At 36.9% G+C, this 57,671-nt stretch carries 50 protein-coding genes, 1 tRNA gene and 1 other RNA gene (1 of these 52 running past the window's edge); 14 read left to right on the top strand and 38 right to left on the bottom strand.

What is annotated here, in order from left to right; genetic code table 11:
* The 16 genes from DKM50_09990 to DKM50_09915 all read right to left on the bottom strand — a co-directional run.
* Positions 1-241: the start of a hypothetical protein gene (locus DKM50_09990; protein PZM78883.1), read on the bottom strand. 2,075 nt of this gene lie to the left of the window's left edge; 241 of the gene's 2,316 nt are visible here — the first part of the coding sequence; its start codon is at positions 239-241; its stop codon lies beyond the left edge, outside the window.
* A 4-nt stretch (positions 242-245) separates the two neighbouring features.
* Positions 246-1,439, bottom strand: coding sequence for a hypothetical protein (locus tag DKM50_09985; protein ID PZM78882.1), 1,194 nt, complete (start codon positions 1,437-1,439; stop codon positions 246-248).
* Positions 1,440-1,501: 62 nt separating this feature from the next.
* Positions 1,502-2,068 (bottom strand): hypothetical protein, encoded by a 567-nt coding sequence (locus DKM50_09980; protein ID PZM78881.1) that lies wholly within the window; start codon positions 2,066-2,068, stop codon positions 1,502-1,504.
* A gap of 61 nt (positions 2,069-2,129) precedes the next feature.
* Positions 2,130-2,663: a hypothetical protein gene (locus DKM50_09975; GenBank protein ID PZM78880.1), complete on the bottom strand. Its 534-nt coding sequence runs from the start codon at positions 2,661-2,663 to the stop codon at positions 2,130-2,132.
* 30 nt (positions 2,664-2,693) lie between these two features.
* Positions 2,694-3,308, bottom strand: a complete 615-nt coding sequence (locus DKM50_09970) for a hypothetical protein (protein ID PZM78879.1) — start codon at positions 3,306-3,308, stop codon at positions 2,694-2,696.
* Positions 3,309-3,325: 17 nt separating this feature from the next.
* Positions 3,326-3,991, bottom strand: a complete 666-nt coding sequence (locus DKM50_09965; protein ID PZM78878.1) for a hypothetical protein — start codon at positions 3,989-3,991, stop codon at positions 3,326-3,328.
* Positions 3,992-4,092: 101 nt separating this feature from the next.
* A complete protein-coding gene (locus DKM50_09960) occupies positions 4,093-4,956 on the bottom strand; it encodes a hypothetical protein (protein PZM78877.1) in 864 nt (287 codons plus the stop codon).
* Complete coding sequence (locus tag DKM50_09955) at positions 4,934-12,691, bottom strand: hypothetical protein (protein ID PZM78876.1); 7,758 nt, start codon at positions 12,689-12,691, stop codon at positions 4,934-4,936. The genes DKM50_09960 and DKM50_09955 overlap by 23 nt, the downstream gene beginning before the upstream one ends.
* Before the next feature lie 96 nt (positions 12,692-12,787).
* Positions 12,788-13,534, bottom strand: a complete 747-nt coding sequence (locus DKM50_09950; protein PZM78957.1) for a carbohydrate ABC transporter permease — start codon at positions 13,532-13,534, stop codon at positions 12,788-12,790.
* 1,206 nt (positions 13,535-14,740) lie between these two features.
* Positions 14,741-15,706 (bottom strand): sugar ABC transporter permease, encoded by a 966-nt coding sequence (locus DKM50_09945; GenBank protein ID PZM78956.1) that lies wholly within the window; start codon positions 15,704-15,706, stop codon positions 14,741-14,743.
* 377 nt (positions 15,707-16,083) lie between these two features.
* Positions 16,084-17,349 carry an ABC transporter substrate-binding protein gene (locus tag DKM50_09940; GenBank protein ID PZM78875.1) on the bottom strand — a complete coding sequence of 422 codons (1,266 nt, stop codon included), beginning with the start codon at positions 17,347-17,349 and terminating at the stop codon, positions 16,084-16,086.
* 189 nt (positions 17,350-17,538) lie between these two features.
* Complete coding sequence (glmS, locus tag DKM50_09935) at positions 17,539-19,368, bottom strand: glutamine--fructose-6-phosphate transaminase (isomerizing) (protein ID PZM78874.1); 1,830 nt, start codon at positions 19,366-19,368, stop codon at positions 17,539-17,541.
* A 6-nt stretch (positions 19,369-19,374) separates the two neighbouring features.
* On the bottom strand, positions 19,375-19,644 hold the full coding sequence (locus DKM50_09930) for a hypothetical protein (GenBank protein ID PZM78873.1): 270 nt from the start codon (positions 19,642-19,644) through the stop codon (positions 19,375-19,377).
* Positions 19,645-19,710: 66 nt separating this feature from the next.
* Entirely contained in the window at positions 19,711-20,331 is a 621-nt protein-coding gene (locus DKM50_09925) for a hypothetical protein (GenBank protein ID PZM78872.1), read from the bottom strand.
* 180 nt (positions 20,332-20,511) lie between these two features.
* Entirely contained in the window at positions 20,512-20,793 is a 282-nt protein-coding gene (locus tag DKM50_09920; GenBank protein ID PZM78871.1) for a hypothetical protein, read from the bottom strand.
* Between the two features lie 3 nt (positions 20,794-20,796).
* Complete coding sequence (locus DKM50_09915) at positions 20,797-21,087, bottom strand: hypothetical protein (GenBank protein ID PZM78870.1); 291 nt, start codon at positions 21,085-21,087, stop codon at positions 20,797-20,799.
* Between the two features lie 458 nt (positions 21,088-21,545).
* Here DKM50_09915 and DKM50_09910 point away from each other — a divergent pair, with 458 nt between their 5' ends.
* The 3 genes from DKM50_09910 to DKM50_09900 all read left to right on the top strand — a co-directional run bounded on the left by DKM50_09910 (position 21,546) and on the right by DKM50_09900 (position 22,969).
* Positions 21,546-21,827 carry a transcriptional regulator gene (locus DKM50_09910; GenBank protein ID PZM78869.1) on the top strand — a complete coding sequence of 94 codons (282 nt, stop codon included), beginning with the start codon at positions 21,546-21,548 and terminating at the stop codon, positions 21,825-21,827.
* 143 nt (positions 21,828-21,970) lie between these two features.
* On the top strand, positions 21,971-22,606 hold the full coding sequence (locus tag DKM50_09905; protein ID PZM78868.1) for a hypothetical protein: 636 nt from the start codon (positions 21,971-21,973) through the stop codon (positions 22,604-22,606).
* 66 nt (positions 22,607-22,672) lie between these two features.
* On the top strand, positions 22,673-22,969 hold the full coding sequence (locus DKM50_09900) for a hypothetical protein (GenBank protein ID PZM78867.1): 297 nt from the start codon (positions 22,673-22,675) through the stop codon (positions 22,967-22,969).
* Between the two features lie 255 nt (positions 22,970-23,224).
* Here the strand turns inward: DKM50_09900 and DKM50_09895 are convergent, their stop codons facing one another.
* The 4 genes from DKM50_09895 to DKM50_09880 all read right to left on the bottom strand — a co-directional run bounded on the left by DKM50_09895 (position 23,225) and on the right by DKM50_09880 (position 26,626).
* Entirely contained in the window at positions 23,225-24,034 is an 810-nt protein-coding gene (locus tag DKM50_09895) for a hypothetical protein (GenBank protein ID PZM78866.1), read from the bottom strand.
* 79 nt (positions 24,035-24,113) lie between these two features.
* The gene (locus DKM50_09890; protein PZM78865.1) at positions 24,114-24,947 is read right to left on the bottom strand and encodes a hypothetical protein; all 834 of its coding nucleotides are present in this window, start codon (positions 24,945-24,947) and stop codon (positions 24,114-24,116) included.
* Positions 24,948-25,253: 306 nt separating this feature from the next.
* Positions 25,254-25,508: a DNA mismatch repair protein MutS gene (locus DKM50_09885; GenBank protein ID PZM78864.1), complete on the bottom strand. Its 255-nt coding sequence runs from the start codon at positions 25,506-25,508 to the stop codon at positions 25,254-25,256.
* 41 nt (positions 25,509-25,549) lie between these two features.
* Positions 25,550-26,626, bottom strand: coding sequence for a hypothetical protein (locus DKM50_09880; GenBank protein PZM78863.1), 1,077 nt, complete (start codon positions 26,624-26,626; stop codon positions 25,550-25,552).
* Positions 26,627-26,640: 14 nt separating this feature from the next.
* On the opposite strand from DKM50_09880, the gene DKM50_09875 reads away from it, so the two are divergent.
* On the top strand, positions 26,641-26,928 hold the full coding sequence (locus tag DKM50_09875) for a hypothetical protein (protein ID PZM78862.1): 288 nt from the start codon (positions 26,641-26,643) through the stop codon (positions 26,926-26,928).
* A 112-nt stretch (positions 26,929-27,040) separates the two neighbouring features.
* Here the strand turns inward: DKM50_09875 and phoU are convergent, their stop codons facing one another.
* The 5 genes from phoU to pstS (DKM50_09850) all read right to left on the bottom strand — a co-directional run bounded on the left by phoU (position 27,041) and on the right by pstS (DKM50_09850) (position 31,412).
* Positions 27,041-27,697 (bottom strand): phosphate transport system regulatory protein PhoU, encoded by a 657-nt coding sequence (gene phoU, locus DKM50_09870; GenBank protein PZM78861.1) that lies wholly within the window; start codon positions 27,695-27,697, stop codon positions 27,041-27,043.
* A gap of 63 nt (positions 27,698-27,760) precedes the next feature.
* Positions 27,761-28,519 (bottom strand): phosphate ABC transporter ATP-binding protein, encoded by a 759-nt coding sequence (pstB, locus tag DKM50_09865; GenBank protein ID PZM78860.1) that lies wholly within the window; start codon positions 28,517-28,519, stop codon positions 27,761-27,763.
* Positions 28,501-29,346: a phosphate ABC transporter permease PtsA gene (gene pstA / locus DKM50_09860; protein ID PZM78859.1), complete on the bottom strand. Its 846-nt coding sequence runs from the start codon at positions 29,344-29,346 to the stop codon at positions 28,501-28,503. The genes pstB and pstA overlap by 19 nt, the downstream gene beginning before the upstream one ends.
* Positions 29,347-29,350: 4 nt before the next feature.
* Positions 29,351-30,253 (bottom strand): phosphate ABC transporter permease subunit PstC, encoded by a 903-nt coding sequence (gene pstC / locus DKM50_09855; protein ID PZM78955.1) that lies wholly within the window; start codon positions 30,251-30,253, stop codon positions 29,351-29,353.
* 118 nt (positions 30,254-30,371) lie between these two features.
* Positions 30,372-31,412 carry a phosphate ABC transporter substrate-binding protein PstS gene (gene pstS, locus DKM50_09850; GenBank protein ID PZM78858.1) on the bottom strand — a complete coding sequence of 347 codons (1,041 nt, stop codon included), beginning with the start codon at positions 31,410-31,412 and terminating at the stop codon, positions 30,372-30,374.
* Positions 31,413-31,763: 351 nt separating this feature from the next.
* Here pstS (DKM50_09850) and DKM50_09845 point away from each other — a divergent pair, with 351 nt between their 5' ends.
* The gene (locus DKM50_09845; GenBank protein PZM78857.1) at positions 31,764-32,630 is read left to right on the top strand and encodes a hypothetical protein; all 867 of its coding nucleotides are present in this window, start codon (positions 31,764-31,766) and stop codon (positions 32,628-32,630) included.
* 439 nt (positions 32,631-33,069) lie between these two features.
* On the opposite strand, the gene DKM50_09840 is transcribed toward DKM50_09845, so the two are convergent.
* Entirely contained in the window at positions 33,070-34,782 is a 1,713-nt protein-coding gene (locus DKM50_09840) for a hypothetical protein (protein PZM78856.1), read from the bottom strand.
* A gap of 94 nt (positions 34,783-34,876) precedes the next feature.
* Here DKM50_09840 and DKM50_09835 point away from each other — a divergent pair, with 94 nt between their 5' ends.
* The gene (locus DKM50_09835; GenBank protein PZM78855.1) at positions 34,877-35,317 is read left to right on the top strand and encodes a hypothetical protein; all 441 of its coding nucleotides are present in this window, start codon (positions 34,877-34,879) and stop codon (positions 35,315-35,317) included.
* Here DKM50_09835 and DKM50_09830 read toward each other — a convergent pair.
* Positions 35,312-38,107, bottom strand: a complete 2,796-nt coding sequence (locus DKM50_09830) for a hypothetical protein (GenBank protein ID PZM78854.1) — start codon at positions 38,105-38,107, stop codon at positions 35,312-35,314. The two genes, DKM50_09835 and DKM50_09830, sit on opposite strands and share 6 nt — an antisense overlap.
* A gap of 344 nt (positions 38,108-38,451) precedes the next feature.
* On the opposite strand from DKM50_09830, the gene DKM50_09825 reads away from it, so the two are divergent.
* Entirely contained in the window at positions 38,452-39,438 is a 987-nt protein-coding gene (locus DKM50_09825; protein PZM78853.1) for a hypothetical protein, read from the top strand.
* Between the two features lie 39 nt (positions 39,439-39,477).
* Complete coding sequence (gene pstS, locus DKM50_09820) at positions 39,478-40,512, top strand: phosphate ABC transporter substrate-binding protein PstS (protein PZM78852.1); 1,035 nt, start codon at positions 39,478-39,480, stop codon at positions 40,510-40,512.
* Positions 40,513-40,732: 220 nt separating this feature from the next.
* Here pstS (DKM50_09820) and rsgA read toward each other — a convergent pair whose 3' ends face one another.
* The 6 genes from rsgA to DKM50_09790 all read right to left on the bottom strand — a co-directional run bounded on the left by rsgA (position 40,733) and on the right by DKM50_09790 (position 49,292).
* Complete coding sequence (rsgA, locus tag DKM50_09815; protein PZM78851.1) at positions 40,733-41,824, bottom strand: ribosome small subunit-dependent GTPase A; 1,092 nt, start codon at positions 41,822-41,824, stop codon at positions 40,733-40,735.
* Between the two features lie 199 nt (positions 41,825-42,023).
* Positions 42,024-43,820: a hypothetical protein gene (locus tag DKM50_09810; protein ID PZM78850.1), complete on the bottom strand. Its 1,797-nt coding sequence runs from the start codon at positions 43,818-43,820 to the stop codon at positions 42,024-42,026.
* A 187-nt stretch (positions 43,821-44,007) separates the two neighbouring features.
* Positions 44,008-45,783 carry a hypothetical protein gene (locus DKM50_09805; protein ID PZM78849.1) on the bottom strand — a complete coding sequence of 592 codons (1,776 nt, stop codon included), beginning with the start codon at positions 45,781-45,783 and terminating at the stop codon, positions 44,008-44,010.
* 270 nt (positions 45,784-46,053) lie between these two features.
* Positions 46,054-46,449 carry a hypothetical protein gene (locus DKM50_09800; protein PZM78848.1) on the bottom strand — a complete coding sequence of 132 codons (396 nt, stop codon included), beginning with the start codon at positions 46,447-46,449 and terminating at the stop codon, positions 46,054-46,056.
* Between the two features lie 429 nt (positions 46,450-46,878).
* Positions 46,879-48,606, bottom strand: coding sequence for a hypothetical protein (locus DKM50_09795; protein ID PZM78847.1), 1,728 nt, complete (start codon positions 48,604-48,606; stop codon positions 46,879-46,881).
* The gene (locus tag DKM50_09790) at positions 48,603-49,292 is read right to left on the bottom strand and encodes a two-component system response regulator (protein ID PZM78846.1); all 690 of its coding nucleotides are present in this window, start codon (positions 49,290-49,292) and stop codon (positions 48,603-48,605) included. Before DKM50_09790 ends, DKM50_09795 begins: the two co-directional genes overlap by 4 nt.
* 317 nt (positions 49,293-49,609) lie before the next feature.
* Between DKM50_09790 and DKM50_09785 the strand changes: the two genes are divergently transcribed.
* From DKM50_09785 to DKM50_09765, 5 genes are all read left to right on the top strand, one after another.
* Entirely contained in the window at positions 49,610-50,254 is a 645-nt protein-coding gene (locus DKM50_09785; GenBank protein PZM78845.1) for a hypothetical protein, read from the top strand.
* Between the two features lie 4 nt (positions 50,255-50,258).
* A complete protein-coding gene (locus DKM50_09780; protein ID PZM78844.1) occupies positions 50,259-51,257 on the top strand; it encodes an inorganic phosphate transporter in 999 nt (332 codons plus the stop codon).
* A gap of 390 nt (positions 51,258-51,647) precedes the next feature.
* Complete coding sequence (locus tag DKM50_09775) at positions 51,648-52,697, top strand: mechanosensitive ion channel family protein (GenBank protein PZM78843.1); 1,050 nt, start codon at positions 51,648-51,650, stop codon at positions 52,695-52,697.
* 28 nt (positions 52,698-52,725) lie between these two features.
* A complete protein-coding gene (gene corA, locus DKM50_09770) occupies positions 52,726-53,790 on the top strand; it encodes a magnesium and cobalt transport protein CorA (protein ID PZM78842.1) in 1,065 nt (354 codons plus the stop codon).
* A gap of 137 nt (positions 53,791-53,927) precedes the next feature.
* Positions 53,928-54,323 (top strand): response regulator, encoded by a 396-nt coding sequence (locus DKM50_09765; GenBank protein PZM78841.1) that lies wholly within the window; start codon positions 53,928-53,930, stop codon positions 54,321-54,323.
* A 94-nt stretch (positions 54,324-54,417) separates the two neighbouring features.
* On the opposite strand, the gene DKM50_09760 is transcribed toward DKM50_09765, so the two are convergent.
* The 4 genes from DKM50_09760 to DKM50_09745 form a co-directional block, all read right to left on the bottom strand.
* Complete coding sequence (locus DKM50_09760) at positions 54,418-54,642, bottom strand: hypothetical protein (GenBank protein PZM78840.1); 225 nt, start codon at positions 54,640-54,642, stop codon at positions 54,418-54,420.
* Between the two features lie 30 nt (positions 54,643-54,672).
* Positions 54,673-55,048: a transfer-messenger RNA gene (gene ssrA / locus DKM50_09755) on the bottom strand.
* A 70-nt stretch (positions 55,049-55,118) separates the two neighbouring features.
* Positions 55,119-55,451: a rubredoxin gene (locus DKM50_09750; protein PZM78839.1), complete on the bottom strand. Its 333-nt coding sequence runs from the start codon at positions 55,449-55,451 to the stop codon at positions 55,119-55,121.
* Between the two features lie 403 nt (positions 55,452-55,854).
* Complete coding sequence (locus DKM50_09745) at positions 55,855-56,874, bottom strand: radical SAM protein (GenBank protein ID PZM78838.1); 1,020 nt, start codon at positions 56,872-56,874, stop codon at positions 55,855-55,857.
* A gap of 398 nt (positions 56,875-57,272) precedes the next feature.
* On the opposite strand from DKM50_09745, the gene DKM50_09740 reads away from it, so the two are divergent.
* Positions 57,273-57,348, top strand: a tRNA-Thr gene (locus DKM50_09740).
* A gap of 54 nt (positions 57,349-57,402) precedes the next feature.
* On the opposite strand, the gene DKM50_09735 is transcribed toward DKM50_09740, so the two are convergent.
* On the bottom strand, positions 57,403-57,671 hold a 269-nt coding region (locus DKM50_09735), incomplete at its 5' end, for an ISL3 family transposase (GenBank protein ID PZM78837.1).

Genomic DNA, 57,671 nt, shown 5'->3' with positions numbered 1-57,671 from the left:
ATCTTCTTTTCTCACTGCTCCACACATGGAGTATAGTACTGCCAAGACGACTGCCATAAATACTAACGCTCTTTTTATTATCATTATATGTAGCCGAAACAATAGATTCATCCTGAATAAGATACTTGGAGACATCGGCGATTACATATATTTTATCTTTATTTATAGTTATTGCATCTAAGCAAAACGCCCAAGCTGAATTGACGAGTAACAATATTATAGCTAATAATAGTCGTTTCATATTCCTACCTGATTACTATCGTTTTTTCATCTTTAGCAAGAGTATCGATTCCATTCATAACATCTAAGGTAACAGTATATGTGCCAGCGGCAAGTGAATGGCCAATTATTTTATTCATTATTTTTTTTCCTTTATTCGCTATTTGGAAATTTCTTCCCAGCGATACCATTAATTTCTTATTCCTAAAGGCATCAGAAACAGTGATCAATGCATTTGCACTTATAGCTTCCTCAATAGGATTTTTGAGTAATACAAATAGTTTAATTTTATTTTTATTGACGACCGGATTAAATTTCTCAATAGAAATTTTTTGGGCAAGTCCAAGATTCTCACGCCGTGAAACCGTCTCGCTGGATGTGGATTTATTGTAATTAATTGTTATAGCGGCATCCGACTTATTTAGTAGGTTCAAAGCGTTGCCACCCTGATTAATACTGCGGAATTCTTTTTCTACAACTTTAAAATCTTCTTTGCCATATTCTGTTGTTATTAATGCAGTATAGTCTCCGTCCGGAAGCTTCTGTGATACTTTGTAGGTCCGCACTATTTTTTGTCCCGGCAATACACCAAATTTGTCCATAGATTCTCGAAATGCGACTTGACCTCGATCATTAAGAATTGCAAGCGACGGTTTGACAAGAAGAAAAATATTTCCCATATTCTCAAACATATAAGAAACTGTACGCTTACCATTTTTGTAATCTACAAATACATCTGTCAAGTTTGCATCAATTTTTTCAGTACCCTCTACCTGATGATAAATAATGCTCCCGATTCTACCAGAAAATAAGATATTATTTTTCGTATTATTTTTATCATATGTCTCGAAAAAGATTACGCTATAGTGACCACCAACAGCATTTTTCGGTACAGTCATAATATAGCTTATTTTCTCTTTTCCTAAAGGCTCGACAGCAAATTCTTTTGGATAAATACTGAGCCAAGGGGCGCTCGATAGTCCAGTACTTCCAGCAGGATAAAAAGCTTTTGAACCATCCGGTAAAATTTTCCAGTCAGCTATATAGGACTTAAAGTAGAGAGTATCTTTGCCGGTATTCGCAACGACAACAGTTCCATTGATAACTTTACCTGATTTTGAAGACAGATAAGTACCTGGTTTATCAATATTAAAAGAAAAAGCTCCAGCTACGTTTTGTGCTAATATTATAATCACAATGAGTGACAGTAATTTTCTCATTTACAAATATCCCTTCAAGGATGATCTCATATATATCTTACGATCCATAATTATTAGTTTTATCAATTCAGTGTGAACCTCAACCTGCCCAGATAGTCTCCGGTAATATTACGCCCACCTTCCGGAACCTGGACCGTAACACCAAGAACGACTCTAACCAAAACGTTCGACATTCCGGCAGGAAAAGCATTATTTCCGCAAATCTGCATAGCAGTTCCATTATAATCTACAAAACTTGCACCAGGATCATACCCTGAAAATTCTGGCTTCAAGTAGTCTGTTGTATGATCTTCCCAGGTTGAAAGCAGCGGATCAAGAATCTCCGCCTTTTTCGAATGCCCTATATAAAAAACTTTAAGCTTAATATTCTTCTGAGCTTCAAATGTATTAGAGCCACTATTAAGATTATCGAGATTAACCATGAGATTCCAAGGAACTTCATTCATCGAACAGGTAATTTCTACCTGCAAATATTTCCCGTCAATATAATCCCAGCCGGCTTTTCCCGGGTCAATAAAATCTAAATTATTCGATTTTATTTCTGCAATCAGCGTCTTCTCAGCGTATACCAGGTGTCCAGTTGCTAAAAATAACAGTAGAAGTAATAGTAATAAAATGTTCTTTTTCATTTCTGACCCTCTATTTGATAAACGTCCTAATTATTCTTATTAAGGAAAGTGCACCTGACAATTACTCTGTCATAGTAAATCTAACCAGAGTATGATACTCCCCGCTATTTTGTTTGAACGGAACTTTTAAGCCAAACTTAACAAACACATCGGTACCTTCAATCTTATTATCACCGACGAGTCGAAGATTGTTAAATTCCTGAGATGACGGGCTATACATAAGTGTAGGCGTAACTGTAAATACTTGAGATTTTTCGCCATAAAATGTTCCTGTAGAACCCTTTCCCTTCCAGCCATACCAAAAGAAATTCTCGTTAGGAATAATATCAGCTCCGTTGCTAAGCTCTCTCACATTATTAATTGTTAAAAACCATGGACTACCACTATTCGATTTAGCGCTGATTCTAATCCCAGAATCAGGAACTCCCTGCTTAATTTCACCCGGTTCCATTGTCTCGAAATCGATAAATGTTCTATCGACAGTTAATTCGAACTTTGAGTTAACCCTCACATGGACATCGATATCATTAGTAATCTCTGAATAACATATCCCTGCAAACATTAATACAAACATTGCGATAATTAACTTTTTCATTGTATCTCCTTTCGTTACAACCAAATACATTTATTGTGTCATCATTGTAAAAACAATAGTACCTCTATAATCTCCAGAATTAGTATTAAAGGGAGGTTTCATAATAAATTTAAAAACAAATTGGTAATTATACGACTTATCCTGGCGATCAGGAACATTATTATTAAAAACGAGTGCACTATTACTTAGGCTACTCGTTTGAAATGCACTTTTCTGAAGTATTGTTGGGACCATTCCGGGTATCCGAGTGAGTTCGTTTTTCGCACCCACCTGGGTTTTTGCCTCACTATCATAATATCCGGCATACACTAGTGTCCAGAAAACATCTCCGGCCTTGATAATATCTTGAGGAGAACTTACCCCTTCTTCACGATGAAGGTCATCGATGAGATGCATGCTGAATTGCCAGTTGGAGCCGGAATTATTTCTTGCATAAACTTTGAAACTGTTAGAATCGCCAACTGGAGCCCATATTTCATCATACATGTCCATAGCGCCAAAATCGACATCAAATTTGTCCACATCTAAAGCCGCTGAAAAAGGAATATGAAAAGAAAAATCAATTGTACTTTCTGCTGCATAGCACAATGAAGAAACCATAAAAGATAATAACAATACATAACCTATAATCTTATTGAAACCCATAAATTACCTGATAGCTCCTATATTTTTTCTAAAGTAACAAATTTAACATTATCAATATCAAGAGTAATTGGACCCTCTTTCTGGTCATTCAAAAACTCTAGTTTCAACCATTTTGGACTTGTTTTTTTTGAATCGAATGCCCTATTGCCAACAACTTTCTTTTTATTTGTAAACTTTCTGAGAGGAATGATTACTTTCTTCCAACCAGTCCAGCTTACATATATAGAATAAGAATAAACGTCTGGTTTTTCTCTCATTTCTCTAATAACATCCTGAAGGACTACTTCCGACAGCTCAACCGTTACCTTACTTCTATTACTTCCTCGACCCTGAATCATGATGCTAAAGTGAGTATAGGGGTCTATGACCTTTTTCAGCTTCGTTCTTGCTCCTCCAACATACCAATTATTTGTCTTTCCACTAATATTTAAAAAATTACTTCCAATTTTCCTTTTAATTCCAAGACTATCTTCCATGGTTTTAAGCGAGTCACCTATTTTACTCTTAATAGCACCATGAAATTCCCATTTTAAACTAGTTGTTATCGCACTATCCTCAAAATTATCAACAATATATTCTTTTGTAATGGCTCCAAGAGGAACTGCAGTCAAAACACTCAGCAAACAGAAAAAGATTCCAAAATAATTTGTTATATTTAAGATATTTTTGTTTGATTTTATCATATAAAAATTAAAAAAGCACTTTTTAATACGAATTTTATAATATTTATTTTATTACAAAGAAATATAACACACTTTACCTTAAAATATAAGTATATCTTAATCTATTTATTTTCAAAAGATATTTCCTGTTCACTATAACAAATATCCCCAGGAGCGAGCTCTTTAGATTCCCACAACTGCTCTAACTCGGTATAGCCCGACTTCTCATCTCGATAAATTTCGATATTACAACCATGCGGATATTGTACACCATGAGACGGACTAATTATCTTACTCATAACAAAATCATTAAAAGTGTAATCTATACGTCCTACATCGGAAACAACACCGATCTTAAAACTGCCTTTTTTTTCATTGATCCTAATATTTATCGTATCGGAAGAGTAATCTGTTTCAATTATCTTATTTTTTAATAAATCTTCCCACTGGTCAAATGCCTGGGATTCGAATACTTTAATAGTGCTATATTTAGGATCCCTTAACGGGATAATTATCAATCCTTCTGTCGACACTTGAGTAATATTCCACAAACCATATATTACTGGTCGATCAGAAGTATTCTCTAATTCCCGCTTAACAGTTACCCTCGAACCGCTTAAAGAAATCTTTTTTTTAATTCTTACCCCTAGACTGCAAGGTTTACTTTGCAAAGATATCGATTGTTCGCTATATGATAAGACATTCCAAGCTCCGCTATCTAACTCAAAAGGAGGAGGCCATCCCGCCATATTCCATGATTCTTGAGGTCCCACCCAATCGAAATCCCCACCCCAGTTCAACCATGAGTTATCGTCTGGAGAAGCAATTTTTCCTTCGCTTAATTTGTTTTGTCTACAGAATTCTTTTCCATTGTATGCAATGGAATAAACTCTTCCTCCAATTTGAGGAACAACAACAATCTTTAAAGTATCATTGTAAAGGGTATAGGAATTTTCCCAGTTTCTATAATTTGATATCTCGTACATTTCTACTCGGTCTTACTTTATAATAAACAATGATTATCATCATTACGCCGATAAAACTTAACATTTTTAATACATTAAACTTACTGCTTCCCTTATTTATATTACCTATCTTTATGCTAGATGTTTTTAAGTCACTGCCTAAGGTCTTAATAGTTAAAACATCACCTTTATTCACAAGCCACTCATCAGTTTCTAATTGAGGACCTGTCGAAACTCTCATTTTACCTCTATATATTCCTGAGTCAGCAGATGATTCAAGCAGATGAAGATACCTAGAAATCTCTTTCCCCTTATGCGTAATGTTAATTACAACATCAATTATATCTACAGCATCTTTGTTCCCGTCTTGTCCAACCAGTTCAATAAAAACATCTTTTTTTGATATAGCCTCATTCTTTTTATACTTATATAGATAGCTTTTATCTTTATATATAGTAATCGTTTTAATTATGCTTGGATAAGCATCACCTAATCGATAATTCGTCTTCTCTAGAACTATACTATCCACATACAGGACCACGTTCCTAGTCTCGCCGCCACCAACAACAAACTCCACATTCTTAATGTTAGACAAATCAAAATTTTCAGTATTATCGATAAAAGCCTGTTCGTTATCACTCCAGGATTTCCACCATTTTCGGTTCTTTATAGGCAAAGGATGTATATTTTCATCTTTTACTTCTGGGCTATCGAAAAAATTGGAAGTCCACTTATACCATCCAGGTCCTTTTTTAGGATCGTAAGGGCTATATCCGTTAAGGATTCCCTTTTGTCCCTTATTATCTTCTAATTCAACTTTTATACTACCCACATCGCCAGGTAAATACAACCACATGTAAAATTCATTGATATCGGTCCAATTACCGACATCCCCACGAAGGCCCCAGCAACCGAAATAAGGATAATCTTTATTGCTATATCTTTTATCAACTTTCATCATCGATCCTTCAGATTTTCTGGTCGATTTTTCCACTGACAACCTGTAGGTACTAGAGATTTTATTATTATCAATACGAAATGGAACTGAATAGGCTAAGGATCCGTTAGCTCCAATCCAGATATTTCTACCTTGGTATTCATCATTCTGCCTTATATCAAATTCCACATAGTCACTATCGGCAAAGAAATCTATACCAACAACTTTAGACTTGTTTTTTGAAAGAATTGTTATAGTTTTTCCATCGGACCTGATTTTGTCAAAAAAGTCCAACTTAACCTTTGATAGATTTTTTATAGTCCCTTTTGTTGATATTGTGCCTTCAAATTTATCACCTTTTTTACTGCCAAGCCATCTCACATGCCAGATATTTTTTTCTTTCCAGATATAGTAACCAGGTTTAGAATTAGAATTAACTATTGGCTTATCAGAAACAGGGTTAACCGAATCTACCCACCACGTAACAGGATTCTTATCACTTACCTTCCCATCACTGAAATCATCAATTAGATATTGCTGAACAATCTCCCCTACTTTTATAGACTCAACCTTACCATTCCCATAAGCAATTTTTACTAACCTGCCTTTTTCAATTCCAAGGGTATCTGTCTTGTTATCTGATTTAAGACCTAAGTTAAACTTACCGGTATACACGCCCGTATTAGTCCCGGTTTCCTGAACCATAATGTCGATCGGATATGCATCAGCCCTTGGATCATCGGAGAATACAGAAATCTTATACTTATCAAGAGAGAGTGGATCGCCATCTCCACCGAATATCTTGAAAAAAACATGATTCTGTTTCATTTCGTCATTTCGTGAATAGGGATCTGTGTACGATTTCGTTTTATAAAATGTAATCGCATTAATGTTCGCCGGTGGTGTATTTCCAAAATGAACATTTGCTTTATCAATTCTAAGATTATCTATGACTATAGTTACGCTTCTCTTATCTCCACCGCCTATTGCAAACTGAACGTTCTTGATCTTCCTTAAATCAAGCTTGTCTGACACATCAACATATTTCTGAAGTTCCAGATCCCAGCCTTGCCACCATTTACGATCTTTAATCGGCAAAGGTTGAGCTTTCCCTTCGTCAACATCAAAGCCTCCTGTAAAGCCTGATGTCCATAGATACCACCCCGGTCCTTTTTGATAATCATAAGGATTGTACCCATTCAGAACTGCAGTTATTCCATTAGCATCCTGTATATCAACCCGTATATTGCCAGGATCAGCAAATAAATAGACCCAAAACGATAAACTATCTTTGTCGCTAAAATCCGATACATCTCCAGCAAGTCCCCAACAACCAAAATACGGATAAGAATTTCCAGTATAATTCTTTTTAATTTGAAGAGAACATGCTGTATCTTTAACTTTATCAGTTAAAACTGACAAATCATAATTATTGATAACAGGTAAATTACTAATTTTTATTGGTAACATAAATGGTGATTTCTTGTCTTGCCCAATAAATACCTTATCTTTTGCTTCGACTCCCGATGATTTGAAATAAAGGGTTAAATTGTTGCCATCCATCTTAAATGACAACTGCTTTACTAAATTATTTTTAGCTTTCATATCGAACAACAGCTGCTTCTTATCTTTATCAATTGTTATTCCTTTTTTAAAATCCTTTTTGTCCAATAGTTTTAATTTATTATCAAACCCGATGTATCCTGAAATTTGTTCATCTTTATCCTCCGGATTCCAGATAACATGCCAGACATCATCAATATCCCTGTAGATGTAAACACCTTTGTCGTAGACAGGATCGATAAGAACCTTCTTGGCTACAGGATCTATAGTGTCAATCCACCAGGTAACAGGATTTTTATCAGAAATACTGCCGTCTTCAAAATCATCAATAATATAACTATTCTGCATATCACCAACAATAAAAGAAAATGACCTATCCCCCAATGGGCTAACGACTGTGATCTTTTTACCGCTGGCAGCACCTATTGTCTCCTGAGCCTCACTGCTCGACAGGTCAATTGTAAATTTTCCACGATATATACCGCTATCAGCTTTAGTCTCATATACCCGCAACTTAATCGGAATACAGTTCTTATATTTGTCCCCTGTCAAAATATCAATATAAAAACGATCACGCTCAAAGGGGTTACCATCAACCCCACATAATTCAACATAAATGTTCTTCTTATTAACTTTTTGATTTTCAATAATTTTTTCTTTTAGATAATTCTGATCGGAATAAAGATTAATAGCCGTTATCTTCTTTGGTTTAGCAGAACCTAAATGATAATTAGCACGATACAATTTAATGTTATCAATATTCAAATGAACATCTTTTTTATCTCCACCGCCAATTGAAAGCAACAAATTGATAATATGTGCCAGATTAATTTTCTTTGAAACGTCAATATTTTCCTGTTTAACCAGGTGCCAGCCTCTAAACCAAGTTCTGTCTTTAATTGGTAAAGGCTGAATTTTTTTCTCTGACACCCCTATTCCATATGAGAAATTAGAATCCCATTCATACCATCCCCGACCTTTACTTTCGTCCCAAGGATTATATTCATTCACAATAGCAGAATTACCGGAAGTATCCTCTATATCTACCCGTATATTGCCGATATCCTTAGGGAGATAAACCATAAATTTCAAACTATCCTGAAGACTGAAATTCGCTTTTTCGCCATCCAGTCCCCATTTTCCAATATATGGATAATCTTTTTTATTGTACTTTTTACTAATAAAAAGGGAGTTTTCGCCGTCGTATTTATTCGTATCTGTCGTCAATAATGCATAGGTCGAGGTAATATCTGTATTTTTCAACATAAATGGTATTGAATAAGCTTTTTTATACTCGAATTTTCCTATTTGGAATTTATTGCCATAGTAAATATTATCTATACTTAGATCAAACCATACTTCATCCCCAGTAGCAATAAAATCTATGCCATCATCACCGATTGCCTCATTTCCATTAATTATAATTATATTTTTTTTCGTTTCCGCACTATCACCTTTTTCAAAATTAATTCTCTGTAGTATTTTTATATTATTATTTGCAGTAATTTTTCCGTAAAACAAATGAGAACGGAGATCTCCTGACCAGCGAAGATGCCAAATATCATCTTTTGTCTTCCATAAGAAATATCCTAGTTTTCTCCCAGCAGCGTACTCCGGTTCTCCTCGTAACGGATCGAGATCATCAGTCCACCAACTTGCAGGTGCCTGTTTACTAAGTGTCGTCTCAAAATCCTCTACCACTGTCTCTATCTGGAAATCACCGATTTCATACTTAATATTTTTGAACTTATTTATGCGAGAATATAACTGGATTATACTCCCTCTACTTGCGCCCACGAGGCCCAGTTTCTCTGAACTCTGTATCCCTATTTTTAATTCTCCCCGATAAACACCGGAATTAGCCGATGTCTCTTCAAGGGGAATTTTAATGCCTCTTGATCTCGGATGTTTATCCGAAGAATCAATTTTCACTAATATAGTGTCTGCCGTATAGGGACTACCATCTCTGCCTATTAATTCAACATAAACTCTATTTTGTTTAATTGTCTCACCTTTAGAAAAAGGAATATGAAACTCTTTATCCTTATAAAGCGCTAAATATTTAATATTTTTCGGATCACTTTTTCCTTTATAATAATTACTTGTTTCCAGGTAAACCTTATCAATGTAAAGAGTACAATCTTTGTTTTCTGCAGGTCCAACACAAACTTGCACATTAACAATATCATGTAAATTAAGCTTATTCGACACCTCTACCGTCTTATTCTGATCGAAACTCCATCCCTTCCAAAACTTTCTATCTTTTATTGCCCTTGGTTCAACATTATCTCGGTTAACTTCTGTACCTTTGAGTGTATTTGAACGCCAAACATACCAGCCTTCGCCCTTATTTGGGTCCCAAGGATTATAACCATTTAAAATTGCGATATTTCCTGCTGAATCCTGGATGTCAACTCTGATATTGCCTACATCTTCTTTTAAATAAAGAGAAATGGAAAACTCATCCTTGCCAGACCAGTCTTTAGCTTCTTTATCAAAAAGCACCATTCCAAAATATGGATAGTCTTTTCCTGAGTATTTCTTCTCAACTTTCATGCTATATTTACTTGATCCGAGCTTTTCCTTTGTCGGGGTAAGTAAATAGGTCCCGGTCTCACCTTTCGTTTTTAAAACAAACGGCATACCATATGCTGCGCTTAAGGGGGCGCCTACAAATACACTCTTAGGCTCATATAATCCATCCAATTTTACATCTAATTTTATGTAGCTTCCTTTACATTTAAAGCTGAAACTATCCATTCCACTTTTATCAATACAAGAAAATGATATGGACTTGCCCTGACCTATAACACTATCCCCTTTTTCAAGATTAATATTTTTAACATCGGTGAAATCTCCATCGGAATAAATCTGACCTTGAAACGTATGCATATTGTTAGTTGTTGTTTTCATGACAATATGCCACGTGTCAGAGGCATCAACCCAAATATAATATCCAAACTTTTTAGATTCATTAGATATATCGCTCGGACAACTTGGAAAATAAGAATCTGTCCACCACGATGTCGGATTAGCATCATCTATTGATCCATTAGAATAATCTTCCAGTGTCATAGAGATATATAAATCACCGACGGTTCTTTTTATTTGGTGCTTTTTGCTACCTTCAACAATAATATCAATATCGCTTCCACGAGAAGCGCCAATCTGGTCAAGTGCTTTGTTACTCTCCATCCCAACTCTTAGTTTAGCAACAAAAACTCCGGTATTTCTCGCAGTTTCGGTAAGTTTAAGAGTAATTGGATAATTCTCTTTAATCGGATCATTAGCTGATATTTTGACCTTGACATAGTCTTGGTGCCGTCGATTCGCATCTTTGCCCTTAACAACCACATAAACAAATTCGCTATTAATAGGTCCTTTTTGTTCTTTTGTTAAAGCTTCATCCTCATATACTTTTATGGATTGAATGGTTTTCGGTTCTCTTTGCTGATCTTTATAGAGATTCTGAACAACACCTGCATAGGTAGCTAAACCAAACCATGTCCACATGTTATTAAAGTACTCATTCTGGCTATTCCAGTCACTATGGTCCCATTGAGTCCAATATCCACCCCACTGGCTCTTTATCCACCAGCCATCGCCCCGTTCATTTGAGTAAGGAATTCCGTTGTCATGAGTTGAATCCCGTTTTTCGAGAGGAGTATTCATTGCAAGATGTTCAGGAGTCTCCTGTTTAAGCTGGTCTTCCGGTATAATATATTGCCTCTTCGAAAACCCATCTTGTTCTTCATTGATTAGCGGCATCAAAAATTGCTTGGCAAAATCGAACTCTTCAGCCGCATATAAATATGACAGATATACCCCATAATTAGCGCAATTGGCTCTGAAACAATTGCTTCGATCCTTACGATTCGGTATATCGGCAGGAGGCTCATAATTAGGTTCAAACCAGGGCACATCACCGTTATGCCAGAAGACTGAACTCAATTTACCGTTCAGATCATATTTTTGATCTGGTATATCTTTGGGAGGATTCTTCATTCTCCATTTAAAGAATTTTATCGGGCTGGACTGGCCTGAGGCGAAGAGCACTTCTTTTGCCTGATCAGGCTTATTCCATAAATAATCTACTGATATTCGCCATAAAGCTCTGAAGCTATCAGTCCCAAATTCCGGTTCATTTCGTGGAGAACCATCAGCAAGACTACCATCCTGCTCAACATTTATCCAATCCGGTATCAGATTTGGGGCAGGTTTTTTTGTTCTTGGATCATTCAGATGCATTTTTCCTAATTTATCCGCAATAGGATTCATAGGGAATCGAGGGGAATCTCTAAATATTCTATAGGAAGAATCTACAAGCTGCATCCAATCATGTTTTGGATCGAAATCATCAAATATTCTATAGCTGAAAGGAGAAAGATAACCAGGCTCCAAACTTTTTACATTATTTCCTCCATCTATATAACGGACTCCTCCACCTATAACGGTACATTTATCCCATAAATCATTCAAAATTCCCCGCGCATGTTCAGAGTAATTATTATAAGAATCCTTCTCGGCACTTCCCCACAAACTGTCAGCAAACACTAGCGCTAATGCAATATCCGCATCAGCATCAGTCGCATTATCCCAACCATCTCGCCATGGATCATTCGGATTATGTTCTTTAGTAGGCGGCTGCCATTTATAATAAATAACTCCATCCTGGGATTTCCCATCCCGAGTGGCTATAGTAGGTAACCATCTCCAAGAAAACAAGTTATCTCGGTCAAGATTCAATTCCTCAGGAGTCTTCCAAGCATTCTCGGGATTATTTACATCTTTCCAATAATAAATGTATTTAACATTCGCCCTCTGTAGATTATCATGAGTCCACTTCCAGACTTTATCAAAAGTTTGTTTATCTCTCATCCAAACAGCTCTGAGCATGACATACGAAGCTCCTTCGGAAACAACCGTATACTCATAAGGTTTGGTTGGATTGCCCCAATCAATATCCGAGAGTCCATCCATATCGACATCGGAACCATCAGGAAATGCAAGAGGACAACCATTGTCCAGGATCATCTTTGGGTGCACGAATCTGCCAGCCCACCAATCTCCTTTAAAGTTCTCGTTATTTTTGTAGTGATTCCAGCTATCGTGGACGACTTTTTGGGCAACTTTTTTATATTGCATTAAGGCGTAAAATTGTTCTTGTTTTTTTTTGGAAATAACAAAGTACGTACTTGTTGCTATAATAATAAGAATAATTAATATACTACCATTAATTATACTTAATTTTTTCATTCAATGTTTATCCTTCAAAACCTATAGAGTATTTTCCAATCCCACTAAGCTTGTATTACAAAATATCAAAGATGAAAAAAAATCCAAGCTTAACTATTACCCTTTAACAGCTCCAGCGGTAAGCCCTCTGACGATATGCTTCTGCAAAACAAAAAACAGTATAAGTACAGGTATTGTAGCCACTGTCGCAGCTGCCATCATCAGATCAAAACGATTCTGGAAATTCCCAACAAACAACCTTATGCCGACCGGAAGCGTCTGAGTTGCGTCACTCGTTAACATCCATGCAAACATCAGCTCATCCCAAGCCTGTATTAATATAAAAATACCAGTAGCAATTATTCCAGGTATTGCCAATGGCAAAGTAATTCGAAGGAAAACTCCGATATTTGAGCACCCGTCGATTGTTGCTGCCTCTTCAAGTTCTACCGGAATTGCTGCAAAAAACCCCCTTAGTATCCAAATACTAAAAGGTAAAAACCATGCGGAATAAATAAATATTAACCCGAGGTACGAGCCCTTTATCATAATTCCATTAAAACCCGGGCCAAAAAGAGCTTTAAAAAACTCCATCCCAGCAGTAGTATCTTTGATAATATTAAAAAGCATATACATTGGAATCAAATAAAGTATTGCAGGTATCATTTGAGTTACAAGAATCGAGTTGCTAAACAGCTTCACTCCGGGAAATTTAAATCTAACAAGTGCATAAGCAGTCATTGTCGCCAAAATCATAGCAATAATCATCGTAAATCCACAAATTACAACTGAATTCTTTAAATATTTCCAGAAGTCTACATTAGGCCACATATCAACATAATTTCTCCATCCGCTAGAGAACATTAACACATGCCCTTCTCTGGATTGTACCTTTTCTATGACGGTTTTAACTGCCGCATCATAAACACTTACCCTTCCAGAACTAGCACCTATTATTACGGAGGCCCCATCAGTATAAGTTGACCTTAGCTCACTTGCTTCCATTTCATTTTTATCAAGTATCTGTCCATTAATTATCCTTGAAAAAAGTGCTTCCTTATTTTCTTTTAATCCGCTCACTTTATTAACAATTATTAATCCTGAATTAGTTCCTACATAAAAATTATCTTTAAATATATCTAATGAATTAATTTCCTGATCCGAGGTAATATCATCTTCCTTGAAATATTTCTTAATAATAGTAGTGGACTTCGAATCAATGAGGTATAGACCTGTTGCTGTTTGAAGCAATACCTCTTTAGGAGAAAGTATTCGTATTCCTTGAGAACCCGGAGGCATGTAATCAAGGTTAACTGTAAGAAAAGTAAAACCTTTATCTTTAAGATCGTGCCTGATAAATACTCCATCCGTGCCAATCCATAATAAATTATTATGTTTATCGTATTGCAGAGACTTAATTTGGTCAAATTTAAAATGATCCGGGATGTCAATGAACGAGAAGGCACCGCTATCTCTATCGTACTCCATTACAGTTCGGATATCTCCACCTTCAGCTGCCATCCATAGTTTCTGATCTGATCCGGTAATCGTTATCTGTCCGATATGAGCTACGTCCACAACTTTTGTAAAAGGTTTATTTCTTAGCATCTCTACCGTCGGTAATGCTTTATTGGGGAGCGTGATTCTTTTTATAACACCTAGGTTCTCATTCGATAACTGTACAAGTCCTTTATCAGAAGAAACAACCCATATAGAATCTTTATCAGCCCAAAAATTTGTTGCCAATGATTTTAAGGAATAATAATCTATTTTTTTCGACTTATCATTTATCTTCGTAATAGCTCCGTCAGAACTTCCAACAAATAAATTGCCATTGATTTTATTTAAGTAAATTATCGTGTTCTCAGATTTTTTTAGACCTACATTGCCTGACATGATCTCGGTGTTACCTTTAAAGGAATTATAGATCATCCAAAATATCGGAAATAGGTTCACGACAAGGAAGATAACCATTATAGTATTAATGGTGTAATGTGACACTATTTTCTTTAAAGAAACTGAGTTAATCATTTAGAACCTCTTTATTTTAGATAAATAGTAAACTTGCTTCTATCTATAAATCTCTTCGGAAGAAATATAGAATTTGTGCCAATAATAAATAACGATACTCATAAAAGCCATAAACATTATAGATATCGCTGCGCCATTACCAAAGTTCCACTGCTGAAAAGAGTTTCTAAAAATATTCGTCATCATTAGATCCCCCCACTCACCCGGGAATCCAGCGCCATTACCAAACATCATAATTACAATATTAAATGAATAAACATTATAAATAATACCAAACATAAGGAGTATAGCCCATACGGATTTTAGCATCGGTACAGTTATATGCCAAAACTTCTTCCATGATGAGGCACCATCGATACTGGCAGCTTCATAAAGAGAATCAGGAATATTCTGCAGTCCGGCTAAAAGCATTAACATCGATAATGGCCAGAATCTCCATATAGTCGGAACTACAATTGCCCAAAAAGTATTTGGACCGGTCAACCATGCAGGCTTTATTTCAGAAGTAAAAGCAGGAAGCAAGGGGAATATATTCTCTACAGCATATTTGAACTCAACCCCTACCAAACCGAGGGTGTAACTAATAGGAAATAATAAAACGTTTATCAATAACGTTATTATCGCATTTATAATGTTTATTATGTCATGTATATGAAAGACATTAAAAAACAACGCTTTTACAAGCGGAATATCATAAAGAAGATAATTAATTATTCCAATGTCTTGTTGCCACATAAAACCCCAGAGTAATCCAGTAACGAAGGTTGGAACTATCCATGGGAAGAGAAATAGCGTTCTTATTACGGACCGCCCTCTGAAATCACGGTTCAGCATCAAAGCAACAATAAGTCCCATGCCAAGCTGACCGATTGTTACAAAAACCGAATAATAAAGAGTATTCCTAACCGCTTGCCCTAACCCTATTCTGACTGGACTATTAGGGTTAAAAAGAACGTCATAATAGTTTCCCCAATTAACAAACGGAGCACTTAAATATCGGTCCATCGTATGAAGATTAAGCTTGAGAAAAGACATATAAAAACCCTGCATAAAGGGAATAAAGTTAAGGAGTACCATACCTATTAATGCAGGGGCTATAAAATAGTAGGCAAATTTATTTTTTTTAATTTTAATTACTAGGCTTTGTGCACTCATTTATTTACACTCGCCTAACACTGAATTTACTTCTTTTGCCGCAAGTCCCATTTCAGTTTTCAATTCAACTTTGCCATAAGTTTTTGGCACTGATTCTTTTTTCTGGGCACACCCGGTTAATAAAAGCGAGAATATCATAGCTACTAAAGTATATTTAATAAATATTTTCATACTTAACTCCCTTTTACTCGAACGAAATTATATGATGATGATTATCAGCAATATTATTATTTTCTTATTGAACCCAACAAATGATCCCACATTACTCCGAATCTTCTTATCAGCACATTTTCAAGTAATCCCCATGCTGGTATCGTAGGATAAGTCTTCCCATTCTTTACTACTTCAACATAAACCTTACGATTAATATCCTTAGTAAAGTAAGGATCAGCAAGTGCTTTTTTAGTTGCCGGCAAGTACCCCGTCAACTTAGCATAATGGAGTTGTGCTTCAGGTGAAGATAAATATTTTACTACTTCCCACGCAGCATCTTTCTTTTTGCTCGCCTTAAAAATTCCCAAATCATTTCCGCCTATAAAAGTATATTGTCCTTCAGGTCCCTTTGGGTAGGGCAAAATCCCAAACCTTTTTGCCGCTATTGTATCAAGGGCGCCACCTCGTTGAGAAGGTGTGGTCAACGACTTTATTTTATAAGGGCCATCAAATACTATAGCATATTGACCATTATCGAAACCGGTACTCACTTGTGCAGTATTCTGCTCTAAGCAATCGAGAGGAACAAAGCCTTTCCTAACTAATCCCAAATAATAGCTAAGTCCATTTACTACTTCATCAGAATCAATTGCAGAAGCTTTATTATCTTTTGTTAAGAATTCTCCTCCTGCACCCCATATCCATGGAGCCAGATTATGAATTACATTCCAGTCGTTTTTTCCAGTAAAGCCAAGAGGATTTACCTTAACACCATCAATAACAAGATTAGCATCTTTAATCTTTTGTAACGCCAATTCTAATCCTTCCCATGTATCGATGTCCGAAGGTTTAATTTTAAGTTTTTTGAAAACATCCGTTCTATAGAACATAGCACGAGCGTCTACAAACCATGGGATTGCTGTAATTTTGTCAGAGCCCTCTACACTAGCAGTTTTCCATGAGGACGGAAGAAATGCTGAGGATCCGCCAATCTCGTTAACTCTAGCTGAAAAATCTTCTAACGCTCCCATTGCTGATATTGAACTCACCCACGTTGTACCAAGCTGAACGATATCCGGAACATCTCCACTAGTAGCAGCTGTGGTAATTTTCGGCCATGCAGCACCCCAGTCAAGGATAGTTAATCTTACTTTTATGTCTTTATGTTCTCTATGGAATTTTGCTAAGACTTCTTCAAGGTCTGCCTGAGATTTGTTACTGTTTGGCATAATCCACATATTAACTTCAGTAACTTGGGCAGCAGTCACTGAGACTGCACAGATAATCGCTATAGATAAAACAAGTGCCATTCCTACTAATTTTTTAAAAAAAAGTTCCATTGAATATACCCCTTCCTTAAGACTCTTACAATTAACATGAAAATTAAAAATTTCTAGGATAAATTTAAGATATTTATACTAATCACATAAAATATATCATCAAAGAAACTATAGTGTCAATAAATTTTCTCCCCTAAGCCAATTATATCATGCCCAGATCCATCCAAGCTTGAAAACTTTTGGCAAGGCTTATTCCACAGTAACACTTTTGGCTAAATTTCTTGGCTGATCGACATTGCACCCTCGCATTACAGCAATGTGATATGCTAATATTTGCAAAGGAATAACGGACAATATTGAAGAGAGTTCCTCTATTGTGTCAGGAATATAAACAACTTCATTTACCTTTTCAGCAATATGTTTATCCCCTTCTGTGGCAATAGCAATAACAACACCACGCCTTGCTTTAACCTCCTCGATATTCCCCATAATCTTCTCGTAGCTGCGTCCTTTTAACGCTATTACAACAACAGGCATATATTCATCAATCAAAGCAATCGGGCCATGTTTCATTTCTGCTGCCGAATACCCTTCAGCATGAATATACGATATCTCTTTTAATTTTAAAGCACCTTCCAGCGCAACTGGAAATCCGATACCTCTCCCAAGATAGAGAAAATTCCTGGTAGTATAAAATTTCTTGCAAATTTTCATTATTTTGTGTTCGTTTTTAAATACTTTTTCAATTTTTCTAGGCAACAGGTCTAATTCTTTAAGTAAAGACTTCACTTCATCTTTTGATAGTATATAGCGTATTTCACCAAGAAAAATAGATAATAAATAAAGCAACACGATCTGAGTAGTAAATGCTTTCGTGGAAGCAACGCCTATCTCAAGACCTGCTCTGGTATAAATAACACCGTCAGATTCTCTTGCCACCGTACTGTTCATTACATTGCAAACTGAAAGGACTTTCGCTCCTTTAAGTTTCGCCTCTTTTATTGCAGCAATAGTATCTGCAGTTTCTCCGGACTGGCTTATGGCAATAACCAACGTCTTATTATCAATGATCGGGTTCCTATATCTGAACTCAGCAGCGTATTCTACTTCTACGGGAATATGCGCAAACTTCTCGATCATAAACTCCCCGACTAATCCTGCATGCAGTGAAGTACCACAGGCTGTTATTACCACCCGATTAAATTTGGTTAATTCTTTTTTCTCAAGATTAATTCCCGAGAGGTTAATCATTCCCTCCCTCATAAAACTTCTTCCGGCAAAGGTCTCCATTACTGCCCGAGGCTGTTCATGGATTTCTTTGGCCATAAAATGAGGATAGCCTTCTTTTTCTGCAGTCGAAGCATCCATCATAACAGTTACAATTTCTTTCACCAGAGTCTTTCCTTTAATATCTTTAACAACGATACCTTCGGGAGAAATAATTGCGATCTCCTTATCCTCTAAATAGATCACATCACGATTGTACTTAAGTATTGCGGAAATATCCGAAGTAATGAAATATTCATTTTTTCCACAGCCAATAATAAGTGGTGAAGCATTTTTTGCCACTACAATTTTATTGGGGTCTTTCTTTGCGATAACACCAATGGCGTATGTCCCTTCAACTTGCTTTAACGATTCAAGTACAGCTTCCTCTAAATTTCCCTGGAAACTTTCTTCAATGAGATGGGCAAGAACTTCTGTATCCGTATCGGATCGAAATATGTGCCCTTTAGCAATAAGTTTGGATTTTAAGAGGCTATAATTCTCGATAATGCCATTATGTACGAGAACAATTTCTCCCGAACAATCCGTATGCGGATGACTATTATCATGAGTTGTTTCCCCGTGTGTTGCCCATCGGGTATGTCCTAGCCCGATACATCCCTGCATAGTACTGGTTGAGATTACTTTCTCAAGTTCTACAATTTTTCCAACGCATTTTGTAACATTCAGCTTACCTTCGTGCAAAGTCGTAATTCCAGAGGAATCATATCCACGATATTCCAATTTCTTAAGACCATCTATTATCATGTCCACGCAGTCTTTACTGCCTAGATACCCAAATATTCCACACATAGCTTTTTACCTTTCTCTCGAAAGCACTTCAAGTAAACGCCAGAGAAGAATGTTTGTTCCTGCAGCACATTTCTCCGCAAATTCCTGTTGTGACAAACGCTTTCCACCTTTTGGATCACATGAAGCCCGAAAATTACCTATTTTCTTACATACTTCAGCAGCAGGACAATCTTCACAACGCATTACAATATTACTATATTCTGCCCCTCCCATAGGCTTAGGGTTATAGTTTTGAATAGGAGTAACAGATCTAAAGTCTCGTGATATTTCAGGCATGCCTTAAACCCTTTAAGTTCTAAACATTGTTTATCCTAACATAAAGCCCTTTTGATTACAACAGAATCAATTAGTGCTGCTTTTTTCTTTTAATGATCTTAAATTTTCAACAACCTCATGATCATTGTTTATTTGTAATGCCTTTTCCCATACACTTACTGCTTTTGAAGATTCGCCCATATCTTTGTATAGGATACCCATATTTTTTAACGCAATAAAATTATTACTATCTATTTCTATACTTTTATTAAAAAATTCCAATGCTTTAGGAAAATCCTTCTTGGCCACATATATCATGGCCATATTATTATAGGAATCGCTTCCCTGTGGAGTTAAATCCACAGCTTTCCCGATATACTCTATTGCCCGGTCATATTCTTTTTTTTTCAAATAGACTAGTCCTATATTATTATAGACATCACTAAATCCCGGATTGATCCCTAACGCCAAGCTGTAATAACGCAAGGCCTCATCCAGATTTCCTTCGCTAAAATAAATATTTCCAATATTTTTAAAGGACCTATAATCGTTGGGATTATTATTAATGTTATTTAGCAGAATATTAAGTGGCCGGGAAGACTGACCTTTTCCGATGAAAGAATTAAACAATATTATGGAACCTATAAAGAGAACGATAATACAGATACTGATAACTGTTTTCTTATTTTTCATAATGCCCCTTTGCATTAACGGAATCGCATTATATACTGTCAGTTATTATCCAGATGTTTGATCTCGATACAGCCAGTAGGTTTTTGATATTTTATTTATAGTTAGAACAGAAAAAACATTCAAGCACTTTATCGATCATTTAAATTGCAATTAGCTTGTCTCAACACTAGCTATAATAATAAAGTATCATATTAGTTAAATGGTATTCTTTTTTGAATTATAAACATATTTAAGCAATAAGATGATTAAGGCAAAACTACAGGTAACGATATTCGCCCCAATTATAATGAAATCACCTTTATGCAACCCATAGACAAACCAGAGAAATGTTCCGCATACCAGGATAATAAGCATTCCAGTCGAAACATCTTCAAGGCTCTTAGTCTTAAGCCCTTTTATTGCTTGAGGAATCAACCCGCTTGAGGTGAGTACTGCAGCCATTACTCCAATAATTTTGTAAAAAATTTCAATATCCATATTTTAATTCAATGTCCCACCAATAAATCCCTCAATATCAATAACCAGCTCAGTCAGCTCGATCTCGTTATTCTCAAAAATACACTTGAAACGATAACTACCGCCTTTTACTTTGAAAACGCCCTCAGCATCTCCTTCATTATATATGCACTCGCCCTCAAAGCCATAATCTTCCAATGCCTCTGAAATTGCTTCTAGTGTAAATTCATTAATACGAATTCTCATATATTTCTTCTGTTTACCTTCTAATAATGATGCTAACCTTAAATAAAAGAGCAATTCTTTTTGGTACACGCCTATAATACCACACAGGATTTGTCAGGCAAAGCGCATAATATCCCGCCCCCCCAACCTGCGAATTATCTTTCCAAGGCCTCTACACATTTCGCACCACGATGCAAAACTAAGCTACTAGAATTTTTCTTTAACTTGTATTATATTAACTATGAAAAGAGATTTAACATATTACTTCATCAAATATATCCCTCAATATCAGGCTTTACGAAGTTAAAAATCAGGAATAATACTGATTAATTTATTTATTATTTTCCGTTAATATTAAAAATTATAAGTTGATAAAAATTTTTATATAAGAAACTAAATATGTTATTTGATTAGAAGGCACATGGGATTTATGCTAAAAAATCAGAAGAAAAAGAAGGTTATAATTTAAATAATCTATTTAAATTATATAGATTTGTTTAAATGTGTTATAATATAATAAAATATTTTATAAAAGGAGATGTTTGGGTATGGTTGTAAAAAAGAAAACTTTTAAAATCGCTAATACAATTAAAGCAATGAGCCACCCGGCGCGTTTGCAAATTTTAGAAGATTTGATTCCGGCGAAAGATGGGTTCAATGTATCCACGATTCAAAAATTGCTAAAGATACCTCAATCGGCAGTATCACAGCACCTTTCACTATTAAAAACGAGTGGAATTTTAGACTCGAGAAGAAATGGAGTCGAAATATTCTATTATATAAAAGACGAAAAAACTAAAGAGCTTATTGAGCACATACTTTCACTTTAGAAACATGTAACTTATACCAAACAAAACCCCGCTTATTTTTAAGCAGGGTTTTGTTGTATATAATCACATAACAAAAATTATATCCACTTGAATACATTGAGATTATTATATAGAATTACTAAGCAGCGATAAAGAAAGTTTTTATGAAATTAAAAACACTGATATATAAGGGCTACTTAAAAATCCACGAGTTATATGATGCCAAGCTAGCGCACAGGGATAATCATATAAAAATAATACTGGTACTTGCTCTTTTGGCTATCTTTTCATACTTATTTTTAGATGTAAGCGTATCCAAGTTCTTTATGCTGAAAAGAGTCATAAAAGCCAGTGACTTTATGATAGGTTTTTCAAGCCTCGTTACTACTATTATGACAATGGGATTAATTTCTATCTTCCTTTACAGGTATAAAAATGGTCTTAATTTGATAGCTACCATTTGGCTATGCATGTCTTTAGCTTTATTAATAATTGTTATATGTAAAGCTATTTTTATGCGTCCACGCCCATACGAAAGCCTCAACATAACATTTCTAGGCTGGCTCCATTGGGGAAGTTCTTTTCCAAGCGTTGCGGGAATATATTTTGTTATGGTTCCGTTTTTATGGAAATTATGGAAGTATGACATGTTCTTTGCTTTAACCCCATTTATTATCCATTCAATTAGCCGAATATATGTTGGGCAGCATTATCTGAGCGATGTTTTAGCTGGGATTGCTATCGGATATTATATCGGATATGTCTTCTTTATAAAGACGGAATCACGATTATTCTCATAATATTTTCTTTTTGACATTTCCAAAGATATGGTTATTATAACCTCTACATGAAAGGGGGGAACAATAATGACTATCAGGTCCAAACGATCGAAATTTCATTATAAAAAGAATTACGTACTCTGGTTTTTGATGCTGATAATCCCGTTCTTCCTTATTAACGCTGCTGCCTATACCGGCAATTTAGCAATGACCAGCAGCCTTGCGATATTCATAACGATCCTTTCAAAACTGGCACTGATTATCATTACTATTCATTATGCCATCAAGCTTAATATAAAAGACCTTTTGGCAATTGTGCTAGGGCTCAGCACAATACTTCCGCTTATGCCGTGGATAGCACTACTTATCCTCCTTACCAGATAGGTGTATTAGCCAATAACGGGACTTACCATATACTTGATCCTGAATTGTCTAATAGCTTACTTCGTAAGACATTTCACGATTTCGTCAATATACATTCGATGATAATCTTTATTCGGATATTCTTTATTAATAAGGGGACTTACGAAATTATTCGGATCTATATCTTGAAAATATAATTTTTTACACCCTAAAACTAGTCGAGCTTGTTCAAAATATACAGCCTTTGTCGAACCTTCGCCGGGAAGCAGTTTAATTTTAATCTGCTACTTTTTTTACATATTTAATTATATTGACAATAAAAGAGGTATCATTGAAATATTCCAAGGCTTGATCAAAATCTGATAACCGATGGAAAACTCTTGCCGCAAAAAGTTCTCTATTATAAGAAATTGCGATATACATTTTTGACCCGCTGAAAGAAATATTTATTTTTTTCTTGGATGCTGCCGCATAGTCGGAAACTCGTTCCCTAATACCCATGGATATTTCGCTTTCGAACACTCGGGCACAGTCTATCGAAAAAAAGCCACCCTTGAATAGCGAGAGACACACTGCCGCGCGGTCTTCGCCATCCATCGGGCCAGATTTATTCGGCGTATAAATTTCCGAGAACTCTAACTGACAATCGTTAATAGTTCCGTTAACCAATCCGAGACCTTTCAAACAGGCAACATGCTTCGAGAAAAGTCCCCACTGTCGAAAAGTTTTGATGTCTATCGATCTATTTATTCTATAGGTGAGGTTTTCGTCTACGAAGCTACTTATGCGGCTCATCATTTTATCTTTATATCCGGACGCATAATTTGCACTCGAAATAATTGAGTATAAAAATGGTATCGCGATTATACTCATCAAAAACGGGAAAAAAGCGGCTACAAGAAACAATTTGGCATTCAAAACAAGCCAGAAAGATACACCCAGCAAGCCCATTAGAATTACAAGAAGAAAAACTATATTGCGAACAAGAGCACTTCGCATTCTCTCGAATACCAGGATCTCTTTATTCAAACTTTCGTAATAAAACGTGCTGAACTCTCGCTCGGTCTTCATAAAAAAATTCCTCATTAAAATCAATCTAAGCGACTTCACATGCTAAGCAATAAAAATCAGTAACCCTGATTGACGAAGGCACCTGCAATCTCGTTCAGGCTGGGTTGCGTTTTCTCCTGCGTAAAAATAATTCTATAATCCCACCAAAACCAAAAATCCAGGCCAGAGCCTTAACAAACCAACCGAACACAGGAACTAATCCAACGAGCCAGAGAATTATGAGTCCCAACAACGCTTCCCAGATAATTGCCCGACTTTTCATATTAAATGTTACGAGAACCTTCTTTCCGATGAGCGCAGCAACGGCTATATACCCAGTGACAAAAACAGCTACGATTAACAACAACTCTAAGGGGACCAGAAAAATGCCGATAATAGATATAATTAACATTAACGTAAGCGGCATTATTAAAATAATCCCCAAAACCCCGTACAAGAAGGATTCCCTGGGACTGGACTCGACAAGCAAGGATATTTCGCTAATTTGACGGGAAAAAAGTGCAATTATCATTAAAGCCAAGGCGATAAACCCGATAAAAGTAACAAGCGAAAATATGCCTAACCCCCAAAGCCAACCATACCAATTTTTGTGATTCGAAGCCATCCCCGGTACATCCACTTCTACAATCTTCCCAACTATCTTTGAACCAGAAGCTCTTTCAATGATACCGCCGACTGAAACAATGTCTTTCCCTATTACCGCCTTTGGCCCCAGCGCAATTGATCCGCCAACTGCGACTGCACTTTCTTTTACTGAACCATTCAGCGTAATGTGCCCGCCAATAACCACAACGTTGTTAAGTGTAGTACCCTCTTTAACGACAACATCTTTCCCAAACTTTACGATATCCCGTTCTTCCGTCCATGCACCAGTGCAAACAAAGCAAAGAAAAACCAGTATATAGGAATAGCTTAGCCATTTACTCATACTCCCACCCCCTTCGGTTACAAAAATGATTGAAATAATTACTACTGATATATAATTCTCTCTATGGTTTGATTTAATACCCGCCTGATAGCATCCATTGTTTAAACCAAAAGAAAAACTTTAACTTTATCCACGGAAAAACTCTCTTCCGATAATTACATCATAATTGCCACATAAATGAGGTTCTTAATCGATGCCATTATATATTATTTTTTAATATTCGCTACTATTATTTGAACGACCTGTGTAGCAGGTGATTTGCCGGTTTCCATATCTGTTACCCTGAAATAATCTAAGTTAGTAAAATCAATGCTTGAAATGAACAAATATTCTGCCGAAATTTTTGCTGTCTTTGTCGATCCGGTGATAGAGCCTTTTGATATGGGGGAGATTGAGAAACCTCAATACTGATTTCTTTAGTTGTCCGCTTCCTTTTCCAGGGATAATTTCAATGAGGCTTATCTTTTTTTCTATAGCTTCATCGATAATGCGGTTCAATTCCGCATCAATCATGGAGCCTTTGTTATAGATATCATGAAGGTCTAATTTCAATTTTGCCATAGAATATACAAAGCCCTTTCCGTATAAAAAACTGCATATCTTTATCCATTATTATTTTTCTCTGACTCATCTTTATATCTTCGTCCGAATTGATTCCATACGGCGATGAATAAAGATCCAATAAGCGGCCCGATTAAGAAGCCTATTAATCCAAACCATATAAGCCCGCCAATAGTGGTTAATAAAATCAGTGCCGGGTTAAGCCCGATTCTATTTCCAAGCAATTTTGGTTTGACAATATTCTGTATAAAATTGGGAATAACTAGAGATAGGATAATAAGACCTATTCCTGATATATAATGACCAATAATAATCTGAAAAATCCCAACCGGCACATAGACGAGGCCAGAGCCACCTGCTGGGATGATAGCAGCAACAAACATAACCACACCCCAGAACGCAACTGAAGGTATGCCAAAAACAAAAAAAACGATGCTCCCAATAACAGCTTCAATCAAACTTATAATAAATGCACCTTTTATCGTCCCATCTGTTACCCTAACAGTCTCTTGCAACAGCTCATCTTCATCTTCATCATTAAGAGGACTAATGTTTCTAATTTTTATTAACAAAGCTTCCCCGTCAACAAACAAAAAGTAAAGCAATAATAATATAATAAAAAAATGAAAAACGACATAATATATATTAGAAAGTGTACTTTGTAAAAAGCCCAGCATATAATTAGCAAGCTGAGGAATCCCCTCTGATACCTTTTGTTGGAGGTTATACTTATACATTAAGTCAACCCCTTGTCTAAGTACTGGAATTTGTTGTGTTCGCTGCCTCAGCCCTTCGGAAGATAGGGATTGCTGAATTTCTGGCAATCTTTCTTTAACCGTAGAAAACGCGTGAATTGCTTCAGTAGAAACTATATAGCCAACAACAAAAAGAGGAACGACAATCACCAGGAACGTTATGGCCACAGTCATAACAGAAGCAGCACTTTTATTGTTCTTGAATTTTTTCTGAAGCCATTTGAAAACTCCCCAGAACTGATTAGCGAGTATCGATCCGATGAGAACATCAATGATAAAGGGAGAGATCACTCGATAGAAAGCTAGTGTTAAAATAACAAGCAGGATGAAAAAAAACCAATCGGGCATTGAGTATTTACGCATTTAATTCCTCCTAAATTATTATAATTTCCTATGAAGCATTTTGCGATAGATTGAGAATATTTTCAACTAAGTTATTTGATAAAATAAATGTCACGTTGGTGGAAAGTAACGGATTCTATAAATTCCCGGATACAGTAACAACAAGAGGCTTGAAACATATTCACGAACTAGTAAACATGAGACGACGTGGACATAGGGAGGTTATGGTCTACCTTATACAGAGAAACGACGGAACGATCTTTAAGCCAGCAGAGTCTATCAATGTAAATTACGAGATGGCATTAAAAAAGGGCTTATCTTGAAGTGTTTGAGATATTACCATATCTAGCTAACGTTACCCCAGAGAACATCCAGCTCATCAAAAAAATAACTTTTGAACTGTGAATTTAAGGAAACCCAAAGTAGCCATCCTCGCTAAATCTCGTCTTTGTGATGCTTAATTATCTTACCCTTTACCATGAAAACGATATCTTCACAAATATTGGTTGAAAGATCGGCAATACGCTCCAAATTGCTGGAAATCCGCAATAAATGCAGAGCACGCTCGATGGTAGTGTTATCCGAGGTCATATAGGTAATAAGTTCCCTCATAATCTGGCTGCGAAGGTTATCAACGTCGATGTCCGTTTCGCACACCTGTCGTGCCAATTCCGCATTTTCATTAATAAAGGAATCGATACTGTTACGCAGCATGGTTGTCGTGATCTCTCCCATCCTTGGGATATCCATATAAGGCTTAATGACCGGTCTCTCAATGAGATATAACGCGCTTTCAGCTATATTGACCGCATGATCGGCCATACGTTCAAGATCGTTGTTCATCTTTAAGACCATAAGAATAGTTCTCAAATCCCTTGCTCGCGGTTCATATTGAGCAATCAAGGTAGTACATATTTCGTCTAACTCCAGCTCAAAATTATTGGCCTTAGTCTCATTTTCTTCTATTATTTCCGTTAAAACATCTTTGTCCTTATTAACCAGGCCTTTAATTCCTTTTTCGATCATTGATTCTACCAGAGTGGCATATTCAATGAGTTCTTTTTTTAATGATGTGATCCTATCGTTTAACATTACTTCCTCCTATAGCCGATTACCAAATAAATAGTAATATATTATAACATAAAAATCTATTTACTAGCCAAACTTCCCTGACAAATATTCTTCTGTTCTCTTGTCTTCAGGCACAGTAAATAACTTCTGGGTTGTACCGAATTCTACGAGCTCCCCTAAAAACAAAAAGGCTGTATAGTCGGATATTCTCGCAGCCTGGGCAATATTGTGAGTAACAAGAATAATCGTTACCATAGTATTGAGCTCTGAGATCAATTCTTCGATATGCGCAGTTGCTTTCGGGTCTAATGCCGATGTCGGCTCGTCAAGAAGCAGCACGTCAGGGTTCATGGCAAGCGCTCGTGCAATGCATAATCGCTGTTGCTGACCACCTGACAAAAATGTTCCTTTTTTGTGAAGGAAATCTTTTACTTCCTCCCAAAGGGCAGCTTTCTTAAGCGATTCTTCAACGATCCTATCTTTATCGATCTTATTTATTTTTATACCGTTCAATTTATAGCCGGCGATGACATTGTCATAAATACTCATGGTAGGAAAAGGATTGGGACGCTGAAATACCATCCCGATCTTTCTCCTTACATTGATAGGGTTAAGTTCGTAGAGGTCTTCATCATGCAACAATATATGCCCGGAACTGGTCGTGTTCGGCGTTAGTTCGTGCATCCGGTTAATGCATCGGATAAGTGTCGTTTTTCCGCAACCGGAAGGTCCCATGATTGCCGTAACCATATTGGTAGGAAACGACATATTAATATCTTTCAATATTTGATGGTCGCCAAATCCTGCACAAAAATTTTTGATCGTTAAAACTGGACTTTCCATTTTTTTGTCACCACTTTTGCAATAAAATTTAGTATTAATACTAATAAAACTAATACAAGCGAAGCTCCCCAGGCGGCACTAAGCCAATCCTCGTAGGGACTTGTCGCATAATTAAATATGAGCGCCGGTAATGAGTTAACCGGTTTCATAATATTCGTATTCATATACGGGCTTCCAAAAGCAGTAAATAATAGCGGTGCCGTCTCTCCGGCAACTCGTGAAATACTAAGAAGAATCCCTGTTACTATGCCGCTTATTCCAGTTGGCAAAACGACTTTAAGGATGGTCCTGTAATAGGGGACCCCCAACGCTAACGAAGCTTCTTTCAATGATGTGGGAATCAGCTTAAGAGTCTCTTCTGTAGATCGAACAATAATCGGCAACATTAGCATTCCAAGTGCGATACCTCCCGACAAGGCCGAAAATGAACCTATTTGTACGACAATCCATATCCAGGCAATAATTCCAATAACGATAGAGGGGATGCCCTGCAATACCTCAGCACATAATCTCACTATATAGGGAAGTTTCCCGGACTTATTCTCAGCCAGATAAATACCGATCCCGATACCTAAAGGCATTGATAGAATGCTCGCTATACCGATAAGAATAAATGTTCCGATAATAGCATTCGAGATACCGCCCCCGGTCTCACCGACGGGCTTAGGCAACTGAGTAATGAAATCCAGGCTCAGGACCCCGAATCCATTTTTAACAATGTAAAAAAGGATAAACAGCAAAGGCAAAATTGACAAAAAAGAGAAAAATATTACAATTGATAAAAATATCTTGTCTTTTACTAATCGACTATTTACGCCATTTTTCATCATACTATACCTCGACACTAAACTTCTTAATAATATATTTCCCAATAATGTTAATTATCATCGTTACAATAAAGAGCAGGAGCGCCATTTCTACCAGACTTGCCAAATATAAGTTGTCTGCCGCTTCTGCGAATTCATTCGCGATTGCACTCGCCATTGTATTGGCAGAGGCAAAGATGGAAGTAGGGAGATAATTAGCATTCCCGATTACCATGGTAACAGCCATCGTCTCGCCGAGAGCCCTTCCCAGTGACAATAACAGCCCCGCCAAAATACCTGAACGGGCATATGGAATAACAACATATCGAATAACTTCGAATTTGGTTGCCCCCAGAGACAATGCCGCTTCTTTCAGATCAGTCGGAACGAGATTAATAACCTCACGGGCTAATGCTGAAGAGTAAGGGACAATCATTATCGCCAAAATCAAGGCCGCAGTAAATATTCCAACGCCATAGGGTAAGACACCGAGCTTTATTTCCAATGCGCGAACTACCGGAACCAGTACAAATAACCCCCAAAACCCGTAGATTACCGACGGGATTCCTGCTAATAGCTCAATCGCGCTCCTAAGTAGACCCGAAACAAATCCTTCTTTATAGTATTCTCCAAGAAAAATCGATATTGAAAGTGAAAACGGGACAGAAATTAAAAGGGCTAAAAAGGAGGTAAGAAGAGTTCCTACGAAAAATGGCAACGCTCCAAATTCGCCAGATACCGGGTCCCAGATCTGGTTATAAAAAAATGACAGTCCCAGCTTCCTGATCGAAGGCATCGACTGGACCAGAAGCGTAACGAAAATAGCTAATAGCAAAACAACCATAAATATTGCCGCGATGTAAAGTATTCCTCGGAACACACCATCAGGATTACCCGTTATGTTTTTATTTACCTTAGCTTTTTCCATTATTGATTTTCCTTCTAGCAACTGACCGTTAGCCATATCGTTTTCCTTAGTATCATAATTATAAGCAATTTGTCTATTATGGCCCCTGAATCCCATAAAGGGGACTAACAATGCTAATTTATAACAACTTCTTCCCGTTATAGGTCATTGTTTTAAGCACATTTTCTGCCTTCAATAGCGCTGACTTGGATAGCGGAGAATAATCGAGGGGCTTCGTATACTGCTGTCCTTCGTGGATCATCCACCAGAGTAGTTTCGAGGTTTCTTGCGCTTTCGCAGCTGATCTGCCCTCATAATTCTGTTCTGCGTATACCAGTATCCAGGTGAATCCGGCAATAGGATAGCCATTCTTAGCTGCAGTGTTAGTAATGGATATTCTCGTATCGTCAGGCATCTTGGTATCGGCTGCTACACTTACGCTCTCAATCGACGGTGCAATGAAACTGCCGCTGGAGTTCTGCACTTTACCTATCGGCAACTTATTCTGAAATGCATAGGAGTATTCAACATAGCCAATGCTGCCAGGAACCTGTCTAATAAGTCCGGCTACGCCTGCGTTACCTTTTCCTCCGAGTCCTATCGGCCAGTTAACGGACTTACCTACACCAACCTTGGTTTTCCATGCGCTACTAACTTTCCCTAAATAATCAGTAAAAATTGCAGTAGTCCCGCTTCCGTCCGAGCGATGCACAACAGCAATAGCAATATTAGGCAGCTTTATGCCCGGATTCACTTTTTGTATAAGCGGATCATTCCATTTATTAATCTTTCCTAAAAATATTCCTTCGATAATTACCGGAGTAAATTTGAGTTCAGGTTTACCGGGAAGTTCATAGGTCAAAGCAACTCCGCCTAAACAGGTAGGCACATGCAGAACTTTTCCCGGCATGTCTTTCAATTCGGCATCTGAGAGAAAAGCATCGGAACCGCCAAAATCGACAGTCTTGTTCTTGAGCTGTCTAATTCCGCCGCCGGACCCTATTGATTGATAATTAACCTTAATTCCTTTTGAAGAAGAGTATATATCGAACATTTTCGAGTATAATGGATACGGAAACGTCGCACCCGCACCAAGCAGCTCATTCGTTGCGCCGTAACCAAAACTTGCGAGGGAGAAAAACACACCTACCATAACCAGAAGCTTCTTTATACCCATCATTGTCTCCTTTTCTTTTATTCGGCATATATTCAAATGAATCATAAACAGCAGAAATTGTTATAAGCAATGTCTGTCGAGCTATATATCGCACATTATTTTATTAATGTAAATTTTCAATAAAGCCTACTTTTTTAGTCGCTTATTTATTAATAATATTTTTTTCCCGTTAAGCAAAAATAAATTAATTGTTAAGTTTGTGTTAATATTTTTCCTAAAAAGCAGATAATAAAATTTATGGAAGTTATCATCACCGATACCTCACGATGGAGTAAAAAATGGAGTAAGAAAATTCTGCAACAATAATAATATTTACACGATAAACAAAGTAAACCTGATTGGAAGAGGGGGAGTATGGTAGTTATTATTTATTATAAAACAATAGCAACGCCTAAAGAATTGTATCCGTTCTCTTTTGCAAAAAAAGTTAGTGTTTATAAAGAGATGACACAAGATCTCTTTTATAGAAAAGGATTATTAAAAAAATTAAAAATAGATTTTGGAGATTCCATAATCACCGGGTCCTATCTTGCGATGCTAGATTGGATTGGGAAAGAAAATCAATCGTATACCATGAACGCCTTCATCGGATTAGTACTGCTAGAATCTGTATCTCTAGCAATAACCAGTACGATTGCCGCCAATAACCGAGATAATGCTGAAATGCGAACAAGAATGGGAACAGCTGATGCCCAGCACCAAATGAACTATTGTAAAAAGCTCATATGGTCAGGATTGATCGACCTTGGAATGTCAGCGACCTTAATCGCCGGAGGATTGTATTCATTTAGAACAGGGTCTATCCTCTCTTGCTTATTAGCCATGGGAACCTATAAGTTTCTTGATAAATTTAACCAGATTTATGCGGATGGACTCTGGTCTAGCCTCAAGTTTTCTATAGGGTCAAAGCAAACAAAACAATATCAGCTGAACATGAAAAATACAGTAAACGCTATAGAATATGGTTCAGGAGAACTCATTTATGGCGCCGGATCATTTTTGGTATTTCATGCACTGACAAACATTGGAAACAGTTCTGGGTTAAAGTACCCGCTATGGTTTGTTGCCTCGGGAATAGGCGGGGCTCTAATGTTCTGGTCAAAATTCCAAATCTATAAACTGATGAAAGACCATAATGAAGTCCCTACAACAAATATAAAAGTCTTGTTACCAGAAGATCATGCTCAGCTACCTCTTCTGCCAAAACCTGCAAACCAATAATAAAATCGATTCAAAAACTGATCAGATCTGTTCTTGATCGATGAGACTGAATATTGAAATATGGGATTGTAGAGGGGGCATTTCTTTTGAATTCAGGAAAAAAATCTTTGATAATCAGCAACTGAGCTGTTCGTAATAATCCGCTACAACTCTTATCGTTATTACTGTTAAAAGAAAAATAATAATATCAACCACCTCCTTCTTATTTATACCTTATTCTCATTCCTCTAATTAACAATAAACTATTTTCGTTAAGAGCGCTTATTGATCAAAATTAAGTTTCTGTTAAGATTCACCCAGATAATTTTTCTCAAATTTCTGTGTTTTTTTGGATAAAAGATTTACGATTTGCTCAGATAAATCTATACTTATCAATAAATACCTGATTCATTGTATAAAGCTGAGGCAGGTATTTAGCTTTTTTTATTTAACTGACAGATTAATGGCTTTCGATGTCCGCCTTAGCCGGAGCTGAGGGAGATGCATTATTGTCATTCTGGTTTGACAGCGGCAGCGTTAAAGTCGGAGCCGGCTTACTTGGTTTATTTCCCCATAGCCACTTCCATGTGTTCTTAGACCATCGCACTAATTTATCGCCCCATCCATTCGGTTGATAATTATTTACTAAAACACTCGAAACATTGTTCTTAACCTTATCATACTTAGGTCCCAGAGATATGTTATCTAGTTTTTCATCCGCATTAAATGCATCATTGATCTTATATTTGGAATCCAGATATCCTTGTTTTTGCAAAATATCCCGTATCTCCGCCGACTCTTGATCATTGATTTCGCCTTTTTTTATGAAAGCGTCAGGAGTGACCGGCTGATCAATCGTTTTTTTCGAAGAGGGAGCTGGAGCATAATCGTAGGTATCTACAGTGCTTGTATCTTCAGGAACTACAGAAGTATCCTCCTGCCATTCAGTTTTTTTTTCAGCTTCCGTTATAATTTCCGATAAGGTTTTGCCTTGAAAACTGCATTCAGAAATAATTCCATTTTGCTTTTCCATAATATCAAATACTTTATCTGGAGCTTTCCTGGTGCCACCTTCAAAATCTCCAACGTATTCATCGATAGTATTAAGCAGTTCCTCATATTTTTTGTTTACTTTACCTTTATTATCGAAAAGACCGTGATCGCCTTGCAGTTCACTTTTGGACGGCAATATCAATTCTTGTCCGGCTTTTAACTTGGTGAAATCATAAATGCCATTTACGTTGGCTATCCACAAAGATAAGTATATTATATTTTGTCCAATAGCTTGTATTGAGTTGTCTTCAAGAACTTTCTTTGAAACCAGCCAATCATTTCCATCTTTACCCAGAATTGCTCTGTATTCACTTAGGTTACTATTACCGATTATCTCAAATTTGCCATTATTTAATTCATCTGCAGGTTTTTTACCTGTTTCGACTTGGTCCGCAGAAGACATTGTTACCGATTTATCTTGGGCATCACTATCATATTTATTATTGTTCCCTGTTGTGTCGGACACTGGAGTTTTCAAATTGTCATAGACATTTTTCCCATTTGCATTCAAGGTATTCAGAACATCGTAGAGTGTCTTTGCTTCTACCTTACTAAAATCAACGATTCCATTTTGCTTGTTAACGAATTCAAAACCTTTTATCGGTAGAATTCTTTTTCCGTTTACAAAATTTCCGATACTTTCCTCGATTTTAGTTAGAATTAGCACGTATTTTTTATTAAGGTTACCATCATTATCAAAAAGTCCATTCACTCCCTTTAGCTCAGCTCGAGTCGGCAGCTTTAGATCTTGATTAATTTGTAATTTCGTAAAATCGTAAATACCATTTATATTCGCCAACCACAACGACAGATATTTAATATTTCCAATTGTTACAGGTATATTATTAGATTCCAGCACCTCTTTAGCAATTTCCCAGACTGTCCCGTTCATATAAAGGGTTGCTTTGGAATCTGCATAATCTATTGTACCGCTTATATTAACATTCTTAACTGCCATATTCTTTCCTCCATTTTTTTTTATATCTAAGAATACTTGCAAATAATAAAGTTTAAATATTTTTTTTATTAGTTTTGTGTTAACCTTGGATAATTTTTTTTCAAATTCCGTAACTGGGATGGAACAAAATGATAATCGAATAGAAATTTTAACGAAATACACAATAATTGATCAACTTTTAACAGATTTTTCATCATTAATTAATAATTCCGCTCTATAATTCTAAATAGAAAAATTGTTACAAGGAGAAAAACAGATGTTGAATGTTAGCAATGTAGATAACATTAATATGTTAGGGCAATTCAAGCTCGAATGGCTGAACGTATTGAATGAAGTGAAAGAAAAGATAAGGCATAAAGCTGCTCCTGTTTCGCAGAAGACCTATGGAAAAGGGTTAGCGCCAATTTTTTTTGCAGCGTTGCTTGAGCATAATAGAGGGATTGAAGTATCCGAATATATGCTTAAGGTATGCTGGCCGGATGAGGTCCCGGAAATATTCGACCTGATACTTCCTCCTAATAGGACTGAAGAAATGATTTTGTTAGCCATAGAAAAATGCGCCCCGGAATTGATTATAGAAGTATATCTTAAGCTATATCCTAACAAAATGTCGTCACAAATAATTATCGATGCAGCCTTAACCAAATGTCCGGATACTATACTGGATGAAATGTTAGGATTACTTTATTTTTCATAAGTGTTTCTTGAAATCCGAATACTTGCTCTTTAAAATTTCTTTAATCTTCTGGTATTTAGGGTTCAGGTCCGGGTCATCAAAGACTGTAAAAATATTATTTTGCAACATGAACTTAACAAGCTCATTGCTCTTTTCAAAATCAACTTTTCTGATTACTTTTTTTAATGCTGCAGCTCCAAGCGGCGCTTTGTACCATATGTACATAATGTCCAGAAGAGCAATTTTTTTCTTATTGATGTCTGTTTCTGTAAAGAATTTTTCCAACAGGTTTTCGAATTCATGATTACGATTTTTCCAGAACTTGAGATATTTCATGCTGCCTTCTATTACTCCGGCAACAGAATCGCTCCACATTTTGTTCTGGACAACTACCGGCACTACCGGACCCCATATCTGGTACCCGATAGAAGCAGGGATTGCGCTAAGCAGGGACCTGAAAAAGTTGAACCTGGAAGTTTGCAGATGGAATCCTCGAAGCAGGTTGTGTGAGAATATATATGCGCCATTGACCAGACATAACCCGATGAATTTGGCAGACTCTACAAACATGGTTGGATTTGGCCCGAGTAAATTACTCAGACCATAATCAACAAGTTTTAATATGGGAATGGATAGCCCGGTAAAGAACAGGTCATTACTAGCGTTTTTTAAATCAAAATTTCTGATTTGCCAGTTCCTTGGGTTAATTCCCTTACTACCTATCATATCTGCTAAAAAATTCCTGGCAAAAGTTATTCCAAACCATAGGGCAGTATACTCGCCTACGCTATAGCTATAAAAAGCTGTGGCTATCGCCAGCCCTGCGCCGACGACAGCAGCCAGCCTCATTATTGGGTGCGGGTGCAGAAGTAATGTTTTTAACGGCAGTTTGTTAACTAAAGGGTTTGCTTCTGTATTAGCTTCAGAAACGCTGCCAAGCGTATATATCTGGTTCTGGATCCCAGCCGCGCCTGCGCATTTATATGCGCCTTTTGGCTGAACTGATTTGCTGGTATTATTGTCATATTCGACATTAAAGGGCAGATTCCCGGCAAATTGATAATTCGCGGATGGGTAGCTTTGCTGTTTGTTCATGTTCAATGGGATTCTATGTAATACTCTATCTTCATTAGCTCCATCAGCAGATTGCGGCTGTCTCAGGTAGAAGCCCATTCCCGGAATATTCGCGGGGTTATAACCATTAGTGTCAGATCCGAATGTAGAGGTGATATAATATTGGGGAGTTTTTAGGCTATTAATAAATTGGTCTATCCTGGCCGAGTCAAGTGAACTACGATAGATTTGTAATAGTTTTTTCTTGAGCTCGCTATACTTGCCTGTATTTATATCGTTAATAATAACAACAAGTTCATTAAGGTCTTTAGTATTAACATAATTATTAAAATACAACCTGGTATTATATATTTCTATGCCTTGAATAAGAGGAAAATTATCTATTATATTATCCATAGTTTTTTTAAGTCCGAGTGTGAGAGGCTGGGCCATGACAATGTGACAGCCGGATTCTTTTAGTGCTTGCAAGTGCTGTTTGAAATCCGGTATCTCAGTATCATAATCATATTCATTTTTTTTGCTGAAATATCTGTCTGTCTGGTCATATACGTTGAATTCTTTCAACGCATTTTTTGTTTTCATTAATAATTCTTCAATTCCCTTAACCTCTTGTGTGGTTGCCTGGTGTTTTTTCCGCATTTCTTTTTCTGACCGGAGAAGGTTTTGAAGATAAGCTATCCTATGGACGGATATAGCCTTGAATCTTTTTTCGAGAAGGATACCGGCATGCACTCGGGAATAGGTTCCGCCTTGCAGGTTGATTGCTGCCATATCGATAAAACTGAGAGGAAGCATACATAGTTCAGTCCTGTATTCAAAGCCTTCATTAAAAAGTGGCAGGTAATATTTATTGAATCTTTCCAGATGTCTGCTTACCTGATCATTTTTTGCGGCTGAATGCTTATTCAATACTTCAAGGAATCCCTTTAGTTCAGGGGAATTAAGCGTATCCTTATAATCTTCAATAGTATTACAATTAGGGAAATACAGCAGGTAATTGGTCCTGTCGTTCGTTTTCCCTTCACTGAACTCCAGACAGAAATTGACTTTGATACCCAATATCTTACTCGCTTCAAGTCCCGGGTTAATCCCGTCCATATTCAGATCGTTCGTGTGGGATATTGTGATAGAAGATAGGCCCTTAATAAAAGCATCAAGTATTAATTGAACTGTAGATTTCCTCCCGGTATTGCAGCTGTCATAGACCCGGTCATCCCAGGCAAAGCCTATATCCTGGAGCGCTACGTTCTCAGGCAGTTCGATCAGGTTAAGCTTTTTCAGCAGGGCTCTGATCACGTTAGGTTTCCCGGTATATGCCTTTTTGAATAAATCTATATATTCGAGCAATTTTTTCGGGTCATTCTGATATCTGATCGTTTCTTTTATCAGGGCTATCAGAACTCTTGAAGTATTAAGTGGCATTTTATAATTATTATTTTTTAGCTGGCTTAATAATATCTTTAATGATTCCAATATCTCTTCAGGTTGGGAGGAGCCGACACCTTGTATTATTTTTTTGTAATTCCACGCTCCTATTACATTAAGTGGTAATACTTCTCTGATGAATCCATTCGGGTCAGAGTCAATAAGCTTTCCGCCTGGGTCCTTCCTGATCTCTTCCGCTTGGCGGATGATCTTGGGATCGCAAAACAAACTGGTCCCACCCCGAATCCCGGGGTCGCGGCATATCCGCTCATCACCAGCTACCATTTTTCTAGAAAGAATAATTCCTGCCATTTGTACTCCTTTTACTGTCTTTCTCCTTTCAGTGTACTTGCCAAGTCTTAATGCTGAATAAAAACAGTGTTGATTTTCGGTTAAGGAACAAAGGCTGCCGGATTATTAATTAAATGTACGGGCACAGGCGCTGTGCCCCTACCAAGATAAAAAATTAACTGAAAATTAACCTCACTCTTTTTTGTACTTAACACAAAATTGGTTCAATAAGGGTAAGCATTCGATTTAAAGAATAACTTTGAGAGGAGGGGGTAATAACACAGCGTATTGATATATACATATAGGATTAGAGTTAACAAGTTTATTAGATTTTATTGAAATAAAAATTTAGGAGGAAAATTTAAATGAAAGTAAGAGTTTTAGCAACAACACTAATAGGATTAGTAGCTGCGAGCAGCGCGTTTGCCGGAGAATTATCAGTAAAAGGCACTTATACAGACCTTTTGGCAACAGGGGGTAAAAATGTTGCACAAAAATATACTTACGGCAAAGGCCGGATTAATTTCAAACTGAAAGCAAACGATCAAACTGCATTCGTAGTTGAGAATAAACTGGAAAGCGCTATGGCTATAGATTATGTTTATGCTGATATCGCCATGTTTGATAGCAAATTAAGAATTGGTACTGTCACTGACGGAACAGCAGGTTTTAGCGGAGGTATCTATCAGTCACCGGTTTTTCAGGCTTTAACAAGGACCAAGGATAACGGTGTCGCATATTACACGAAGTTCGATAACTATAATATCAGCTTGGTTAACATGACAGCATTAGTTGATGGCAACCAGAAAAAAGTATATGCCGCGAAAGTTGATACAAAAATCGATAACCTTACACTAGGTGGCATTGTGAAATATGCAGGGCAGAAGAATACAGCCGGCGATGATGTTTCCGGTCTGGCAACCGAGTTTGAGGCTTCATATAAGATAGGCGATGCTAAATTATCCGGTCAATATTACGTGGACCTGAGTGATAAAGCTGCCAGGATTTTCGACTACAAAGGAAAAGCCGGTGTTAATAATACTACTTACAAAAAGGAATCTTTCCTTGGATTATTTGGAGAATACAGTCTTGCTGGCGTAACAGGTGTTAGCGGACTTGGCGTGTATGCCGATTATATCATGGCCATGAACAATGACACAAAAACACAGTGGGTAAATACAACGAAGGCTGAGCAAGGTGGTCTTGCTGGAGGGACTCAGTCAAGATTAGCAATTGGCGGTAAACTTGATATAAATAGCGTATCTACTCTGTTTGCAGAAGTTGTTAGCGCTACACCAAAGAGTGGCGATGTTGTAGGTAGCTCATATATTGGCGCTCAGGTTAAGTTCTAATATCATAGAAAAGTTGTTGATAATTAAAAGGAGAACAAAATGAAAAAAATAATAATTGGATTGTTAGGCGTAGTAATGATGGCAAGCGCAAGCTTTGCGGCAGGAAATAATGAGCTTCTGGGTGCTGGAGCGACGTTCCCTTATCCTCTGTACGCAAAGATGTTTGATGTATACAACAAAGAAAAAGGAATTAAGGTCAACTACCAGTCGATCGGTTCAGGTGGCGGCATCAGACAGCTTACCAGCATGACTGTAGATTTCGGAGCTTCAGATGCGTATCTGACAGATATGGAAATGTTGGACATGCCTGCTAAGACCCTGCATATACCGACTTGTCTTGGTGGTGTTACACTTGTTTACAATTTGCCTGGAAACCCAGAGCTCAAGTTCACTCCGGAACTTATCGCGGATATTTTTCTTGGAAACATAAAAAATTGGAATGACAAAAGGATCGCTAAGGTTAATCCGGGAGTCCAGCTACCGTCCTTTCCACTAGTAGTAGTTCATCGATCAGACGGCAGCGGCACAACATCCATCTTCACTGATTATCTAACAAAAGTAAGCAAAGAGTGGAAAACAGAAGTCGGCGCAGGCAAGGCAGTAGGTTGGCCATGCGGACTTGGAGGTAAAGGTAATTCCGGTGTTGCAGGGCTTGTAAAGCAGACGCAAGGAAGCTTTGGTTATGTTGAATATTCCTATGCACTACAGAACAAAATGCCAATACCGGCAATCAAGAATTCTTCAGGTGTTTTTGTAGAGCCCTCTATTGAGTCAGTAAGTGCTGCTGCAGAAGGTAGTATACCTGCAGATACAAGAGTTTCTATAACAAATACCTCCGCGAAAAATGGATACCCAATTGCGGGGTTTACCTGGCTACTGGTTTATCAGGACCAGAACTATAAAGGAAAGAGCATGGAAGAGGCACAGAATCTTGTTGGCCTGTTAACCTGGATGACCCACGAAGGTCAGCAGTACGCAAAACCACTCGATTATTCTCCACTATCAGCGGGAGCGGTAAAGAAAGTAGAAGAAATTATCTCAAGCATCAAATATGCAGGAAAAAAAGTTCTATAACGTAAGAACCTTACGTTGACCGATTCTCCTAGATTGCCTCCGGTAACTTTGTTGCCGGAGGTCTTATCTTTTTTTTAACATGGGATGTTAAACTGCACTTTGTTTAGTGGGTCATAGATGTTGATTATTAGTTATTTTGTGATTTTAATCTGAAGGGATTTCTTATCCATCTTCTGCAAAATGTGAACAAAAAAAACTGGAAAAACCAGATTCTCGTAGCTTATCGTTTTATTTTTTTGTTATGTTTTCTGGCTTGCTTATAGGCACCCAGAGAACCCATCATGTCAATCATTTTTAGTTTTTCTAATTGACCTGAAGTCATCTTTTTTTTGCGCTCTTCAAATAATATTTCACGCTGTAGTTTTTTATAATTTGTTAATCGTTCGATGGATAATGTGCCATTTGTTATTGCGTCTCTAACTGCGCACATCGGTTCTGCCTCATGTTTGCAGTTATCAAAATGACATTGTTCTTCCAATTCTTCAATATCTGAAAAAGTCATCGATAGATCTGAGGCAGCAATCTGTATCTCTCTCATTCCGGGATTATCAATAACAACTCCACCTTCCGGCAATACAATAAGCTGTCTGTGAGTTGTTGTATGTCTGCCTTTTCCATCATCTTCCCGTATTTCTTTCGTGGCTAATATGTCTTCGCCAATGAGTTTGTTAATCAGAGTAGATTTTCCAACACCTGAGGAACCGATGAACGCCACAGTATTTCTTTTTTTTATAAATTTTTGCGTGTCAGTGTAACCGTCTCCGTTTATGCTGGAAGTGACAATTACATCTATACCCATAGCCACAGTTTCCAATTCTATTAACTTTTCGCTGAGATCAGTACATAGGTCTGCTTTGGTAAGGATGATCACCGGCAAAGCCATGCTGTCCCATGCAATAGACAGGTAGCGCTCAACTCGGCGCAGGTTATAATCGTTATTAAGTGACATGCAGATAAAAATAGTATCGATATTAGCGGCAATTATCTGCAATTCATTCCCTGTTCCCGCTGCTTTTCGTTTAAAACAATTTTTTCTTGAAAGAATATGACGGATTATTGCGTTACCGTTAACGTCGCTTATCCTGTCAAGCAACACCCAATCGCCCACTGCGGGATAATCTTCTAAACTAGCAGCCGAAAAGCCTAATTTACCTGAGATCTCAGCGTGTAGTTCTCCCTCTTCGGTTATTACCTTATACATTTTTTTGTGCTGGGCCGAAACCCTCCCAGGACAAAGATTTTCTTCGTATTTTCTGGCTTCTTCCTTGTATTCATCGGAATACCCAATATCATATAAATTAGTCTTATCCATATTATTTACCCTCACTTACCAATGCTAATATACCATATTTCTAATTTTATCAAAACTCAATGGACAATTGAATTATGCACATGCTGACTCAAGAATTATTTCGCAGTCACAAGGTAAAAAATAATTGATAACTGAAGCCGAAGGTAATGCTGTTGTGGAAAGGATATTCCTGTTGGTTGAATAGCTTAACAAAAATGATTCACTCACCGGAACTTCCGGGTTTGGGAATAGTAAAATAAAACGTTGCCCCTTCTCCTTCTGTGCTTTCTGCCCAGATACGTCCATTATGCCTGTCAATTATCCGCTGGACAGTCGCCAGCCCAATGCCGGTACCAGAATACTCATTAACAGAATGCAACCTGTGGAAGGGCTTGAAAATATTCTTGACGTATTCCATATTGAACCCGACTCCATTGTCACTTACATAATAAACTGATTCATTGTTTATAAAGACTGAGCCAAATATTACCCGGGCATACGGTTTTTGCTGTGAATATTTCCACGCATTATCGAGTATATTTTCCAATGCGATATTCAGCAAACGCTGATCTCCATGAACTATTATTGAGTCTTCTATTTCTACCTCAACTTGACTTTCAGGATATTTTATTTTAAGTTCCCTGGAAATATTTTTTGCGAGCTTGCTAAGGTTTACTTCTTCATGATTTAATGTTTCGCTGGTTATATGTGCTAGTCTTAGTAAATCGTCGATAAGCTGAGCCATTCTCAGAGATGCTTTATGTATACGCGAGATATATGATAATGCTTGAACATCAAGTTTATCAGCATACTCCTCTACAAGAATACTGCTAAAACCATCCATACTCCGAAGTGGTGCACGCAGGTCGTGAGACACAGTGTAGCTAAATGCTTCAAGTTCGCGATTTGATCTTTCCAGCTCAGAGGTTCTTTCTTTGACCAGCTTTTCCAGCTTTTCATGAGAAATCCCAAGGTTATTCGCCATGGCACAGAGAGAATAAGAGAGCGATTTGAGTTCGCTTGTTGATGTCGGGGTTGGAGATAAGTCGTAATAGCCTTCTCCTATTTTTTTTGCCCGTTTGGCCAATAATGATATTTGTGAAGATATTTCGGATGCAGTTCTTATTGACCAGAAGAGACTGAGTCCCGTGACAAGAAAAACAATGATCGTTGTCAGGCTAACAATCAAAAACAATGGTGCCATCGCCGAAAAAAAAGGTATAGAAACGGTTACAGACCAGTTATAATTTTTAAGTGGCGCAACTCCGATAAGAGCGAGTTGATGTGTGACCGGGCTATAAACGATAGCAGTCTTTTTTCTTCCAGATGACAAATACTCGGGCTTTATATTTCGCTGACTGGCACCAGTAGATGTTATGCCGGTTTGCACAATTAGCCTTTTGTTCCGGTCCCAGATCCCGATATCCGCATTTTCGTTGTGAAAATTCTCATTTAGCATTTTAAGGAAGCTTTCAGGCGTGAGACACACTGAGATCGCACCTGAAAACTCGTTGTTTATAATGATTGGAGAGGATATAGTAATAATAGTCCGATTTAATTGAGCGCAGTGGGTGATGTTTGAAACATACGGCTGTTTTAAGCTTTTTAAGGGAACTGGAAATTGTTTGCCGAGTAATTGTTTATTGTTGTATAAAGAATTTACATATCTACCGTTCTTTTCAACTAGGATAATATTTACCCAATCAGGTTGTTTTCTAAGATGGCCTAGTAAATATTTTTTCGGGATTTGTTCCAGTGGCACCTGTTGTAACATCCTTGTAGCAGTGATTGCCTCCAGTATGCGTATTTGCCCGTCTAGCCATGTTTTACTAACATTAGCCCCCAATTTTGCAAGGGCGAGATTGTGTTCCAGTAAGGAAAATCTAAGGTTATTATACCAGGTAAGAAGCAGAACAAGGACTAGCACAATGAGTGGGATGAAGGTAATGACTACCACTCTGATTAGCTGCTGGTGTATAGTCGGTAACTTGCTGACTGCCTTTTTGCCTTCCTCCATACTATCCTCCTATGGAGAGATTATATCTAATAAATAGCTTGTTTATCAGTAAAATTATATTCGATTATATCATATCATTTTGTAGTGGAATTGGTAAGCTATTAATGAAACCTCCAATTTGTTCGGTGTTGTGGGGTGTCGCCGCATAAGGGGCAGTACCAAACTATCACCAGGTAATCACCTGTTTTTACAAGAGATACTCAAATGATAGTTTAACGGTCGAGTGATCTTTATTATTAATCAAAATTAATTTATTTAAGAGATTGTTGTACTTGTAAATGAATCCTGTCGTTATATAGTCTTTTTGAAATTTATTTTCATAGGATACAATAATTTTTAGGTTATCAGTTAAGTTGTGATTTAATCCTATCTGTATTGTAGGTAAGAGTTTTAAGCTATCGAGGTTAATCTCTGAGATGTCATCAAAGTTAGTGTAATTAAGCCCGACTAAGCTATAGAGGAGTCCTCGATTCATTACGTTCCAGGAAAACCCATAGTATACCTCCTGATTTGTTAAAATCGAGTCCTTATAAAAGATTGAACTCTTGATTTTCCAAGAAAAGGAGTTAAGAACATCATTGGATTGAATAATATTATTTAAATCCACAAGGTCTAACTGATAGAGAGGATGACCATTGGGGTACAGGTTTATTTTGGTTCCTAAACCTTTGACGCTTATAACCTCAAGGATATTGAAGTGGTCATATTCCGAGAAATATATCGGATTAAATGAAATCTCATAATAATTATTAAATACACGAGATAAACCGATAGATTCAGACTGAATTCTATTAACACTTTCTTTTTTTACATCAGTTTGTCGGATATTTGAAGTCTCTAAATCTTTTAGTTTTTTGTAAGCAGTTATCCTATTAGATCTTATATTATCAGCTAGATCAGAATGATTGCTAATCATATATTCCGAGATAATTATAAATGCTTTTAACACGTCAGGGTCAGCTTGAATACTTTCCTTTTTCTCATGAAATAGTGTGATCAATCCTCTTTTTTGCTCATCATTTAATCCGGTAAACAAGCGATTAAATACTTTGGTATTAGCAACTCTTAGTCTCTCGTTTTCTAATAGATTAACATCGAATAAGTCATTAATAATCTGAGAAGGGATAATGTAGGATCTCTTTGTTGCAATATCACTATCAAGAACTATATTTAATAATTTTCCTATAAAAAAAGCACAGTTCTTATCAAGAAAATAGTAATAAAAAAAGCTATTCTGCAATTCGATATAATGGAGTTGTAAGTTTTCTGTTTGCTCTTTAGATAGCTTTAAATCATAATAAATAATATCCCTATCTTCAACATAATTATATCCTTTAATTTTTTTATAATAGGGTTCTCGTAAAAACCAACCTTTATACTGACCACTAAGTCCTTTAATCATATAACCAATACTTCTATCCGCGGCAGTATCAGCAATGTAATGAAGTATATCGCTATCCAATATTCCTTTATTTGTTTCAAGCACTAAAAAAAGATGTCCGAACATTGATGCCGGATTATTCATGTAGCGGTTTGGGTACGCTATTAATACTTTATTTATATTGGCTGGTACTTGTACTGCAGGAGCGTATTGTAAGTTATGCTGTTTTACAATATATTTATATCTTAACGGGAATTTCGTCTTAAACGTCAGGTCTTGTGCTAAAACAAGTTTTAAGGAAGCTTCATATTCGTCCTTCGGATTAGTTTTCCCCTGTTTTGTGATAAAGAAACCATCTTCTTCAGCTAAGCTCTTATATCCTGAACCGCTCTGTTCGTAATAAAGCAGGTTAAGCCATTCTCGACTAGTGTAATGATCTTCTGCAAATAGTAAGGGTGGACTTATTAGGTAGAGTAAGAATAATAAAAATAAATAGATTTTATTCATCAACAAAATAATAGTTGCTAGCTTCTGCCATTTTTCTATTAAGTAATAACATATACTTAACAGGAACAGGCTCACTACTTTGCTCCTTGCTATTTAATAATCGATAGTATGTTGACTCGGTTACACCAGTTGCTTCACTTAGAAGGCTAGCTAGCTGACTAATATAAGGACTATCCTTCTCATAACAATCAGCGATCAGGTTGTCATAATTAAATAAAGTAAACGATATTATTTTATTGGAAGTATCTTCGGGTAATTTCGTGTGTGCGTATGAAAAGATGGGTAGAAGCAAAAATATTATTAAAAAAAAAACAATTGCTTCATACCCATTTCGTTAACCTATTCCTATTGTTTATCTAGCTGAATATAATACTGACTTGGTGAGTATTGCATATTGTTCTTAGTAAAAATACTATCAGTCGAAGAACCGAGTGACCCTCCAACTAAAAAGTTACCCCAAAACATCATATTAAAAGACGTCGTTAATATCACCTGTGCGTCTTTATATCCTTCCTTTTTAAAAGTAACTACTTTTCCTACACCGTCTCTTGCCGCTTTATAAACAAAACTGTTGTTGCCCTTTTTCCCTACCATTACTCCATTCACATATACATCTACATCATTTACGTTAGTATCAAACTGTATAGAATCACCACCTTGAGGTGCTGTTATCGTTGCAAATCCAAATACAGTCGAACTCATACAAGAAAGCATTATTACTAATATTATAAACTTTTTCATCATATCTCCTTATTATGTATTTTTTTATCATGATACCTGAGCCAAATTTTATAGTCAAGGGGTTATATCAAACAGACTTTATCTTGAATATATACTTATTATGATTAATTATTCTGTTATTTCCTTATACACACAATAAAATATCGACTAATAGTTTCCTTGACAGCCATTTTTACCCATTGTAATGAAATCCTCATATTTCATTACAAAGTGCTGGGAACACAAATACAGAGTGGTTTACATCAAATAGCAGGCTAAAGGGAGACCTATTTGCTGGTTTAACCAAGTTGATATATATTTGATTCCGATATCAAATTTTTATCACCTAAAAGTCTCTTCGAATAAATTAATTGGCAACTACGATGGCAACCTCGGAGATTGGGAAATAAGGATTAGGTAGATCAAATAACTGAATCTGGACCTAACAAACTAAAAAATTGGAAAATATATGGAAAACGTAGTACCTTGTCCTTGTGTACTCCGGACCTCAAGATTGCCGTTATGAGACAGGACAATATGCTTGACGATCGAGAGGCCCAAGCCCGTCCCGCCGACTTTTCTGGAACGGGATTTATCGACGACGTAGAACCTCTCGAATATACGGGCCAAGTGTTCCGCTGGGATGCCAAGTCCCGTATCCTGTATCTCGACAACCGCTTGTTCCATTTGCTTGCGGAGGGTAATCATAATACCCCCGCTCTCGGTGTATTTGATGGCATTGTCGACGAGATTAATAAAAACTTGTTCCAGCTTAAACGGATCGGCGTTGATTAGCAGCATATCTTCCAGAGACACGGTAAGAGAAAGATCTTTTTCCTTAAGCTTCGGCTCAAAAATCGGGAGAAGATTTTCGATTTTCTGTTTTATATCTACTCTTTCCATTACCAGGGTAGTTTCTTTCGCTTCAAGGGATGACAAGGTAAGAAGGTCCTGAACGATGGCAATCAATCTATCAGTGTTTTTCTTAATTATTTCGACGTACAAAAGATTCCCGTTGTCGATGGATTCTTCCAATGTTTCTATATATCCTTTTATGGAAGTAAGCGGAGTTCTCAGCTCATGAGAAACGTTTATGATAAAATCTTTTTTCATTTTCTCAATATTTCGCATACCCGTAATATCATGAAAAACAGCAATCATATCTTCCCTATGACTTGGATAAGTTATACTACAGATGAAAGACTTATCTCCCAGGTCCAGTTCCTCGATCAGGCTTTTCTTCTGCTCTTTTACCTTTCTTATCAGATTGTTGAACACTGCCTGCCGTAAGACTTCGGAATAATGCTTTCCTTCCACATAGAGATTGTTTACAAACCGTTTGAAACTATTATTTGCCAGCACAATATTCCCTTTTTTATCCAGAACAATAAGTCCTTCCTGGATTGAAGAAATAATGCTGTTAAGCTCTTCTTTTTGCAATGAAAGCTCAGAAAAAAGCATCTGCAATTGCTCTGTCATGTAATTAAAATTAGTAGCAAGTTCTTCGTATTCATCTTTATTTTTAAAAAATATCCTGGTCGAAAAATCTCCCGAAGCTACTCGATAGGTAGCAGCACTCAACTCCTTAATCGGCTTTAAGAATCGCTTCGAAATAATCAAGGCAACAATGAGGGAAATCACAACAATAACAATACCGCCCTTTACCAGATTACTTGTCAATTTCATGATTATTCTGTCTATATCTTGAACAAACAAACTCAATCGTAAATAACCTAACGAGGGAGATCCAGCATTAAGCGGCAATGCCACATACAGCATATTTTGCTTAACAGTTGTGCTCGTCCTAAAAAACGTACCAATCCCTTTCAACTTCGCTTCTGCTATTTCCGGTCTATTCGAGTGATTTTCCATAAGTACAGAGGAGGTTTCAGAATCAGCAAGAACTACACCTTGAGGATCGATAACCGTAAGTCGCACATTTATCTGTTTTGCTAACATGCTGATAAAAGATTCCAACTGTTGATTGCTGCGGTGTTGAGACATTAATAAGGTTAACTCAGGCGTCAATGTTTGCCCAATATTTACAAGATTTGTGGTGATTGTTTTTATGTAGGAACTTTTAATTTCTTCAAAGGAATAAAAAAGTATAAAAAAAGATACAGCCAGCAAAATAAGACAATAGCTGCCAAATATTTTGTATAAGATAGTTTTCTTCATTCTTCCAGTTTGTATCCTACCCCTCGAACATTTTTGATAAACACGGCTGCCATTCCTAATTTTTCACGGAGATTCTTAACATGAACATCAACTGTCCTATCAAGAACAGCTTTCTCGCTTCCCCATATATGATCAAGTATCTTGTTTCTTGAAAACAGCCAGCCTTTTTTAGAGCACAGCAGTTCCAGTATTTTAAACTCCGTAGTGGTTAAATCAACCTTATTACCTTCGACGGAAACTTCGAACTTCTCCAAATCTATAATCATGACATCTTTTATATATATCTTCTTTGATTCCTGGCTATCCTGCTTCGCGTGTCTGCGAAGGACTGCTTTCACACGGGCTACCAACTCTTTGGGAGAAAAAGGTTTTGTCACATAATCATCCGCACCAACTTCCAGTCCGACTACCTTATCGATCTCATCACCTCGTGCAGTCAGCATAATAACTGAGAGAGAAGAAAGTTTTTCGTCATCCCTTATGACCTTGCATATCTCAAAGCCATCAGCATCCGGCAACATAAGATCCAGGATAAGGAGGTCCGGGGGTTGGTTTGTTTTATAATGCAAAAAAAATCCATTAGCATCTTGAAATTCATTGGTCCGAAAACCGGCTTTTTTAAGATGAAGCGATACTAACTCTAAAATATCCGGTTCATCATCAATGATTGCTATACGTTTTGTCATGATAATTATAACTACCCTTCTTAATCAAAACTATATACTGTTTTCTTATAAAATAAAACCATCTGTTAATTCACCTTTATTATATGAACAAAATCTTAAGCTATTATAAAATGTCTGTTAATTTTTAGTTAATTTTTGGATTTTTATAATATCTTTCTGTTTAATTAAATTGACAATAATCCCTTGGTAACATATAATTTTCGTATCGGCAAAACATATATTGAGCAGACAATTAATGGATACAACTTGCAATTTTTATAGATATTCATGCCAAATAAAAGTGTCAACTTTATTATAATGGAAAGAAGGACTTAAGCATGGGGTTTAATATTTTTGATTTATTACTACCGAGAGAGACTAAATTCTTTAAATACATGCTACAGCAGATAGATTGTTTTATTGAAGGTTCTGAGATATTTAGGGAATTAGTAAGCCATATTGACACATTGTCTCCGGAAGAAATCAAAAATAAATTAGCCGCGATAAAAGAGTGTGAACATCGTGGAGACATCATAGAAATGCGTATAATTGACGAACTTAATGATACATTTATAACCCCGTTAGACAGGGAAGACATCCATACTTTAGCAATTAACATAGATAGAGCAATGGATATTCTTAACAGTATATCCAGAAAAATAGAAATCTATAAAATACTTAAAGTCCCAGCTAACGTCGTCAAATTCTCAGAAGTTATAGTAAATATCGGGCAACACATGAAAACCGTGATGCTGCAGCTAGAAGCAAAAAATGACATTGATCAGACCGTTGCAAGCATGCATACGCTGGAGAATGAAGCTGATGAGCTATTTCATGTTTGTGTAGCAGAACTATTCAGTCTAAAATATGATCCGATCGATGTTATAAGGTTTAAAGAAGTATATGAGCATCTCGAATCGGTTGTTGATTCTGTTGATTATGTAGGAAAACTAGTTCGCGGAATCAAAGTAAAGTTGGGTTAGGTCAATGATTAGTACACTTACTCTCGTTATTATTGTAATAATAGTTGCCTTAATGTTCGATTTCGTTAATGGATTTCATGATGCGGCGAATGCAATCGCCACTATAGTTGTCACGAGGACGCTAACTCCTTTGCAAGCCGTGATACTTGCAGGCTGTGCTAATTTCGTCGGATATTTTGCCTTTGGAACAGCTGTTGCAAAAATGATAGGAAACGGTGTGGTTAACATCGAATTCGTCACACTCCCTCTTATTTTAGCGACAATTGTCGGAGCTATTATCTGGAATATTATTACCTGGATCTTTGGTATCCCAACATCGAGCAGTCATGCTCTTATCGGAGGACTTATTGGTGCCGGAGTCGCAGCTGTTGGTACCAAGGTAGTCGTAGCGAGCGGAGTCCTAAAGATTTTTCTTTTTATATTCATAGCTCCTATGTTAGGTATGCTGGGCGCTATGATATTTACAACATTTATTATATGGCTATTCAGGAAATCAACTCCATATAAATCAAAAGGAATATTCAAAAAGCTACAACTTGTTGCAGCAGTATTCTCCAGTATCGGACATGGGACAAATGATGCGCAAAAAACCATGGGAATTATTGCACTTGCACTGTTTGCCGCTCATTATAATGCTACGTTCAAAATTGATAACTGGGTAGTTTTAAGCTGTTATGTGGCAATTTCTTTAGGTACCTTCTTCGGAGGCTGGAGTATCGTTAAGACCATGGGCACCAGCATTACTAAAATTCGAGAGATGGAAGGTTTTTGCTCTGGTACTGCATCTGCATTCGTGCTAATGGTAACCGCTCACTTCGGAATACCCGTGAGTACAACCCATGTAATGGCCGGATCTATTATGGGTGTAGGCAGCGTTCAGCATGCAAGAAGTGTCCGTTGGATTACAGCTCGAAAAATTCTTTGGGCATGGATAATAACTATACCAGCAGCTGCCTTCTTTGCAGCAATCACCTATTTTGCAACCTCACTGCTTGTTAGCTAATTATTATTTTTAGCCCAGGCAATTCTTTTCAGATTATTCCATTTTTTGCTCCAAAAAACCTTTCCTATTAGTATCTTTAAGCGGCTTAAAAAATCCTAAAAACAGTGAACTCTTTCGTTTCTTTTTCACGGAACCGGCTAGTTTCAGGAATAGCCAGCAGAAACCAGATAGCCCGAAAACAACGCCTATTGCGAAAAGGATTAGCCTCAGCGAGCCTAATAGCAAGAAGCTTATGGTGTTTTTTTGGTAATAGGTTTAAAATGTACTATGGTTCTGCTGGAAATATTGTGAATCAAGTACAGTACAAGATATAATAACCAATACTTCTCATTCTAGCATACCCAAAAGCTCTGGAACAATTACTGAAGTCTTGTAAATACTGGTAAAAGGATGTTAATAACAATGCTATTATTTAACTTACAAAACGTTACCGAACTTGTCATGCCTATTATCTTTATACTTGCAGGCCTTATCACCGGCTTAATTATCGAATCCATTATGAGCAAGGCTCATCACAAAGCAAGCCTTCATAACTGGGAAGCGCTAACGATTACGCTTAGTTCATTCCGCAGGCTTATTGTTCTTTGGAGCCTTTTGTTAGGATTGTACGGTTCCATACTGTTCCTCCCGCTTAAAACAACAGTAGCAGGCACGATCAGCAAATTACTACTCGTTATCTTTATGTTCTCCGTGATAGTTGTTATCGCGAGAGTCGTTGAAGGATTTCTTACCTTATACACCACAAAAATGAAAGGCATGTTCCCTTCCATTTCATTGTTCATGAACCTCATAAAACTGATTATTTATATTCTGGGAACGCTAATAATTTTACAGTTTCTCGGCATTTCAGTTACGCCAATCCTCACTGCGTTAGGGGTTGGTGGTTTGGCTGTTGCTCTGGCATTGCAAGACACGCTTTCCAACTTATTTTCCGGTATCCAAATTATTGCATCACGGCAAGTAAAACCTGGAGATTACATTAAGCTCAATACCGGAGAAGAAGGCTATGTCACTGATATTACCTGGCGAAATACTACCATACAGTCATTGTCCGAGAACATGATCATTGCACCTAATTCAAAAATAGCGTCGTCAATAATCGTCAATTACTGTCAACCGATTAAACAGATGATCGTTATTATTGAGATTGGAGTCACCCTCGATAGCAATCTTACACTGGTAGAAAAAATCACGCTCGACATTGCAAAAGAAGTTATGCAAAACGTCCCTGGCGGCGTTCCTGATTATGAGCCTGTGCTCTATTATCATTCGTTCGCAGAGTCAAATATCAATCTACGGATAAATGTGCAAATACAAGAACTAGACAATCAATATCTCATTAAGCACGAGTTTATAAAAAAGCTAAACACCTGTTTTAAAGATAACAATATCAGCATGCCAATCTCTATAAAAACAGTTGCAACGAAAACTTTGGACTAGCGCCCGGGAAGTATCTTAGGTAAATACCATGCATCGTTTTTACATAAAAAAATCAAAAAAAATTGGACTCCCGCCAGGAACTCCTATTCATTTAGGCGAGAAAAAAACTGACAAAACCAAAATCACGCTCATACAATATGATGAAAATCAGCTTCAAGAATTAGAGACAGACAAATTCGAGAAAATCCTCAGCAACAAAAACGACACGGCAATCAATTGGATAAATATCGATGGGGTCAGCCAAATAGAGATTATAGAAATAATTAGCAAACAGTTTGGACTCCATCCTCTTACGCTGGAAGATATTGCCAGCACCGGTCAACGACCGAAAATAGAAGATTACGGTGACTATATTTTTCTTGTTCTAAAAACCTTCTACTGTGATGTTCGGGATAAAGAAATATCATCAGAACAAATCAGTATCATTCTCGGTTCTAATTTTGTCATATCTTTTCAAGAGCGCTCCAGTAATATCTTTGATCCCATAAAAGACAGAATCAGACAAATAGGTAGTCATATTAGAAAAAAGGGAGCTGATTATCTCGTATATTCTTTACTGGATACAATTGTTGATAATTACTTTCTCGTTCTTGAAGAGTCGGGAGACAAAATTGAAAATATTGAGAGGATATTAATAACCAATCCGGAGGCAAAAACCTTAAGGTCCATATACTCCTTAAAAAGAGAGATTATGTTCCTGCGCAAGTCGGTATGGCCACTCCGGGAAGTTTGCAATTCAATTGAAAGACTGGAATCTCCCTTAATCAGCCAATCGACAAAGATCTATCTCAGGGATGTATATGATCATTCATTCCAAATCATCGACACAATTGAAACCTTTCGAGATATGCTATCAAACATGCTTGATATCTATCTTTCCAGCATAAGCAATAAAATGAATGAAATTATGAAAGTACTCACAATTATATCAACAATCTTCATCCCGCTAACGTTCATTGCCGGCGTCTATGGCATGAACTTTGAAAACATGCCGGAACTCCATTGGAAATGGGGTTATTACTTTGTACTCTTTTTTATGGCTATTATTGTGGTATCGATGATCATTTATTTTCGAAGAAAAAAATGGTTTTAATCAATACTAGCCCCATATTTCTCGATGTTATATATGCTAATATTAACCGGTTCAGCACATCACTGGTAAATTAGAACTATTATCTTTTTTTCTCCTGCTATATCAACACTTATTGTAAAAAAAAACGAGTCATTTTATTGACAATTTGTGCCAGTATTGGACATAATAAGGATATGTCAAACATACTAATAGTGGACGATGACAATTTTATCAGAGCAGCCTTAAATTTTGCATTTCAAAAGGAAGGGCATGCAGTATATGAAGCGGAAAATGGTTTCATATGCCTTGATATCATTAATAAAGAGAAAATCGATCTTATCATCCTCGATCTAAAAATGGAAGGAATGGATGGATACACCGCACTCAGAGAAATCAGAAAGCTTCCGGAATACAAAGAAACCCCGGTACTTGTTTATAGTGCATTTATTGAGAAAGAAAACCTTACTTTTCTTGAAAACCATGCAAATGAAATACTCGTTAAGCCGGTTAATACAGAAGATCTTATCAGTTTCATTGAGTTGTATCTCCCATAATTATATTTCCCTTGTTATTCCAGCAACCAAAAAAGTGATTTACACTTCGATAATATATGCGATACCTGTCCAGTGGGTGAAACCTATTGACCGTTCAGGCGGATTTGAGCCACCGCCTTATATTATTAACAGGAGTATTTTCGAGAACATTAATATCGAGAACCTGGTAAAGGAATGTAGATATGAAAATACCGAGAAAAATACAAGATAGCTTCCCAAGGTTATTCTCAATTACCATCTGATTAATACTAGAAAAGAAAAAAACTAAATAAAAACCGCGCAATGCGCGGTTTTTATTTAGTTTTTTTCTTGAATTCATTTTCTATTTAAAAGATATATTTGTAATCATTGGTGGAGGTGAGCGGAATCGAACCGCTGTCCGAAAAGTCCTCAATAAAAGCCACTACGAGTGTAGTCCATACTTTAATTTCTCTTATTATTCTCCTATGGACAGGATAATACTAAGAAAGTCTGTCTATGTTTAACTTTCTGCCGGACAAACGTCAACAGAAAACGATCTGGTTAAATGACGTCAGTTAGAACCACCAGCACATTCTACCTGACGGCGCTGCCTATTTAATTAAGCAACAAGTGCAGCCGGAGCTGCGGTGAACGCGTTTTTAAAGTTGTTTGCGTTTGTTTTCTTCTGCCTTTTTACGAGGCCGGGCAGCTCCTCGACTCGCGACTATTACTTCGCCACTTCCCGTCGAAACCTGTGCACCCCCTTGATTATCAAATATCACATTTAACTAAAGTATTATACCACATAAGTGTTTCAAATCAATAAAGTAACAATTAGCCCCACTTACCCTTTGAGACATGGGCTGCAAGTTCAGCTTTTATCGATTGTTTCAATATAAGCGCTTGATCTTTTGCCTTCATAAATATTGATACACAGCCTGGATCGAGGTTATCTTCAATTCCATCTTCAGCTAACTCGACAACGTTTTCCAGCATATTCACCAGGTCCATATGGAGCTGATTAGTGAATCCTGCCCTTTCCACCAAATCTGATTGGGCCTGTTCAAGCTTACCGATTTTTTCTTTAGCGGCACCACATTTCGGGCACGCTTCCGGTACATCATCTCCACTATGTAAATAACCACAAATAGAACATTTCCATTTCATTGACCTTATTCCTCCTCTTCTCATCAAACTACTCAATCAACCAAACGATTTTAACGTCGGCAATCCGACAACTAAGATCAAAAGCCAATGGTTAAACAAGGTTATTTTAGATATAGCATACTATTTTTGCAAATTCAATAATTGTTACTATATGCTGTCTTTTTTTAAACACATATCACTTATTTTTGCCTCTATCTAGTGTAAGCATTAATATTTCTTTCCACTACTTTATTGTTACAATGCGGTGGCTTAAAAATTGCTCGATTGTGACACCGGCAGGAATAACTCCCGATTGAGAGAATGTTTCTCCTATTTTTTTTTAATGAACTCAATAAAAGGGCTGGAGCGGGTGGGTAGTTCTTATAAACAAAGAGACAACCACACCCGACCATACAGAAAAACCCTAGGCTACCGCAATTTCTTTATTAATTGCTATTCGAGCTTTATTCGCTTTTATGCAATTATGAGATTTGATGAAATCCGTTAATTTTTTTGGAATATCAGCGTAGATAGTTTTTAGAGCGGAGGGATTTAAGAAAATATTTCCTATTACCACCGGATATCCTAATTCACAAATTAAAATATCGCCATTGGTATGGAGGTGCAGTTGTCTTTTCCCGTCGATACATTTACAGAAATAGACCCCTTCTTTGTCAAAATGATTGCTTATTAAGGGATAGAAAGCACTATCACTATTGATATGCGTTCCCCAGCAACTAAAGTACAGTTGCATTTCCGGTTTTTTATTTATTATGAGACTGTCAATGGCATGTGCCAGTTTTTCAGGAGGGGTTATGGACTTGGAGGTCCATTCAGAGGTGGGTATTCCGCATTGCATTTCTTGCTTTCTAACACCCATATTGTAGATAAGATTGTGTATTTCAATAAGGTTATCTTCTGTGTCGCCGAAAATTATTGTCTCAGCAATAACGTCCATGGGAGGACTCTGGGCTGCCATTTTTACATTATCGATGATTTTATAGAACACTTCTTCTTTTACTTTGTAAAAATTAGAAAATTTTTTTGCATTAACGAAATTAAATGAGAAGTGAAGGGTATTAAGTCCTGCATTCTGAAGGGTTTTTATTTTTTCTTCATCCAGGAGGCTTCCATTTGAGTTAACCTGGATATGGATGCCATGAGCCGCACAAAATTTGATCACTTTAAGGCATTCTTCAAATTTGATCAGGACTTCTCCGCCGGATAATTTTACCCTTTTCAGGTCAGGAAGATCCTTAATGATGTTGATTATTGTCTGCGCAGGAAGAATGACATTCTCTTCTTCTTTGTAAGCACAACAATAATCGCAACGGAAATTGCATTTTGAAGTAATTCCTACTTCCAGGCTCTCTAACCGGCATTCACCATTATAATTCAACTCAATATTCTTGAAGTTTTTTCTGTCTATCTTACTGTCGATCATTTTTTTATTCCCCCTCGTCTTATAACTTAACGCATCATATTCTGGTTTTGATCTATTACTCTTTACGGTCGCAAAGTAAGTTTGTGTTAATGTTGTTATGATGGTTTTTCTACGAATTAAAATTGGTATAGAGGAAATATTTTAATAAGGTATACAGTATAATAGGCCTATGAAATTGTCGCGATGATACCCCGGATATTCTATTATTTCAACTGTCAAATTGTTAACTCTTTATATTGATTATGCTTGAACAGATTAATGTCCGTGAGATTAGCCTATAGATAACAAAAAACACATTGGCGATCTAATAAAATTATTGTAAAATAGCATGATTGAATGATATTCTGTAGTTGACAAGATAGCGACAACTACTTAATATATTATTTGTATGTTGTCACGCTCCTGTAGCTCAGTAGGTAGAGCACATCCATGGTAAGGATGGGGTCGGCGGTTCAATTCCGCCCGGGAGCTCCAGTAACACAGATGTTGGAAACCCGGCTCTACTCCGAAGATGGGGGAATCCAGATATTAACGACATAGTATTTTAACCCACAATCTGTAATTTTCAAAGTTTCTAAAACCGTAAGCCCTTCTTGATAGCATTTCCATTTTAGTATGAAATCCTTCTGTAATGCCATTGGACTTGCTAAACCGCCACATTCTCACGACCTCTTCTTCCCATGAATTTAACGTGTTACCTAATGTAACCAACCTATCTATTGCTGATTCGTTTAATTGCTTGAGATATTTCAAAAATACCGGGATTAATTTTTTGCACTGTTTTTTTGTTTGGTTTT

Source organism: Candidatus Margulisiibacteriota bacterium (assembly GCA_003242895.1).
In the GTDB taxonomy this organism is placed as follows: domain Bacteria; phylum Margulisbacteria; class Riflemargulisbacteria; order GWF2-39-127; family GWF2-39-127; genus GWF2-39-127.
Note: the sequence above shows the minus strand (reverse complement) of the source record. Positions and strands in the feature narration are given on the sequence as shown.

Excerpts from the sequence above, each read along its gene's own strand:
- DKM50_09985 (PZM78882.1), bottom strand. The coding sequence starts at position 1,439 with ATGAGAAAATTACTGTCACTCATTGTGATTATAATATTAGCACAAAAC.
- DKM50_09980 (PZM78881.1), bottom strand. The coding sequence starts at position 2,068 with ATGAAAAAGAACATTTTATTACTATTACTTCTACTGTTATTTTTAGCA.
- DKM50_09975 (PZM78880.1), bottom strand. The coding sequence starts at position 2,663 with ATGAAAAAGTTAATTATCGCAATGTTTGTATTAATGTTTGCAGGGATA.
- DKM50_09970 (PZM78879.1), bottom strand. The coding sequence starts at position 3,308 with ATGGGTTTCAATAAGATTATAGGTTATGTATTGTTATTATCTTTTATG.
- DKM50_09965 (PZM78878.1), bottom strand. The coding sequence starts at position 3,991 with ATGATAAAATCAAACAAAAATATCTTAAATATAACAAATTATTTTGGA.
- DKM50_09960 (PZM78877.1), bottom strand. The coding sequence starts at position 4,956 with ATGTACGAGATATCAAATTATAGAAACTGGGAAAATTCCTATACCCTT.
- DKM50_09955 (PZM78876.1), bottom strand. The coding sequence starts at position 12,691 with ATGAAAAAATTAAGTATAATTAATGGTAGTATATTAATTATTCTTATT.
- DKM50_09950 (PZM78957.1), bottom strand. The coding sequence starts at position 13,534 with ATGTTCTCTAGCGGATGGAGAAATTATGTTGATATGTGGCCTAATGTA.
- DKM50_09945 (PZM78956.1), bottom strand. The coding sequence starts at position 15,706 with ATGGACCGATATTTAAGTGCTCCGTTTGTTAATTGGGGAAACTATTAT.
- DKM50_09940 (PZM78875.1), bottom strand. The coding sequence starts at position 17,349 with ATGGAACTTTTTTTTAAAAAATTAGTAGGAATGGCACTTGTTTTATCT.
- glmS (PZM78874.1), bottom strand. The coding sequence starts at position 19,368 with ATGTGTGGAATATTTGGGTATCTAGGCAGTAAAGACTGCGTGGACATG.
- DKM50_09930 (PZM78873.1), bottom strand. The coding sequence starts at position 19,644 with ATGCCTGAAATATCACGAGACTTTAGATCTGTTACTCCTATTCAAAAC.
- DKM50_09925 (PZM78872.1), bottom strand. The coding sequence starts at position 20,331 with ATGCAAAGGGGCATTATGAAAAATAAGAAAACAGTTATCAGTATCTGT.
- DKM50_09920 (PZM78871.1), bottom strand. The coding sequence starts at position 20,793 with ATGGATATTGAAATTTTTTACAAAATTATTGGAGTAATGGCTGCAGTA.
- DKM50_09910 (PZM78869.1), top strand. The coding sequence starts at position 21,546 with ATGGTTGTAAAAAAGAAAACTTTTAAAATCGCTAATACAATTAAAGCA.
- DKM50_09905 (PZM78868.1), top strand. The coding sequence starts at position 21,971 with ATGAAATTAAAAACACTGATATATAAGGGCTACTTAAAAATCCACGAG.
- DKM50_09900 (PZM78867.1), top strand. The coding sequence starts at position 22,673 with ATGACTATCAGGTCCAAACGATCGAAATTTCATTATAAAAAGAATTAC.
- DKM50_09895 (PZM78866.1), bottom strand. The coding sequence starts at position 24,034 with ATGAGGAATTTTTTTATGAAGACCGAGCGAGAGTTCAGCACGTTTTAT.
- DKM50_09890 (PZM78865.1), bottom strand. The coding sequence starts at position 24,947 with ATGAGTAAATGGCTAAGCTATTCCTATATACTGGTTTTTCTTTGCTTT.
- DKM50_09885 (PZM78864.1), bottom strand. The coding sequence starts at position 25,508 with ATGGCAAAATTGAAATTAGACCTTCATGATATCTATAACAAAGGCTCC.
- DKM50_09880 (PZM78863.1), bottom strand. The coding sequence starts at position 26,626 with ATGCGTAAATACTCAATGCCCGATTGGTTTTTTTTCATCCTGCTTGTT.
- phoU (PZM78861.1), bottom strand. The coding sequence starts at position 27,697 with ATGTTAAACGATAGGATCACATCATTAAAAAAAGAACTCATTGAATAT.
- pstB (PZM78860.1), bottom strand. The coding sequence starts at position 28,519 with ATGGAAAGTCCAGTTTTAACGATCAAAAATTTTTGTGCAGGATTTGGC.
- pstA (PZM78859.1), bottom strand. The coding sequence starts at position 29,346 with ATGAAAAATGGCGTAAATAGTCGATTAGTAAAAGACAAGATATTTTTA.
- pstC (PZM78955.1), bottom strand. The coding sequence starts at position 30,253 with ATGGAAAAAGCTAAGGTAAATAAAAACATAACGGGTAATCCTGATGGT.
- pstS (PZM78858.1), bottom strand. The coding sequence starts at position 31,412 with ATGATGGGTATAAAGAAGCTTCTGGTTATGGTAGGTGTGTTTTTCTCC.
- DKM50_09845 (PZM78857.1), top strand. The coding sequence starts at position 31,764 with ATGGTAGTTATTATTTATTATAAAACAATAGCAACGCCTAAAGAATTG.
- DKM50_09835 (PZM78855.1), top strand. The coding sequence starts at position 34,877 with ATGTTGAATGTTAGCAATGTAGATAACATTAATATGTTAGGGCAATTC.
- DKM50_09830 (PZM78854.1), bottom strand. The coding sequence starts at position 38,107 with ATGGCAGGAATTATTCTTTCTAGAAAAATGGTAGCTGGTGATGAGCGG.
- DKM50_09825 (PZM78853.1), top strand. The coding sequence starts at position 38,452 with ATGAAAGTAAGAGTTTTAGCAACAACACTAATAGGATTAGTAGCTGCG.
- pstS (PZM78852.1), top strand. The coding sequence starts at position 39,478 with ATGAAAAAAATAATAATTGGATTGTTAGGCGTAGTAATGATGGCAAGC.
- rsgA (PZM78851.1), bottom strand. The coding sequence starts at position 41,824 with ATGGATAAGACTAATTTATATGATATTGGGTATTCCGATGAATACAAG.
- DKM50_09810 (PZM78850.1), bottom strand. The coding sequence starts at position 43,820 with ATGGAGGAAGGCAAAAAGGCAGTCAGCAAGTTACCGACTATACACCAG.
- DKM50_09800 (PZM78848.1), bottom strand. The coding sequence starts at position 46,449 with ATGAAAAAGTTTATAATATTAGTAATAATGCTTTCTTGTATGAGTTCG.
- DKM50_09795 (PZM78847.1), bottom strand. The coding sequence starts at position 48,606 with ATGAAGAAAACTATCTTATACAAAATATTTGGCAGCTATTGTCTTATT.
- DKM50_09790 (PZM78846.1), bottom strand. The coding sequence starts at position 49,292 with ATGACAAAACGTATAGCAATCATTGATGATGAACCGGATATTTTAGAG.
- DKM50_09785 (PZM78845.1), top strand. The coding sequence starts at position 49,610 with ATGGGGTTTAATATTTTTGATTTATTACTACCGAGAGAGACTAAATTC.
- DKM50_09780 (PZM78844.1), top strand. The coding sequence starts at position 50,259 with ATGATTAGTACACTTACTCTCGTTATTATTGTAATAATAGTTGCCTTA.
- DKM50_09775 (PZM78843.1), top strand. The coding sequence starts at position 51,648 with ATGTTAATAACAATGCTATTATTTAACTTACAAAACGTTACCGAACTT.
- corA (PZM78842.1), top strand. The coding sequence starts at position 52,726 with ATGCATCGTTTTTACATAAAAAAATCAAAAAAAATTGGACTCCCGCCA.
- DKM50_09760 (PZM78840.1), bottom strand. The coding sequence starts at position 54,642 with ATGAATTCAAGAAAAAAACTAAATAAAAACCGCGCATTGCGCGGTTTT.
- DKM50_09750 (PZM78839.1), bottom strand. The coding sequence starts at position 55,451 with ATGAAATGGAAATGTTCTATTTGTGGTTATTTACATAGTGGAGATGAT.
- DKM50_09745 (PZM78838.1), bottom strand. The coding sequence starts at position 56,874 with ATGATCGACAGTAAGATAGACAGAAAAAACTTCAAGAATATTGAGTTG.